This is a genomic window from Sphingomonas sp. MA1305 (genome assembly GCF_016107325.1).
Lineage (GTDB): Bacteria > Pseudomonadota > Alphaproteobacteria > Sphingomonadales > Sphingomonadaceae > Sphingomonas.
In genome coordinates this window covers 966772-1022938 of sequence record NZ_RCVT01000002.1, presented here as the reverse complement: position 1 = coordinate 1022938, position 56167 = coordinate 966772, and the positions used below count along the sequence as shown (strand labels likewise).

At 67.3% G+C, this 56167-nt stretch carries 56 protein-coding genes (2 of these 56 running past the window's edge); 25 read left to right on the top strand and 31 right to left on the bottom strand.

Features of this window, described 5'->3' with window-relative positions; translation table 11 throughout:
- The 6 genes from ku to D9601_RS12880 all read left to right on the top strand — a co-directional run.
- On the top strand, positions 1 to 872 hold the 3' portion of the coding sequence (gene ku / locus D9601_RS12905; RefSeq protein ID WP_198354380.1) for a non-homologous end joining protein Ku. The gene continues 22 nt to the left of window position 1, outside the view; 872 of the gene's 894 nt are visible here — the last part of the coding sequence; its start codon lies off the left edge, out of view; it ends in the stop codon at positions 870 to 872.
- Between the two features lie 133 nt (positions 873 to 1005).
- Positions 1006 to 3483: a DNA ligase D gene (gene ligD / locus D9601_RS12900; protein ID WP_198354379.1), complete on the top strand. Its 2478-nt coding sequence runs from the start codon at positions 1006 to 1008 to the stop codon at positions 3481 to 3483.
- A gap of 129 nt (positions 3484 to 3612) precedes the next feature.
- The gene (locus D9601_RS12895; protein WP_198354378.1) at positions 3613 to 4053 is read left to right on the top strand and encodes a hypothetical protein; all 441 of its coding nucleotides are present in this window, start codon (positions 3613 to 3615) and stop codon (positions 4051 to 4053) included.
- Positions 4054 to 4261: 208 nt separating this feature from the next.
- On the top strand, positions 4262 to 4531 hold the full coding sequence (locus D9601_RS12890; protein ID WP_198354377.1) for a hypothetical protein: 270 nt from the start codon (positions 4262 to 4264) through the stop codon (positions 4529 to 4531).
- 328 nt (positions 4532 to 4859) lie between these two features.
- Positions 4860 to 7349, top strand: coding sequence for a circularly permuted type 2 ATP-grasp protein (locus tag D9601_RS12885; RefSeq protein WP_198354376.1), 2490 nt, complete (start codon positions 4860 to 4862; stop codon positions 7347 to 7349).
- Between the two features lie 7 nt (positions 7350 to 7356).
- Positions 7357 to 8241, top strand: coding sequence for a transglutaminase family protein (locus tag D9601_RS12880; protein WP_198354375.1), 885 nt, complete (start codon positions 7357 to 7359; stop codon positions 8239 to 8241).
- Between the two features lie 150 nt (positions 8242 to 8391).
- On the opposite strand, the gene D9601_RS12875 is transcribed toward D9601_RS12880, so the two are convergent.
- Complete coding sequence (locus tag D9601_RS12875; protein ID WP_198354374.1) at positions 8392 to 8658, bottom strand: hypothetical protein; 267 nt, start codon at positions 8656 to 8658, stop codon at positions 8392 to 8394.
- Positions 8659 to 8769: 111 nt separating this feature from the next.
- On the opposite strand from D9601_RS12875, the gene D9601_RS12870 reads away from it, so the two are divergent.
- Genes D9601_RS12870 through D9601_RS12845 form a run of 6 tightly spaced genes read left to right on the top strand, consistent with a single transcriptional unit; the run spans position 8770 to position 13378 of the window.
- On the top strand, positions 8770 to 9717 hold the full coding sequence (locus tag D9601_RS12870; RefSeq protein ID WP_198354373.1) for a DnaJ C-terminal domain-containing protein: 948 nt from the start codon (positions 8770 to 8772) through the stop codon (positions 9715 to 9717).
- Between the two features lie 8 nt (positions 9718 to 9725).
- Positions 9726 to 10676 carry a YihY/virulence factor BrkB family protein gene (locus D9601_RS12865; RefSeq protein ID WP_443024744.1) on the top strand — a complete coding sequence of 317 codons (951 nt, stop codon included), beginning with the start codon at positions 9726 to 9728 and terminating at the stop codon, positions 10674 to 10676.
- A gap of 11 nt (positions 10677 to 10687) precedes the next feature.
- Positions 10688 to 11479 (top strand): enoyl-ACP reductase FabI, encoded by a 792-nt coding sequence (fabI, locus tag D9601_RS12860; protein WP_198354502.1) that lies wholly within the window; start codon positions 10688 to 10690, stop codon positions 11477 to 11479.
- A gap of 7 nt (positions 11480 to 11486) precedes the next feature.
- Positions 11487 to 11795, top strand: coding sequence for a hypothetical protein (locus D9601_RS12855; protein WP_198354372.1), 309 nt, complete (start codon positions 11487 to 11489; stop codon positions 11793 to 11795).
- The gene (gene aroC, locus D9601_RS12850) at positions 11792 to 12859 is read left to right on the top strand and encodes a chorismate synthase (RefSeq protein WP_198354371.1); all 1068 of its coding nucleotides are present in this window, start codon (positions 11792 to 11794) and stop codon (positions 12857 to 12859) included. Before D9601_RS12855 ends, aroC begins: the two co-directional genes overlap by 4 nt.
- A 60-nt stretch (positions 12860 to 12919) precedes the next feature.
- On the top strand, positions 12920 to 13378 hold the full coding sequence (locus D9601_RS12845) for a hypothetical protein (protein ID WP_198354370.1): 459 nt from the start codon (positions 12920 to 12922) through the stop codon (positions 13376 to 13378).
- Positions 13379 to 13443: 65 nt separating this feature from the next.
- Here the strand turns inward: D9601_RS12845 and D9601_RS12840 are convergent, their stop codons facing one another.
- The 4 genes from D9601_RS12840 to D9601_RS12825 all read right to left on the bottom strand — a co-directional run bounded on the left by D9601_RS12840 (position 13444) and on the right by D9601_RS12825 (position 19165).
- Positions 13444 to 14733: an adenylosuccinate synthase gene (locus D9601_RS12840; protein ID WP_198354369.1), complete on the bottom strand. Its 1290-nt coding sequence runs from the start codon at positions 14731 to 14733 to the stop codon at positions 13444 to 13446.
- Between the two features lie 148 nt (positions 14734 to 14881).
- On the bottom strand, positions 14882 to 15988 hold the full coding sequence (locus tag D9601_RS12835) for an ATP phosphoribosyltransferase regulatory subunit (protein WP_198354368.1): 1107 nt from the start codon (positions 15986 to 15988) through the stop codon (positions 14882 to 14884).
- A 314-nt stretch (positions 15989 to 16302) separates the two neighbouring features.
- Complete coding sequence (gene serA, locus D9601_RS12830) at positions 16303 to 17880, bottom strand: phosphoglycerate dehydrogenase (protein ID WP_198354367.1); 1578 nt, start codon at positions 17878 to 17880, stop codon at positions 16303 to 16305.
- 130 nt (positions 17881 to 18010) lie between these two features.
- On the bottom strand, positions 18011 to 19165 hold the full coding sequence (locus D9601_RS12825; RefSeq protein WP_198354366.1) for a phosphoserine transaminase: 1155 nt from the start codon (positions 19163 to 19165) through the stop codon (positions 18011 to 18013).
- 144 nt (positions 19166 to 19309) lie between these two features.
- Here D9601_RS12825 and D9601_RS12820 point away from each other — a divergent pair, with 144 nt between their 5' ends.
- The 3 genes from D9601_RS12820 (at position 19310) to D9601_RS12810 (ending at position 21643) form a co-directional block, all read left to right on the top strand.
- A complete protein-coding gene (locus D9601_RS12820; RefSeq protein WP_198354365.1) occupies positions 19310 to 19993 on the top strand; it encodes a DUF4328 domain-containing protein in 684 nt (227 codons plus the stop codon).
- A 91-nt stretch (positions 19994 to 20084) separates the two neighbouring features.
- Entirely contained in the window at positions 20085 to 20735 is a 651-nt protein-coding gene (locus tag D9601_RS12815; RefSeq protein WP_198354364.1) for an extensin family protein, read from the top strand.
- A gap of 32 nt (positions 20736 to 20767) precedes the next feature.
- Entirely contained in the window at positions 20768 to 21643 is an 876-nt protein-coding gene (locus D9601_RS12810) for a TIGR00730 family Rossman fold protein (RefSeq protein WP_198354363.1), read from the top strand.
- Positions 21644 to 21814: 171 nt separating this feature from the next.
- On the opposite strand, the gene D9601_RS12805 is transcribed toward D9601_RS12810, so the two are convergent.
- Entirely contained in the window at positions 21815 to 22522 is a 708-nt protein-coding gene (locus D9601_RS12805; protein WP_198354362.1) for a c-type cytochrome, read from the bottom strand.
- Positions 22523 to 22639: 117 nt separating this feature from the next.
- Between D9601_RS12805 and D9601_RS12800 the strand changes: the two genes are divergently transcribed.
- Complete coding sequence (locus tag D9601_RS12800; protein WP_198354361.1) at positions 22640 to 23530, top strand: prephenate dehydratase; 891 nt, start codon at positions 22640 to 22642, stop codon at positions 23528 to 23530.
- Between the two features lie 15 nt (positions 23531 to 23545).
- On the opposite strand, the gene D9601_RS12795 is transcribed toward D9601_RS12800, so the two are convergent.
- Entirely contained in the window at positions 23546 to 24328 is a 783-nt protein-coding gene (locus D9601_RS12795) for a hypothetical protein (RefSeq protein WP_198354360.1), read from the bottom strand.
- Between the two features lie 79 nt (positions 24329 to 24407).
- On the bottom strand, positions 24408 to 25235 hold the full coding sequence (locus D9601_RS12790) for a shikimate 5-dehydrogenase (RefSeq protein ID WP_198354359.1): 828 nt from the start codon (positions 25233 to 25235) through the stop codon (positions 24408 to 24410).
- Positions 25236 to 25364: 129 nt separating this feature from the next.
- Here D9601_RS12790 and treA point away from each other — a divergent pair, with 129 nt between their 5' ends.
- The gene (gene treA / locus D9601_RS12785; RefSeq protein ID WP_198354358.1) at positions 25365 to 26966 is read left to right on the top strand and encodes an alpha,alpha-trehalase TreA; all 1602 of its coding nucleotides are present in this window, start codon (positions 25365 to 25367) and stop codon (positions 26964 to 26966) included.
- Positions 26967 to 27014: 48 nt separating this feature from the next.
- Here treA and D9601_RS12780 read toward each other — a convergent pair whose 3' ends face one another.
- The 9 genes from D9601_RS12780 to D9601_RS12740 all read right to left on the bottom strand — a co-directional run bounded on the left by D9601_RS12780 (position 27015) and on the right by D9601_RS12740 (position 35121).
- Positions 27015 to 28355: a PepSY-associated TM helix domain-containing protein gene (locus D9601_RS12780; RefSeq protein ID WP_198354357.1), complete on the bottom strand. Its 1341-nt coding sequence runs from the start codon at positions 28353 to 28355 to the stop codon at positions 27015 to 27017.
- Between the two features lie 4 nt (positions 28356 to 28359).
- Entirely contained in the window at positions 28360 to 30720 is a 2361-nt protein-coding gene (locus tag D9601_RS12775; protein WP_198354356.1) for a TonB-dependent receptor family protein, read from the bottom strand.
- An 86-nt stretch (positions 30721 to 30806) separates the two neighbouring features.
- Positions 30807 to 31214 (bottom strand): DUF2946 family protein, encoded by a 408-nt coding sequence (locus tag D9601_RS12770; RefSeq protein WP_198354355.1) that lies wholly within the window; start codon positions 31212 to 31214, stop codon positions 30807 to 30809.
- A 279-nt stretch (positions 31215 to 31493) separates the two neighbouring features.
- Positions 31494 to 31637, bottom strand: coding sequence for an entericidin A/B family lipoprotein (locus D9601_RS12765; RefSeq protein ID WP_198354354.1), 144 nt, complete (start codon positions 31635 to 31637; stop codon positions 31494 to 31496).
- A gap of 63 nt (positions 31638 to 31700) precedes the next feature.
- Positions 31701 to 32579: a hypothetical protein gene (locus D9601_RS12760; RefSeq protein WP_198354353.1), complete on the bottom strand. Its 879-nt coding sequence runs from the start codon at positions 32577 to 32579 to the stop codon at positions 31701 to 31703.
- A gap of 2 nt (positions 32580 to 32581) precedes the next feature.
- Positions 32582 to 32818: a hypothetical protein gene (locus tag D9601_RS12755; protein ID WP_198354352.1), complete on the bottom strand. Its 237-nt coding sequence runs from the start codon at positions 32816 to 32818 to the stop codon at positions 32582 to 32584.
- The gene (locus D9601_RS12750; RefSeq protein WP_443024751.1) at positions 32815 to 34332 is read right to left on the bottom strand and encodes a PAS domain S-box protein; all 1518 of its coding nucleotides are present in this window, start codon (positions 34330 to 34332) and stop codon (positions 32815 to 32817) included. The genes D9601_RS12755 and D9601_RS12750 overlap by 4 nt, the downstream gene beginning before the upstream one ends.
- Before the next feature lies 1 nt (position 34333).
- The gene (locus D9601_RS12745; protein ID WP_198354350.1) at positions 34334 to 34735 is read right to left on the bottom strand and encodes a CsbD family protein; all 402 of its coding nucleotides are present in this window, start codon (positions 34733 to 34735) and stop codon (positions 34334 to 34336) included.
- Between the two features lie 221 nt (positions 34736 to 34956).
- Positions 34957 to 35121, bottom strand: coding sequence for a hypothetical protein (locus tag D9601_RS12740; protein ID WP_198354349.1), 165 nt, complete (start codon positions 35119 to 35121; stop codon positions 34957 to 34959).
- A gap of 452 nt (positions 35122 to 35573) precedes the next feature.
- On the opposite strand from D9601_RS12740, the gene D9601_RS20055 reads away from it, so the two are divergent.
- On the top strand, positions 35574 to 35702 hold the full coding sequence (locus tag D9601_RS20055) for a hypothetical protein (protein ID WP_269769673.1): 129 nt from the start codon (positions 35574 to 35576) through the stop codon (positions 35700 to 35702).
- 82 nt (positions 35703 to 35784) lie between these two features.
- Here D9601_RS20055 and D9601_RS12735 read toward each other — a convergent pair whose 3' ends face one another.
- Positions 35785 to 36144, bottom strand: a complete 360-nt coding sequence (locus tag D9601_RS12735; RefSeq protein ID WP_232474083.1) for an HIRAN domain-containing protein — start codon at positions 36142 to 36144, stop codon at positions 35785 to 35787.
- Positions 36145 to 36270: 126 nt separating this feature from the next.
- On the opposite strand from D9601_RS12735, the gene D9601_RS12730 reads away from it, so the two are divergent.
- Both D9601_RS12730 and D9601_RS12725 read left to right on the top strand, forming a co-directional pair.
- Entirely contained in the window at positions 36271 to 36516 is a 246-nt protein-coding gene (locus D9601_RS12730; RefSeq protein WP_198354347.1) for a hypothetical protein, read from the top strand.
- A 39-nt stretch (positions 36517 to 36555) separates the two neighbouring features.
- Positions 36556 to 37119, top strand: a complete 564-nt coding sequence (locus D9601_RS12725; RefSeq protein WP_198354346.1) for a phosphatase PAP2 family protein — start codon at positions 36556 to 36558, stop codon at positions 37117 to 37119.
- A 374-nt stretch (positions 37120 to 37493) separates the two neighbouring features.
- Here the strand turns inward: D9601_RS12725 and D9601_RS12720 are convergent, their stop codons facing one another.
- Complete coding sequence (locus D9601_RS12720; RefSeq protein WP_198354345.1) at positions 37494 to 38774, bottom strand: MFS transporter; 1281 nt, start codon at positions 38772 to 38774, stop codon at positions 37494 to 37496.
- Between the two features lie 266 nt (positions 38775 to 39040).
- Here D9601_RS12720 and D9601_RS12715 point away from each other — a divergent pair, with 266 nt between their 5' ends.
- Positions 39041 to 39343, top strand: a complete 303-nt coding sequence (locus D9601_RS12715; RefSeq protein ID WP_198354344.1) for a hypothetical protein — start codon at positions 39041 to 39043, stop codon at positions 39341 to 39343.
- Between the two features lie 306 nt (positions 39344 to 39649).
- Here D9601_RS12715 and D9601_RS12710 read toward each other — a convergent pair whose 3' ends face one another.
- Complete coding sequence (locus D9601_RS12710; protein ID WP_198354343.1) at positions 39650 to 39856, bottom strand: hypothetical protein; 207 nt, start codon at positions 39854 to 39856, stop codon at positions 39650 to 39652.
- A 218-nt stretch (positions 39857 to 40074) separates the two neighbouring features.
- Between D9601_RS12710 and D9601_RS12705 the strand changes: the two genes are divergently transcribed.
- Positions 40075 to 40449: a response regulator gene (locus tag D9601_RS12705; RefSeq protein ID WP_198354342.1), complete on the top strand. Its 375-nt coding sequence runs from the start codon at positions 40075 to 40077 to the stop codon at positions 40447 to 40449.
- A 357-nt stretch (positions 40450 to 40806) separates the two neighbouring features.
- Here D9601_RS12705 and D9601_RS12700 read toward each other — a convergent pair whose 3' ends face one another.
- A complete protein-coding gene (locus D9601_RS12700) occupies positions 40807 to 41865 on the bottom strand; it encodes a lactonase family protein (RefSeq protein ID WP_232474081.1) in 1059 nt (352 codons plus the stop codon).
- 177 nt (positions 41866 to 42042) lie between these two features.
- Between D9601_RS12700 and D9601_RS12695 the strand changes: the two genes are divergently transcribed.
- Entirely contained in the window at positions 42043 to 42243 is a 201-nt protein-coding gene (locus D9601_RS12695; RefSeq protein ID WP_198354340.1) for a DUF3606 domain-containing protein, read from the top strand.
- Between the two features lie 710 nt (positions 42244 to 42953).
- Here D9601_RS12695 and D9601_RS20140 read toward each other — a convergent pair.
- From D9601_RS20140 to D9601_RS12660, 7 genes are read right to left on the bottom strand one after another with little or no spacing between them, the layout of a single operon-like run.
- On the bottom strand, positions 42954 to 43385 hold the full coding sequence (locus tag D9601_RS20140) for an HNH endonuclease domain-containing protein (protein ID WP_198354339.1): 432 nt from the start codon (positions 43383 to 43385) through the stop codon (positions 42954 to 42956).
- Positions 43358 to 43573 carry a hypothetical protein gene (locus tag D9601_RS12685; RefSeq protein WP_198354338.1) on the bottom strand — a complete coding sequence of 72 codons (216 nt, stop codon included), beginning with the start codon at positions 43571 to 43573 and terminating at the stop codon, positions 43358 to 43360. Before D9601_RS12685 ends, D9601_RS20140 begins: the two co-directional genes overlap by 28 nt.
- A gap of 34 nt (positions 43574 to 43607) precedes the next feature.
- Positions 43608 to 45650, bottom strand: a complete 2043-nt coding sequence (locus D9601_RS12680; RefSeq protein WP_198354337.1) for an AIPR family protein — start codon at positions 45648 to 45650, stop codon at positions 43608 to 43610.
- A complete protein-coding gene (locus D9601_RS12675; RefSeq protein WP_198354336.1) occupies positions 45643 to 46641 on the bottom strand; it encodes a PD-(D/E)XK motif protein in 999 nt (332 codons plus the stop codon). Before D9601_RS12675 ends, D9601_RS12680 begins: the two co-directional genes overlap by 8 nt.
- An 11-nt stretch (positions 46642 to 46652) precedes the next feature.
- The gene (locus D9601_RS12670) at positions 46653 to 49391 is read right to left on the bottom strand and encodes a Z1 domain-containing protein (RefSeq protein WP_198354335.1); all 2739 of its coding nucleotides are present in this window, start codon (positions 49389 to 49391) and stop codon (positions 46653 to 46655) included.
- 23 nt (positions 49392 to 49414) lie between these two features.
- On the bottom strand, positions 49415 to 50983 hold the full coding sequence (locus tag D9601_RS12665; protein WP_198354334.1) for an ATP-binding protein: 1569 nt from the start codon (positions 50981 to 50983) through the stop codon (positions 49415 to 49417).
- Positions 50922 to 52586 (bottom strand): DNA cytosine methyltransferase, encoded by a 1665-nt coding sequence (locus D9601_RS12660; RefSeq protein WP_232474080.1) that lies wholly within the window; start codon positions 52584 to 52586, stop codon positions 50922 to 50924. Before D9601_RS12660 ends, D9601_RS12665 begins: the two co-directional genes overlap by 62 nt.
- 23 nt (positions 52587 to 52609) lie before the next feature.
- Between D9601_RS12660 and D9601_RS12655 the strand changes: the two genes are divergently transcribed.
- Entirely contained in the window at positions 52610 to 53071 is a 462-nt protein-coding gene (locus D9601_RS12655; RefSeq protein ID WP_198354333.1) for a very short patch repair endonuclease, read from the top strand.
- 312 nt (positions 53072 to 53383) lie between these two features.
- On the opposite strand, the gene D9601_RS12650 is transcribed toward D9601_RS12655, so the two are convergent.
- Both D9601_RS12650 and D9601_RS12645 read right to left on the bottom strand, forming a co-directional pair.
- Complete coding sequence (locus D9601_RS12650; protein WP_198354332.1) at positions 53384 to 54154, bottom strand: PD40 domain-containing protein; 771 nt, start codon at positions 54152 to 54154, stop codon at positions 53384 to 53386.
- Positions 54151 to 55239: a TonB-dependent receptor domain-containing protein gene (locus tag D9601_RS12645; RefSeq protein WP_332837996.1), complete on the bottom strand. Its 1089-nt coding sequence runs from the start codon at positions 55237 to 55239 to the stop codon at positions 54151 to 54153. The genes D9601_RS12650 and D9601_RS12645 overlap by 4 nt, the downstream gene beginning before the upstream one ends.
- On the opposite strand from D9601_RS12645, the gene D9601_RS12640 reads away from it, so the two are divergent.
- A complete protein-coding gene (locus D9601_RS12640; RefSeq protein ID WP_198354331.1) occupies positions 55177 to 56013 on the top strand; it encodes a HipA domain-containing protein in 837 nt (278 codons plus the stop codon). The genes D9601_RS12645 and D9601_RS12640 overlap by 63 nt on opposite strands.
- 128 nt (positions 56014 to 56141) lie before the next feature.
- Here D9601_RS12640 and D9601_RS12635 read toward each other — a convergent pair whose 3' ends face one another.
- On the bottom strand, positions 56142 to 56167 hold the final stretch of the coding sequence (locus tag D9601_RS12635; protein WP_332837995.1) for a serine hydrolase domain-containing protein. 904 nt of this gene lie beyond the right edge of the window; the window shows 26 of its 930 coding nt (coding positions 905-930); the start codon falls outside the window, past its right edge — the gene reads right to left on this strand; its stop codon occupies positions 56142 to 56144.

The window sequence follows — 56167 nt, the reverse complement described above, 5'->3', positions numbered from 1 at the left end:
AAGGCCAGATCCGACTCGCCCTCGTGTCGATCCCGGTCGAGATCTATGCGGCGACGCGCAGCGGTGCGACCGTGTCGTTCAAACAGATCCACGAACCGAGCGGCAAGCCGATCCATTACGAGAAGGTCGTCACCGGCATCGGCCCCGTCGACACCGACGAGATCATGAAGGGCTATGAGGTGTCGAAGGGCGAGTTCGTGCTGCTCGAGCAGGACGAGATCGACGCGGTGAAGCTCGAATCGAAGAAGACGCTGGAGCTGACCCAGTTCGTCGACGCCAGCGACATCGACGTCATCTATTACGAGAAACCCTATTTCGTCGTCCCCGCCGACGATCTCGCCGAAGAGGCGTTCATCGTGCTGCGCGAGGCGTTGAAGCGGTCGAAGAAGGTCGGGCTCGGCCAGCTCGCCCTGCGCGGCCGCGAATATGTCGTCAGCCTCAAGCCGTGCGGGCGCGGCATGGTGCTGGAGACGTTGCGCTACGCCGACGAGGTCAACAAGGCGCAAAGCTATTTCCGCGAAATTCCCGACAGCAAGCCCGACCCCGACCTGCTCGATCTGGCGCAGGCGCTGATCGACAAGAAGTCGGGCGCCTTCGATCCCCAGGAATTCCACGACCGCTACGTCGACGCGCTGAAGGACCTGATCGAGCGCAAGCGCAAGGCGAAGGGCCGCAAGATCATCGAGGACAAGGACGAAGACGGCGGCCGATCCGGCAACAACGTCGTCGACCTGATGGCCGCGCTGAAGAAGTCGATGGAGGGCGGCAAGGCGGAGGCGGAACCGGCAAAGAAGGCACCGGCGAAGCGGACCACCGCCAAGGCACCGGCCAAAAAGCCGACGGCAAAAACTCCGGCCAAGAAACGTGCCTAAGCGCTTCCCCTTACGTCATCCCGGCGGAAGCCGGGACCCATGGACACGGAACACCAGCGGCCTTGGCGCTCGGGGCGACATGGCCCGGCGTTCGCCGGGCTGACGGAGGGTTTTGGATGTGGGCAATAGACCGATGACTGACGCCCTCGCCGCCTACAACGCCAAGCGCGACTTCGCGAAGACCGCGGAGCCGGCCGGCACGCTCGAACCCGGCCATGGCAACAGCTTCATCGTCCAGAAGCACGACGCCACCCGCCTGCACTGGGATTTCCGGCTGGAGATCGACGGCGTGCTGAAGAGCTGGGCGGTGACGCGCGGTCCCAGCCTCGACCCCGACGAGAAAAGGCTGGCGGTGCGCACCGAGGATCATCCCTTGTCCTACGCCAGCTTCGAAGGGACGATCCCGGCGGGCGAATATGGCGGCGGCACGGTGATGCTGTGGGATCGCGGCACCTGGGCGCCGGTCGCCGGCAAGTCGGCGAAGGACCTCGACAAGGGCCATCTCCATTTCGTGCTGGAGGGGGAGCGGATGCGCGGCGAATGGCTGCTCATCCGCCTCAAGCCGCGCGGCAAGGAAAAACGCGAGAACTGGCTGCTGCGCAAGATCGACGACGGTTTCGCCGGCGGCACCGACACGCTGACCGAGGACGCGCTGACCAGCGTCGCCACCGGCCGCACGATGCAGGAGATTGCGGAGGGTAAAAGTCCTCCCCCGCAGGGGAAGGGGGACCGTCGACCCAAGGCGGATGGTGGAGGGGTATCTCGGCCCGCAAAGGGCGACACCCCGCCACCACCGCGCTCCGCTGCCAAGGGAGGAAAACTGCCGCCATTCACCGAACCGCAGCTCTGCACGCTCGTCGACTCCGTCCCGCCCGGTGCCGGCTGGCTGCACGAGGTCAAATACGACGGCTATCGCGCGCTCATCGCCGTCGCGAACGGCGTCGCCAAGATTTACACCCGCAATGGCCTCGACTGGACCGACAAGTTCGCCCGGATCGCCGAGGCCGCCGGCGCCATCCCCGGCAGCGCGCTGATCGACGGCGAGATCGTCGCGTTCAAGGACGGCCGCCCCGATTTCTCGACGCTCAAGGACGCCATCTCCGGCGGCGGCGCCATGACCCTGTTCGCCTTCGACCTGCTCGAGGCCGACGGCGAGGACCTGCGCCCCCTCCCCAACCTCCAGCGCAAGGAGCGGCTGCGCGTCCTGCTGCCGACCGGCGACCGCCTGCAATTCGCCGAACACGTCCTCGGTTCCGGCGAGCCATTGTTCGCAACCATGTGCCGCGAGGGGCTGGAAGGCGTCGTGTCGAAGCGCGCCGACGCGCCCTATCAATCTGGCCGCAGCCGCGCCTGGCTCAAGGCGAAATGCATCCGGCGGCAGGAATTCGTCATCGTCGGCTGGTTGCCGTCGGACAAGCAGCGCGGCTTCCGCTCGCTGCTGCTCGGCGTGCACGAGGACGGCAAACTCCGCTACGCCGGCAAGGTCGGCACCGGCTTCGACGCGAAGCTGATGGACGATATCGCCGCCAAACTCGCCCGCCTCGCCCGCAAGACGCCGACCGTCGAGGCGCCGCGCGCGATGGTCCGCGGCGCGCACTGGGTCAGCCCCAAGCTGGTCGCCGAGATCGCCTTCACCGAGGTGACGCCCGACGGCGTATTGCGCCACCCGAGCTTCGTCGGCCTGCGCGGCGACAAGCCGGCGGAAGAGGTGGTGGTCGAAACCCCCGAGCCCGCCCCCGCCGCGCCCGAGGTGCACGTTACGGTGTCGAGCCGCGACCGCCTCATCTTCCCCGACAGCGACGTCACCAAGGGCGAGCTCGCGGACTATTACGCCGCGCTCGCGCCGGTGATGCTGCCCTGGGCCGGCCGCCGCCCGGTCAGCCTCGTCCGCTGCCCGCAGGGACGCGCCAAGGCCTGTTTCTTCCAGAAGCACGACGCGGGCAGCTTCGGCGAGCATGTCCACCACGTCGACATCACCGAAAAGGACGGCCACACCGAACCTTATCTTTATGTCGACAGCGCCGACGGCCTCGTCGCCTGCGTGCAGATGGGCACGATCGAATTCCACGGCTGGGGATCGACGATCGATGCGCTCGAACGGCCCGACCGGATGGTCTTCGACCTCGACCCCGACGTGGGGCTGGGCTTCGCCGAAACCAAGAAGGCGGCGGAATATCTGTCCAACCAGCTCGCCGAGATCGGCCTGGTCAGCTTTCCCCTGCTGTCCGGCGGCAAGGGCGTCCACGTCGTCGTGCCGCTCAACCGCCAGGCGGAATGGCCGGCGGTGCGCGACTTCGCCGAACGCTTCGCACGCGCGCTGGCCCAGGCGGAGCCCGACCGCTTCGTCGCGGTGATGACCAAGGCGAAGCGCAAGGGCAAGATCTTCATCGATTACCTTCGCAACCAGCGCGGCGCGACCGCGATCATGCCCTATGCCGCCCGCGCCCGCGCCGGCGCACCCGTCGCCGCACCGGTCTCGTGGAGCGAGCTGCGCGACCTCGACACCGCCGCCCGCTGGGGCGTGAGGGATCGGGACGAGCTGTTGAAGAGGGCGGCGTCGCGGGCGCTCCAGGGGTGGGGCATGGCGGACCAGACGCTGCCGGACGTGTGACTTCCGCTTTCCTAATAGCGACTCAATGCGCGCCCAGATTATACGTCGGCTGTCTGTTGCTGGGGGTTAGCGGACATGGAGACGGGGCAAGATGAGAGTATTGTGGCAACTCGGTCGCTCGGGGGATCTATGAAGCTGTCATCTGTCGCCGCCGCTCTGCTAGCTGCCATGGGGCTGTCCGGTCAGGCCTCGCCTCCCAGGTATGTAGAGGGGCAAGTCTGGTCCTACCGCACGCGACCACAGGATGCTGGATCGCTGCTCAAAGTGCAGCGCGTCGAGATGATGGGTGCCAAGAAGGTCTACCACATCAGCGTCGTCGGCGTTCATTTCGCAACGCCGGGCATCGCGGGCATCCTGCCGCACATTCCCGTATCGGACGAGACGCTCGACGCCAGTGTCACGAAGCTATCAGTGGAAAAGCGCGACTTCCCTACTTCCGCCTTGGACGAGGGCATCGACGAATGGCGTAAGGCACAGGGGGGCGTTTTTACCATTCCTATGTCCCAAATTGTCGGCATCATCGACGAGCAGACGACCGCGGCGCAAATGCAAGCACCGACAAAGCCATAAGACGCGCAATGTCCGCTCTCGACGGAATCAGAACGTCCGCTTCTGGATGGTCGTTTTGCAACGGCGGAGGCACCGCCTCTAGCCGCTGACAGCTTCAAGCTCTGACCCTAGCTCATACGAACCTTAAGTTTGGACCTTACGCGAAATCCATGATTTATAAGCGCACTGCGGCAGGTTCACGGCAGTCCGTGGTCGAAGGAGACGTTCGATGAAAGCGATTTGCAAAGCCCTGTGCCTCGTGGGTCTTGTAGCAGGAGGTACAACTTCCGCCGTCGCTGGCACGACCTATTTCGAGAACCCGCAAGCCTATGGCATGAGACAATATCTCGATGATCAACTCTATCGCTTCAACGGCTCCTTGAAGTCACGCTGTCTGGCGGAGGAGCGTGTCGGTCGTCTCACGACGACTTGCCAGCAATATAAGCACGATCTCAACCGCCTCGTTCGCGACCAGATGAGGCGCGAGGCGGGCGCCTGACCACGCACTGCAAGCTGGGCGGGAACTCTACGCTCGCTGATGCGAGAATGCGGAACTTCGGCTTCCGGGCGGAAGCGGAATGTCTGGTTTGGCCGGAAACCGCTGCGTCATTCGTCATCCCGGCGAAAGCGGGGGCTCATGGACACGCGAGTTTAACGGCGACAGCATGGGCGTGACGCTAGAGTGCGGCGTTGGCGGGAGCGACGCAGGAGCGATCGGCAACCCCATCGCCTGCCCCGCCGCTCGGTGAAGGCGCCCGAACCACCTCTTCTCCCGCGCTTCCATTCCACCTTCCCCCCCGCTGCGGCGCACGGTACGAAGCGGACCGATGGCGACGCAGCCCACCTCCGCAGAGCCCGCGAGCCTGATCGACGCCGCCACCCATGCGCAGCGCTGGATCGCCGACTATCGCGCCCGCGCCACCGCCGACGACGTGCTTGCCGGCAGCCATGATCCGGCCTGGGCGGCGATGTTCGAGGAACTGGCCAGCGTCGCCTCCGACGATCTCGACCATGTCCGCGAACGCGTCCGCCGCCACGCCGCCGACATCGGCATGGGGTTCCGTATCATCGGCGAGGCGGACGAGCGGCCGTGGCCGGTTTCTCCCGTCCCCCTGCTGATCGACGCCGGCGAATGGGCCGGCATCACCCGCGGCATCGTCCAGCGCGCCGCGCTGATGGAGACGATCGTCGCCGACCTCTACGGGCCGCAAAGGCTGGTCGAGCGCGGCCTGATCCCCGCCGCGCTGGTCACCGGCAGCCCGCTGTTCCTGCGCCAGCTCGTCGGGCTGGAACCGCCGGGCGGCCGCCACCTGCATTTCATCGCGATCGACCTCGGTCGCGGGCCGACCGGCGAATGGCGGGTACTCGCCGACCATCTGCGCGCGCCGGCCGGCGCCGGCTATGCGCTGGAGAACCGGCTCGCGGTAAGCCGCACCCTGGGCGGGCTGCAGGCGCGGCTCAACGTCCAGCGTCACGCGCCCTTCTTCGCCGCCTTCCGCGCCGGCATCGCCGCTTTGTGCCGCCGCGCCGATCCGCGCATCGGCCTGCTGACGCCGGGACGCTACAATCCGAGCTATCCCGAACAGGCGCATCTCGCCCGCTACCTCGGCCTGCTGCTGGTCGAGGGCGCCGACCTCGCCGCGCTGGAGGATCGCGTCTACGTCCGCACCATCGCCGGGCTGAAGCGCATCGACGCGCTGTGGCGGCGGGTCGATCCGCGCATGCTCGATCCGCTGGCGCTCGATTCCCATTCGCATATCGGCGTGCCGGGCCTGATCGATGCCTATGCCGCCGGCAACGTGCTGCTCGCCAATGCGCCGGGCGCGGGCGTGCTGGAAGCGCCCGCCTTCGCCGCCTTCCTGCCGCAATTGGCGACGCGGCTGCTCGGCGACAGCCTGCACATCCCCAATATCGCCACCTGGTGGTGCGGCCAGCCGGGCGAGCGTGCCCGCGTCGAGGAGGATTTCGACCGGCTGCTGATCGGCCCCGCCTTCGGCACCGCGCCGCTCGGTCTGCCGGGCGACGTCCCAGTCGCCGGCAACGAGCTGACGCCGGAACAGGCGGCGGCGCTGTGCGACGACCTCGCCCGCCGGCCGCAGGATTATGTCGGGCAGGAGATCGTCCGCCTGTCGACCATGCCGGTGGTGGTCGACGATCGGCTGGAGCCACGCCCCTTTACGCTGCGCGTCTTTGCGGCGCGCGGCGCGGACGGCGAATGGACGGTGCTGCCCGGCGGCTTCGCGCGCATCGGCCGCCATCCCGATCCGCGCGCCAGCGTGATGGGCGAAGGCACCTGGTCCGCCGACGTCTGCATTCACGGCGCCGCCCCGGTCGAGCCAGTGTCGCTACTGCCCGCGGCGGATTCGCATCATGTCCGCCGCAATCCCGGCACCCTGCCCAGCCGCGTCGCCGACAATTTCTACTGGCTCGGCCGCTATCTGGAGCGTGGCGAGGCGCTGCTCGCCGCCATCCGCGTCATGCTCGGCCATTCGATCGACGCCGATGGCGGCGCGGCGCTGTCGGCCGGCACCGTCGGCCGCCTCGTCGGCCTGATCACCGGTGGCGGCGCCGCACCGCATCCCGCCTCGCTGCGCCGCGCCGATCTCACCGCCTTCGCGCGCATCGCCATGGAGGACGAGGGCCAGCATTCGATCGCCACGATCAACCGCCTTGCCCGCACCATCGGTGAGGGTTCGCGCGACCGGCTGTCGGCGGACATGGTGCGCCTGCTCGAGGCGCCCTTCCCCAGCCATCGCGGCATGCTCGACCGCGCCGGCTCGTTGCAGCGCCGCTATGCCGCCATCGCCGGCCTGTCGGCGGAGCATATGGGCCGCACCGCCGCCTGGCGCTTCCACGACCTCGGCCGGCGGGTCGAGCGGGCGATGGCGGCGGCGCGCGCGACCCGCCTGTTCGGCATGGCGGGCGCGACCGCGGACGATCTGTCGACCCTGCTCGACCTCGCCGACAGCCAGATCAGCTATCGCCAGCGCTATCTGACCGGCATCGCGCGCATTCCCGTCGTCGATCTCGTCGCGCTCGACCCCGGCAATCCGCGCAGCCTCGCTTATCAGGCCGATCGGATCACCGAGCATCTCACGGCGCTGCCGGTGCTCGACGACGACGGCATGGCAGAGGCGCAGCAGCGCCTCGGCCGCGGCCTTGCCGCGCTGCTTGCGGAGGCCACCGCCGCCAGTCTCGACGCCGATACGCTCGGCGAGGTCGAGCGGCGGCTCGCCCAGATCTCGGACGCGGTGGCGACGCGCTATTTCCTGCAGGGCGCGCAGCCGCTGCGCGCCGGCGGATTGACCTTGGCATGAGCGCGGCATGACGCAGACCTACGACATCCGTCACGTCACCCGCTTCGACTATGGCGGCAACGTCCGGTTCGCGCGCTGCAACCTGCGGTTGCAGCCGATCGACTGGCCGGGGCAACGGATCGCGGATTATGCGCTGACCGTCGAGCCGGCCGGCCGGCTGAGCCCCGCCCGCGCCGAGGCGGGGCTGGCCAACGTCACCCGGCTGGTGGTCGACACGCCGGTGCGTAGCCTGACGATCGAAAGCCGCGCCCGCATTCACGTCGACCGGCTGGTGCCGATGCCCGACGCCAGCGACCCGACGCTCGCCGATATCGCCGCGCTCGCCCGCGCCAGCCGCGACCTGTCGGCGGCGGGGCCGGCGAGCTATCTCTATCCCTCGCCGCTGATCCCGCTCGACCGCGGCATCGCCGAATATTGCGCCGCCGATCTCGACTCCGATCGCGGCGCGCTGGAAGCGGGGATCGCACTCGCCCGCCGCATCCAGCGCGATTTCACCTTCGACGCGACCGCGACCCTGGTCGACACGCCGCCGCATGAGGCCTTCGCCCAGCGCAAGGGCGTGTGCCAGGATTTCGCGCAGATCATGATCACCGGCCTGCGCGCCGCCGGTTTGCCCGCCGCCTATGCCTCAGGCTACATCCGCACCATCCCGCCTCCCGGCCAGCCGCGGCTGGTCGGTGCGGATGCAACTCATGCCTGGGTTCTTTTGTGGTGCGGACCGGATCACGGCTGGGTCGGGCTCGATCCGACCAACGGCATCTGGATGGCCGGCGACCATATCGTCATGGCGGTCGGCCGCGATTATGCGGAGATCGCACCGGTCGACGGCGTCGTGCTCGGCTCGCAGGCGCAGAACATGTCCGTCAGCGTCGACGTCGCGCCGCAGGATTGATCGCTGTCCTACAAAGGTCGCGGCGTGTAGCGTCCATCGATGATGGACCGGTTCAACGCTCGTCGCTGTTTCTCATCGCAAGATTATGTCGCGGGCGATCCTGCAAACGACCCGTTCAGGCGTCAATTGTGTCAAGACTCGCCCGCACGCTCATTCCTTGGTCACCGCATTGGCATTGCCGACCTCGTCGTCGGTATCCTTGTCGCCGGTCCCCGAATAGTCGAAGTCCGACTGGCCACCGTGCCCCATGAAGCCGCCGCCGACACCGCCCTTGCCGTCCTTGCCGGTGTGCGGATTGGGATAGGCGCCACCGGTGCTTTCGCTGCCGCCGGCGGTCTTGCCGGGCGCGTCGCCGACTCCGTCATGGGCGCCATCATGGTCGGCGGGCATCGCCTGCATCGGTTGCTTGTCGGTCATCTCTCTGTCTCCAAACGGATTATTCTTATGACCGCATCAACGAGCGGCACGCCGATTGCGTTGCGCCGTCGCCTCCCCCACATAGGTCGATAATACACCAACGGGGAATCGATGGCTGATCCATATCAGACCCTGGGCGTCGCCCGTGGCGCGTCCGAGGCCGACATCAAGAAGGCGTACCGGAAGCTCGCCAAGGAGCTGCACCCGGATCGCAACAAGGACAATCCCAAGGCCGCCGAGCGCTTCAGCCAGGTGACGAGCGCCTATGATCTGCTGACCGACAAGGACAAGCGCGCGCGCTTCGACCGCGGCGAGATCGACGGCGACGGCAATCCCGCCTCGCCCTTCGGCTTCGGCGGCGGCCGGCCGGGCGCTGGCGGCCCGTATACGCGCAGCGCGGGCCCCGGCGGCGGCTTCAGCAGCGCCGGCTTCGAGTTCGGCGGTGAGGGCGCCGACATGGGCGATATCTTCGAAGGTCTGTTCGGCGGCGCGCAACGCGGCGGCGGCTTCGCCAGCGGCTTCGGTCGGCGGCCGCAGCAGAAGGGCGCGAACGTCGCCTACAGCCTGCGCGTCCCCTTCGTCGACGCGGCGACGCTCGCCCCGCAGCGGGTGACGCTGGCCGACGGCAAGACGATCGACCTGAAGCTTCCCGCCGGGGTCGAGAACGGCACCCAGATGCGGCTCGGCGGCAAGGGTGAGGCGGGGCCCGGCGGCGCCGGCGACGCGATCGTCACGATCGAGGTGCAACCGCACCGCTTCTTCACCCGCGACGGCGACGACGTCCGCGTCGACCTGCCGATCACCCTCCCCGAAGCGGTGCTGGGCGGCCAGGTGCGTGCGCCGACGGTCGACAAGGCGGTGATGCTGACCATCCCCAAGGGCACGACCTCGGGCAAGACGCTGCGCCTCAAGGGCAAGGGCTTCCACCGCAAGGACGGCACGCGTGGCGACCAGCTCATCACGCTGATCGTCGACCTGCCCGCCGACGACGCGGCGCTGCGTCAGTTCGCCGAAAGCTGGCAGGACGCACGGAACCCGAGGGCCGCGATGGGCGTCTGACCGGTGACGTGACCGACGCCGCCCTCACACCCGAAGATCGAGCCCACCAGCACCGGGGGGCCCGTCATCGTCTCAACAAGCTTCGGCCGGGGCCGGCAGCCTGGGAAGTGACCAAGCGCGCCGCGCTCGGCGTCTTCAACGACGGTTTCATCCACGCCGGCAACCTTGCCTATCTGGCGTTGATGACGGTGTTTCCCTTCTTCATCACCGCCGCCGCCGTGCTGTCGCTGCTCGGCCAAAGTACCGAGACGCAGCGGGCCGTCGCCTCGTTCCTCCACGTCCTGCCGCCCGACGTCGCCGACATCCTGAGGAAGCCGATCGCGGACGTGCTGCAGGCGCGTACCGGATCGCTGCTGTGGCTGGGCGGATTGGTCGGCCTTTGGACGGTCGGCGGCTTCATCGAGACGATCCGCGACATGTTCCACCGCGCCTATGGCATCAAGGCGACCGCGCCCTTTTGGAAGTCGCGCCTGTCGTCGTCGGGCGTCATCATCCTGTCGGTGGTCATCGCGCTGCTGAGCTTTCTGGTACAGGGTATCCTGACCGCGGCCGAACAGTTCATCTACCGCCTGTTGCCCTTTGCCGAGGATGCGGCTTCCTGGGTCGGCTTGTCGCGTGTCATTCCGGGCGTGGTGATGTTCGGCGCGCTCTACCTGCTCTTCTACTCGGTGACGCCGGGCAAATATCGTCACACCAATTGCCCCAAATGGCCCGGTGCCTTGTTCACCACCGCCTGGTGGGTGACGATGACGGCCATGCTGCCGGTCGTGCTCAGTCACCTCGGTGGCTATGATCTGACCTATGGCAGCCTGGCCGGCGTGGTCGTCATGCTGTTGTTCTTCTACCTGATCGGTCTTGGCCTCGTGTTCGGTGCGCATCTCAATGCGGCACTGGCGGAACCCCCTGAACCGGGGCTACAGGAGGCGCCGACGCAAAAGGTGGAGGCACAGGCGGCGTGACGACAGGGTTGATGGCGGGCAAGCGCGGGCTGATCATGGGGCTGGCCAACGACAAGTCGTTGGCCTGGGGCATTGCCAAGCAATTGTCGGAGGCGGGCGCGGAACTCGCCTTCTCCTATCAGGGCGCGGCGATGGAAAAGCGTGTGCGTCCGCTCGCCGAGCAATTGGGCGTGGCGCGGTTGTTCGATTGCGACGTCGCCGACATGGCCGCACTCGACGCGACGTTCGACGCACTGAAGGCGCAGTGGCCGACGATCGACTTCGTCGTGCATGCGATCGGCTTTTCCGACAAGTCGCAGCTGCGGGGCCGCTATTACGACACCACGCTCGACAATTTCCTGATGACGATGAACATCTCCGCCTATTCGCTGGTCGCCGTCGCGCAACGCGCACGGGCGATGATGCCGGAGGGCGGCGCCATCTTGACGCTGACCTATTATGGCGCGGAAAAGGTCATCCCGCATTATAACGTCATGGGCGTGGCCAAGGCGGCGCTGGAAACCAGCGTCAAATATCTCGCCGTCGACCTGGGGCCGGAGAATATCCGCGTCAACGCCATCTCCGCCGGGCCGATCCAGACGCTCGCGGCCCGCGGCATCGGCGACTTCAACTACATCCTCAAATGGAACGAGCTCAACGCACCGTTGCGACGTACGGTGACGATCGAGGATGTCGGCAGCGCCGGCCTGTACATGCTGTCCGATCTGTCCGCCGGCGTCACCGGCGAGATCCACCATGTCGACGCGGGCTATAACGTCATCGGCATGAAGGCCGAGGACGCGCCGGACATCGCGCTCGCCTGACACAGCGATGACGACGTCCGCCGCCCTTGCGCTGCTCGCCATGTTTGCCGGCTATTACGGCTGGCAGCGCGGCCGCTACGAACGTGCGGCGGCGACACGTGAGGCGCATGCCCGCGCACTTGCCGATACGCTGGCGCTCGCCTTGATCATCGCCGGCATATGGTTGGGCGGCTGGATCGCCCCGCAATGGGGCTGGGTCGCGAGCGCTGGTAGCGCAGGCGCCAGCATCGGCGCGCTGATCGCGGTGCTGCTCGCCGGCCCGAGCCGCCGCGCCATGCTCCGCGCCTTTCGCATCGATCCGGGGACCCAACGGTGAGCATCAACAGTTTCGGCCATCTCTTCCGCTTCACCACCTGGGGCGAGAGCCACGGACCTGCGATCGGCGCGGTGGTCGACGGCTGCCCGCCGGGGATCGCCCTGACCGAGGCCGATATCCAGCCCTGGCTCGACCGCCGTCGACCGGGCACCTCGCGCTTCACGACGCAGCGACGCGAGCCCGATCAGGTCCGCATCCTGTCCGGCGTGTTCGAGGGGCGGACGACCGGCACGCCGATCAGCCTGATGATCGACAATGTCGACCAGCGTTCGAAGGATTACTCGGACGTCGCCAAGGCGTATCGCCCCGGCCATGCCGATTATGCCTATGACGCCAAATACGGCCTGCGCGATTATCGTGGTGGCGGTCGCTCCTCGGCCCGCGAAACCGCGAGCCGGGTGGCCGCCGGTGCCGTGGCACGGTTGGTGGTGCCGCAGGTCCGCATTCGGGCGTGGGTCGAGGCGATCGGGGGCGACGCGATCGACTACGCCGCCTTCGACGATGAGGCGATCGATACCAATCCTTTCTTCTGCCCCGATCCGGCCGCTGCAGCACGATGGGAAGCTCTGGTGGACGCCGCGCGCAAAGCCGGTTCCTCGCTCGGTGCGGTGGTGGCGTGCGAGGCGACAGGCGTGCCGGCCGGCTGGGGCGCGCCGCTCTATGCCAAGCTCGATGCGGAACTGGCGCATGCCTGTATGGGAATCAACGCGGTCAAGGGCGTCGAGATCGGCGACGGCTTCGCCGCCGCGGCGCTGCGCGGCGAGGACAATGCCGATCCGATGCGACCCGGTGCCGACGGTCCGGAATTCCTCGCCAACCATGCTGGCGGCATCGCCGGCGGGATCGCCACCGGCCAGCCGATCCGGCTGCGCGTTGCCTTCAAGCCGACCAGTTCGATCCTGATCCCCGTGCCGACCGTCGATCGCAGCGGCGCTGCCGCCGATATTGCCACCAAGGGGCGCCACGACCCCTGCGTCGGCATCAGGGGCGTGCCCGTCGTCGAGGCGATGGTGGCCCTGGTATTGGCCGACCAAGCGTTGCTTCATCGGGGTCAATGCGGTTAACCATGGGAACGCTCTGCCTGCCAACCCGTTGAGGACGGACAGATTTTGCAGGAGAGAACAATGCGTAAGGTCCTTCCGATCATGGCTGCGGCCATGTTGATCCCGGCTGCCGCTTATGCGCAGCAGACGTCCGGCGGCACGTCGACGACAACCGGTACCGCCAGCGGCGCAGGCTCGATGGGCACGAGCGGCTCGACCGACACGATGGGCACCGGCGGCCAGACGATGGGCCAGGGCTCGATGTCGGGCAGCTCGTCGATGAAGAGCAAGTCGGCCAAGCGCGGTCGCAGTGCGCGCGCCGGCACCAATGGCAGCGCAACCGGCGTTTATAATTCGACCGGCACGACTGACAGCACCAGCGGCACGATGAGCGGCTCGACCGGTACGTCGGGCACCAGCGCGACGGGCTCCATGGGCACCAGCGGTTCGATGGGCTCGACGACGCCGATGGGCGGCACCACCGGCACCGGCACGACCGGGACGATGGGTGGCACCGGCGGCACCAGCACGCCGCAATAAGCGCGTCCCTACGGATGGATAAGGGGTCGGTCGGCATGTTGCCGGCCGGCCCCTTTCTTTGCGCGTCAGTCGGCGAAGGGATCGCGGACGAGGATCGTGTCCTCGCGTTCCGGGCTGGTCGACACCAGCGCCACCGGACAGCGGATCAATTCCTCGACGCGGCGGATGTACTTGATCGCCTGCGCCGGCAGGTCGGCCCAGCTGCGCGCGCCGGCGGTCGACTGCTGCCAGCCTTCCATCGTCTCATACACCGGCTCGACCGCGGCCTGATCGGCGGCATGGGCGGGGAAATAGTCGAGCGTTTCGCCGCGCAGGCGATAGCCGGTGCAGATCTTCACCTCGTCGAACCCGTCGAGCACGTCGATCTTGGTCAGCGCGATGCCGGTGATGCCGCCGACCGCCGCCGACTGGCGCAACAGCACCGTGTCGATCCAGCCGCAGCGCCGCTTGCGGCCCGTCACCGTGCCAAATTCATGGCCGCGCTGGCCCAGCCGTTCCCCGGTGGCGTCGTCGAGCTCGGTCGGGAAGGGTCCGGATCCGACCCGGGTCGTGTAGGCCTTGGCGATGCCGAGCACGAAGCCGACCGCCGCCGGCCCCAAACCCGAACCGCCGGCCGCCGTGCCGGCGATGGTGTTGGACGAGGTGACGAACGGATAGGTGCCGTGGTCGACGTCGAGCAGCACGCCCTGCGCGCCCTCGAACAGGATTCGCTTGCCGCGTCCCTTCGCCTCGTTGAGGTCGCGCCACACCGGCTTGGCGAAGGGCAGGACGAAGCCCGCGATGTCGCGCAATTCGGCGATCAGGCCGTCACGATCGATCGGCGCCGCGTTGAACCCGGCGCGCAGCGCGTCGTGATGGGCGAGCAGCCGGTCGAGCTGCGGCCCGAGATCGTCGAGATGTGCAAGATCGCAGACGCGGATCGCACGCCGGCCGACCTTGTCCTCATAGGCAGGGCCGATGCCGCGACGGGTGGTGCCGATCTTGCCGGCGCCACTGGCATCCTCGCGCAGGCCGTCGAGATCGCGGTGCAGCGGCAGGATCAGCGCGCAAGTGTCGGCGATGCGCAGCGTATCCGGCGTCGCGGTCACGCCCTGCGCCGCCAGCCGCTCGATCTCCGCCTTCAGCGCCCAGGGATCGAGCACCACGCCGTTGCCGATCACGCTGGGCGTGCCGCGCACGATCCCCGACGGCAGCAGCGACAGCTTGTAGACGTTCTCGCCGACGACGAGCGTATGGCCGGCATTGTGCCCGCCCTGGAAGCGCACGACCATGTCGGCGCGCTCCGCCAGCCAGTCGACGATCTTGCCCTTGCCCTCATCGCCCCATTGGGCGCCGATCACCGCGACGTTCGCCATGTACAGGTCTCCACCTGCCGGCAGGCCCTTCGCGCCCTTCGACAGGACTCGGCGCGACGGGTTTTCCAGTGAATGCGGCCGGGCGGTTAGCCGGCTGCGGAAGCCCGGTCAACCTCCCGGCGCCGGACCTCGTGCGTCTCCCGGGCGACTATAGCGGCCGCGGCTCGCCGTTCGCCCAGAGGTGGGTGCAGAGCTGGGCCTCCGGCGTGTCGCCGGCCTCGAGCGCGGCGACGGTGACCCAGCCGGCGGCGCGCATCGCCGCGCCCTCGGCGGCCGGCGTACCCAGCGGCAGGAACAGCCGGCGGCGCTGTGCCGGTGTCGCATTGGCGGCGATCGCATCGGCGGAAAGCGAGAAGCCGGTCGCCGCTTCCTCCGCGCCGTCGGCATGGACGATCAGATAGGTGCCGCCGCGTCCGACCTCGCGCACCGCCCCGGCGACGAACAGCGAGAAGCCGAGCCAGGACTGATATTCGAACCCGTGCCGCTCGGTCGGGTCGAGCGTCATCGCGACGCGGTCGCCGAGGCCGGATGCGATCGCCGTCAGCGCATCGAGGCGGCTGGCCAACGCCCCCTGCCCGTCGAACGCACGGAGTCGCTCGATCGCGGTGGCGAACGGCCCCGCTGCCTCGATCAGCGGCAGATAGGCCGGCGCCAGCTGCATCACCGCGCCGGCATCCTTGGCGTCCAGAGCGGCGCATAGCGACTCGATCCGTTCCGGCGCGACCGGCAGCGGCCCGGCGGCCAAGGTCGCGACCAGATCGGGCAGAGTGAAGTCGATCGACAGGCCCGTCGCACCGGCGGCATCGAGCGCCTCGACCGCGACCGCGACGACCTCCCGCGCGGCGGCGACCGAATCGAGGCCGATCAGCTCGCAGCCGAGCTGGCGCCATTCCCGCGACGGCGACAATTGCTCGGCGCGCAGCCGCAGCACCGGGCCGGCGTAGGACAGGCGCACCGGCCGCGGGTGATGGCCCATGCGCGTCGCCGCGATCCGCGCGACCTGGGCGGTGATGTCGGGCCGGATCGCCAGCGTATGCTGTGACACGGGGTCGACGAAGCGCACCGCATCGATCAGCGCCCCGTCCTTCAGCCGCGACGACAGGCCGTCGGCATATTCGGCGAGCGGCGGATCGGCGCGCTCATAGCCGTGGCGCCGCGCCGCCTCCAGCACGCGAGCTTCCACCGCGGCGGCGGCATCCGCATGGGGCGGCAGGCGGTCGTGGAATCCTTCGGGAAGCAGGCCGGTCGTCATCATGGCTGGCGCGATAGCCGGGTTGCGGCCGGGGCGCCACTGGCGCGGAAAGTCTCAAAGGTCGCACCCGGAAGGGGTGCACGGGACGTTCGGAAGGCGCAGCCCCAGCGGCCGTCGCCGGTGACGGACGGAAAGTCTCAAAGGTCGCACCAACCAAGGGTGGTTCGGAGCTGAGAAAGAGCCGTGGGCGTTCCGACCCGCCCTCACCCTATCGGCGGCTGTGGCGCCTCTCCCTCTCCCGAAGGGAGAGGGACATGGGAGGGCGAGTCGGAGCAACCGGCGGTCAGGCTAGCCTTGGTCGCCGTTGTAGGACAGCGTCAGAACGACAGGCCCATGGCGGTCTTGACGCCCGGCAGCGCCTGGACCGTGGCGAGCAAGTCGCCGTCGACCGGCTCGTCGACCGAGAGCAGCAGCACCGCCTCGCCGCCCGCCTGACGCCGGCCGAGGTGGAAGGTGCCGATATTGACCCCGGCTTCGCCCAGCGTCGTGCCGAGCCGGCCGATGAAGCCCGGCGCATCCTCGTTGACGACATAGAGCATCGGGCCGGCGAGATCGGCCTCGACCTTGATGCCGAACAATTCGACGAGGCGCGGCGCCTGGTCGCCGAACAAAGTGCCTGCGACCGAGCGCTCGCCGTCCGCCGTCTTGACCGACACGCGCAGCAAGGTGTGGTAATCGCCCTCGCGCTCGGTGCGGACCTCGCGCACCTCGACGCCACGATCCTTGGCGAGGAAGGGCGCGTTAACCATGTTCACCGTGTCGGTCTGGTTGCGCAGGAAGCCGGCGAGCACCGCGCTGACGATCGGCTTGGCGTTGAGCTCCGCCGCCGCCCCCTCGGTATGGATCGAGATGCGGGTGATCGCGCCGGTGGTCAGCTGGCCGACGAGGCTGCCGAGCTTTTCGGCAAGCGCCATGTACGGCTTGAGCTTGGGCGCTTCCTCGGCGGACAGGCTGGGCACGTTGAGCGCGTTGGTGACGCCGCCGGAGACGAGATAGTCCGCCATCTGCTCGGCGACCTGGATGGCGACATTGACCTGCGCCTCCGTCGTCGACGCACCGAGGTGCGGGGTCGAGACGAAGTTGGGCGTGCCGAACAGCGGCGAGGCTTTGGCAGGCTCCTCGACGAAGACGTCGAGCGCGGCACCGGCGATATGGCCGCTGTCGAGCCCTTCCTTCAGCGCCGCCTCATCGATCAGGCCGCCGCGCGCGCAGTTGATGATGCGCACGCCCTGCTTGGTCTTGGCGAGATTCTCGGCCGACAGGATGTTGCGGGTCTGGTCGGTCAGCGGCGTGTGCAGTGTGATGAAGTCGGCGCGGGCGAGCAGTTCGTCCAGCGTCACCTTCTCGACGCCCATCTCGACGGCGCGTTCGGGGGTGAGGAACGGATCGAAGGCGACGACCTTCATCTTGAGGCCGCGGGCGCGGTCGGCGACGATCGAGCCGATGTTGCCCGCGCCGATCAGGCCGAGCGTCTTGGCGGTCAGCTCGACGCCCATGAAGCGGTTCTTCTCCCACTTGCCCGCCTGGGTCGAGGCGTCCGCCTCCGGCAGCTGGCGGGCGAGCGCGAACATCAGCGCGATCGCATGTTCGGCCGTGGTGATCGAATTGCCGAACGGCGTGTTCATCACCACGACGCCCTTGGCCGAGGCGGCGGGGATGTCGACATTGTCGACGCCGATGCCGGCGCGGCCGACCACCTTCAAATTGGTGGCATGCTCGAGAATGTCCTTGGTAACCTTGGTCGAGCTGCGGATGGCGAGGCCGTCATACTGGCCGATGATCGCCTTCAGCTCGTCGGGGGTCTTGCCGGTGATCTCGTCGACCTCGACGCCGCGCTCGCGGAAGATCTGCGCGGCCTTGGGGTCCATTTTGTCGCTGATGAGGACTTTGGGCATGGGATGATTCCTTTGGATGACCAGCCGTCATCCCCGCGGAGGCGGGGATCCAGAGCCGCTGACGGTGCGGCTCTTGCGACGACCTGCGTGTCTGGATCCCCGCCTGCGCGGGGATGACGAATTAGGAGGGTTAAGCCGCCGCCTTGGCGGTGGCGTAGGCCCAGTCGAGCCAGGGGCCGAGCGCCTCGATATCGGCGGTGTCGACGGTGGCGCCGCACCAGATGCGCAGGCCCGGCGGCGCGTCGCGATAGCCGCCGATGTCATAGGCGGCATCCTCCGCCTCGAGCAGCGAGACCATCTTCTTGATCACCGCCTCGTCGGCGTCGACGGTCAGGCAGACGCTGGTCTTCGACCGCGACGCTTCGTCGGTCGCGAGGTGTCCAAGCCAGTCACGCTCTTCGACGATCCGGTCGAGCGCGGCGGCATTGGCATCGGAACGGGCGATGAGGCCGCCCTTGCCCAGGCCCTTGGCCCATTCGAGGCTGAAGATCGCGTCCTCCACCGCCAGCATCGACGGCGTGTTGATCGTCTCGCCCTTGAAGATGCCCTCGGTCAGCTTGCCCTTCGACACCAGGCGGAACACCTTGGGCAGCGGCCAGGCGGGGGTATAGCTTTCGAGCCGCTCGACGGCGCGCGGGCCGAGGATCAGCACGCCATGCGCGCCCTCGCCGCCCAGCACCTTCTGCCAGCTGAAGGTCGCGACGTCGATCTTATCCCATGGCAGGTCGTAGGCGAAGACGCCGCTGGTCGCGTCGGCGAAGGAGAGCCCCTCGCGCGTCTCGGCGATCCAGTCGCCGTTGGGCACGCGCACGCCGCTGGTCGTGCCGTTCCAGGTGAACAGCACGTCGTTCGACCAGTCGACCTGGGTAAGGTCGGGCAGTTGGCCGTAATCGGCGCGGATCACGGTGGGGTCGATCTTGAGCTGCTTGACCGCATCGGTCACCCAGCCTTCGCCGAAGCTTTCCCAGGCCAACGCGGTGACGGGGCGGGCGCCGAGCATCGTCCACATCGCCATCTCGAACGCGCCGGTGTCGCTGCCCGGCACGATGCCGATGCGATGCGTGTCGGGCAGGCCGAGCAGCTCGCGCATCAGGTCGATGCAATATTGCAGGCGCTGCTTCCCGAGCTTCGAACGGTGCGAGCGGCCGAGCACGGCGGTGGCGAGTTTGGCGGGATCGTAGCCCGGCGGCTTGGCGCAGGGGCCCGACGAGAAATGGGGTCGCGCCGGCTTGGCGGCGGGTTTCGCAGGCGCGCGTGTGGCGTCGGCGAACGTCGTGTCAGTCATGTCAACTCTCCTCACAGAGAGCACGCGCGGCGTTGGGACCGCGTGGCCCGTCGACGGCCCTATCGGAGCGTCCCACGGCTGGCAAGCCGTTCCAGCCTCTAAAATGCTTCCGGGACTCCCGGTGGGGAGCAGGGAGGCGACGACGTGACGGACGGAAGAACCAAGGATCCGCGACCGATCGGCCGGGTGGCGATCGCGCTGATCTGGGTGGCGTTGCTGGGCAGGATCGGCCTGGCGGCCGGCGCGCTGGCGACGATCGCGGCGCAGGATGCGCTGGCCCGGGGCGATGCCGCCACCGACGCGCTCGCCACCGCCTCGTCGATCACCGACGCCGCGGCGCTCGTCTACCTCGCGACGCTGGTGCTGGCCGCCGGCGCGGTGTTGCGCTGGATCTATATCGTCAACCGCAACGCGCATGCGCTCAGCACCGCGCTGCGCATCACGCCGCTGTGGAGCGTACTGTGGTTCTTCGTGCCGGTCGCCGGCCTGATCCGGCCGTTCACCGCGCTGAGCCAATGCTGGCGCGCGACGATCGCGCCTGCCGCGCCGGAGGACGTTGGCGTGCCGCCGATCCTGCGCTGGTGGTGGGCGTTCTGGCTGTTGTCGTTGGCGCTCGACAATGTCACGCTGCGGCTCGCCGATGGTCGTGACGGCGCATCGGCGGTGACCGGCGCCTGGGTGACGATCGCCGGTGCGGTGATTGCGGTGCCGCTGACCGCGACGCTGACGGCGGTGATCCTGCAGCTGTCGCGCCGCCAGAACGCCGTGCTGGCGCGCCGCACGATCAGCCGCTTCCACATGTTCGGCTGGCAACACCGCGCCCGCTGAGCGGCCTCTGCGGCGAGGCGCGGCAAAAGCGGCACGGTCCGAGCGGCGACGGGTGCTGACAAAGCGCGCCGGCTGCGGGACAAGGGCGGCCATGTACCGCGTTCTCCCCATCGCCGCGGCGGTGGCGCTGGCCGGCTGCGGATCGCGCGAGCAGGCGCCGGTCGCCCAGCCCGCCACCGCCTCGATCAGCCGGCCGTCGGCGCGCGACACCGCGCAATGCCTGGCCGACCTGCGCGCCGACAACGTCGCCTATCGCCTGCTGCCCGACCGCGACTTCGGCAACGGCTGCGGCCTTGCGGGGGCGGTGCAACTGGTCGAGATCGGCGTGCCCGTCACCGGCGTCACCGCGATGCGCTGCGGCGAGGCACGCGCCTTTTCCGCCTGGGTGCGCAACGCGGTCGCGCCCGCCGCCTATCAGATGCTGGGCAGCGAACTGGCGAGCGTGCAGGGCATGGGCAGCTACGTCTGCCGCAACGTCGTCGGCACCGCCGGCTATGGCGACCGGCGATCGGGCCACGCCATCGCCAATGCGGTCGACTTCGGCGGCGTGACGCTGAAGGACGGGCGGCGGATCACCATCCTCCAGGACTGGACCTCGCCCGACCCGCAGGTGCAGGGCTTCCTGACGACCATCCACCGTTCCGCCTGCCGGCGCTTCGGCACGGTGCTGTCGCCGGCCTATAATGCCGCGCATCGCAACCACTTGCACCTGGAGAACGACGGCGCGCATTTCTGCCGTTGAGCGCCTCCCGGCTTTGCTCTAACCCGGCGTAAATGACCGATACACGAGTACCCGCCCGCGTCTTCCCGCAGGCCAAGCAGGACGCCGAGAGCGCCAAGGCCGCGATCTCCACCCCGCAGACCGAGCACCCCGCCTACAAGCTCGCCTTCCAGGACATGGACTTCCTGTTGCGCGACGATCTGCGGCCGGTGCGTTTCCAGCTCGAGTTGCTCAAGCCCGAATTGCTGCTGGAGGAGGCGAAGATCGCCTCGACCTTCGTGATGTACGGCTCGGCGCGCATTCCCGAACCGGCCAAGGCCGAGGCGATGCTGGCGATGGCGAGCGACGACACCGCCAAGGCGATCGCCGAGAAGCTGGTCGCCAAGAGCCGCTATTACGAGGTCGCGCGCGAGCTGGCGCAGATCGCCAGCCGCGTGCCGCGCGACCAGAACGGCATGCGCCAGTTCGTCGTCTGCTCCGGCGGCGGACCGTCGATCATGGAGGCGGCGAACCGCGGTGCGGCGGATGTCGGCGCCGAATCGATCGGCCTCAACATCGTGCTGCCGCACGAACAGGCGCCCAATCCCTATGTGACGCCCTCGTTGAGCTTCCAGTTCCACTATTTCGCGCTGCGCAAGATGCACTTCCTGCTGCGCGCGCGGGCGCTGGCGGCCTTCCCCGGCGGCTTCGGCACGTTCGACGAACTGTTTGAATTGCTGACGCTGATCCAGACCGGCAAGATCAAGCCGATCCCAGTGCTGCTGTTCGGCCGCGAATTCTGGGACAAGGTGGTGAATTTCCAGGCGCTGGTCGACGAGGGCGTGGTCAGCCAGCGCGACCTCGGCATCTTCACCTATGTCGAAACCGCCGAAGAGGCGTGGGACGTGGTGCGGGAATTCTACGAGGAACAGGCGCGCAAGGAGGGGTGACCGCTGCACACCCCTCTCTCGCCGGGAGAGGGGCAAGCCGCCGCAGGCGGCGCGGGGTGAGGGCAGGTCGAAACGTTATCAGGTCAAGGCGAGGGGGCCGTCGCGGCCGTCCTCACCCTTCCGCGCTGACGCGCCTCCCTCCCTATCCCGGAGGGAGAGGGACTTTGGATGTCACTTCGGCAGCTTGGCAGCCTGTTTCGCTGCATCCGGATCGACCGACGGCGCGCCGGAGGCCGGGGTGCCGGTGTTGCCGAGGTTGTTGGCCGCGTCGGTGTTGGTGATCGAATCCTTCGACGCATTGGTCGCGGGCTTGGCCGCGCCTTCCTTGCCCGCAGGCGCCGCGCCGGCGGCAGGGGCGGCGGGGAGCGGCAGGTTCGAACCCTGGCTGTTCAGATAGACCAGCACGTTGGCGCGATCCTGCGGATTGCCGAGGCCGGCGAAGGTCATCTTGGTGCCGGGCGCGAACTTGCGCGGGCTGGTCAGCCACGCGTTCATCTTGTCGAAGTCCCAATTGCCGCCGACGCCCTTCAGCGCGTCGGAGAAGGCAAAGCCGCCCTTGCCCTGGCCGATCGGCTCGCCCAGCGTCGCGTAGAGATTGGGACCGATGCCGTTCGCGCCGCCCTGGTTGACGGTGTGGCAGGCGGCGCATTTCTTGAACACTTCGGCGCCCTTGGCCGGATCGGCGGTGGGCAGCAGCGTGGCGATCGGCACTTCGGCGGCGGCGCCGCCGCCACCGGCCTCCTCGACGCCCTCGATCGCATAGCCCATCTTTGCGGGCCGGCCGTCGTGGAACACCATGCCGCCGACGATGGACAGGCCGAGCGCGATGCCGCAGGCCGCCAGCGTCCAGCCGGCAATCGTGTTGGTGCGGTTATCCATCTGCCGGCCTTGCCCCTGTTATCCTCGCCTCTTGGCTGCAACCCATAGGAAAGCGCGCGGGCGCCCGCAAGCGCGTGCTTGCCCGCGACGGACGCCGCCTCTACGCCGCGGCGCATCATGGAGAGCTACGCCGCCCCCGCCCGCCCGATCGTCGCCGCGATGACCGTCGCCGCCGCCGCCGCGCCGGATCGCGCCGTCGCCTTTCAGGGCGCGCCGGGTGCCAACAGCCATGTCGCGGTGACCGAGGCGTTTCCCGACGGCCTGCCGCTGCCCTGTTTCGCGTTCGAGGATGCGATCGACGCGGTGCGCGAGGGGCGCGCCGACTGCGCGGTGATCCCGATCGAGAATTCGCTGCACGGCCGCGTCGCCGACATCCATTTCCTGCTGCCCGAATCCGGCCTGGTGATCACCGGCGAGCATTTCCTCGGCATCCGCCACGCGCTGATGGGCCGTGGCCCGCGCGACGGCGTGCGGCAGGCGATGAGCCATCCGCAGGCACTGGGCCAGTGCCGCCACTGGCTGAAAGCGCACGGCATCCAGGCGGTGAATTATCCCGACACCGCCGGTGCGGCGGCCTATGTCGCGGAGCTCGGCGATCCTGCGGTGGCGGCGCTGGCCCCGCCGGGGGCGGCGGCGATCTATGGCCTCGACCTGCTCGGCGTCGATATCGCCGATGCCGACCACAACATGACCCGCTTCGTCGTCCTTGCCCGGGGCGGCAAGCCGCCGGTTGGCGAGGGCCCGTGGATGACGACGCTGATCTTCGAGGTGAAGAACGTGCCCGCCGCGCTGTACAAGGCGATGGGCGGTTTCGCGACCAACGGCGTCAACATGACCAAGCTGGAAAGCTACCAGCGCGGCGGCAGCTTCGCGGCGACCGAATTCTATGCCGACATCGAGGGCAAGCCCGGCGATGCCGCGGTCGACCGCGCGCTGGAGGAACTGGGCTTCCATTCCAAATGGGTGCGCGTGCTCGGCACCTATCGGCGCGCGCGGGCGCGGGGCTGAGGCGAAACCAGCGGGTCAGCCGCCGTCGTCCTTGTCGACGATGTCGTAATGGATGCGCACCCAGGTGCCGATCTGGAACTTGCCGTTGATGCGGGGCGGCATCACCTTGAACTGCCACGCCGCCTGCCGCATCGCGCGGGCGACGCCCAGGCCGGGGCGCGAATCGCCGATCTGGACGCAATCCTCGACGCGGAAATTGGGCGCCGTACGGCACGCGATCTCGCCCCAGGATCCTTCCGGCACGTCGTGCGGCGGCATGTAGGGCGAAAGCGCGTTGCGCGGCGGACGCACGTACCAGTCGGCGGCATAGAGCCGCTGGCCGCCCGGGCCGGTGCCCGCCCCCGGCGTGTCGTTGCCGCTGCCGGCATCGCCGCTGTCGCCGTTCGCATCGCCCGCCGCGGCGAGTTCGCGCGCGCTCTTCTTGCCCTTGATCTTGCCGACGTCGGTGGCGGCGAAGGACGCGCGGTCCATGACCAGCATGTTGTTCTGGACGACTTCGGGTGGCGGCGGCGGGACCGGCTGATCCTGCGGCGGGGTCGGTCGCGGCCGCACCTCCGGCGCGCCACCCTTGGGCGCGGCGGCGGCCTGTTTCTTGGTCTGCGCCTTGCTGGGCGAGGCGCTGCCCGACGAGGAGACGTCGAAGGTGGTGAGCGCGCTGGACGGGCCCATCCTGGTCAGCGGCGAATTGGGCAGCAGCAGGAGCAGCAGCGCGATCAGGATATGCGCGGCAATGGTCAGCGCGAGGCTGATCGCCCTGCGGCGGCGGTCCGGAGCTGATCGATAGGACGCCGCGTACATGCGGCGGTTGGCCTATCGCGTGCGCGGCCGGCGGGCAATCGCCCGCTTCGGCCGTTCGTCGCATGTGTCCGCCATGTGTCTAGCCCGCGCGCGCGAATGCTTCCGCCTCGGCGACCTCGGCGTCGGTCGGCCGGACGCCGGTGTAGAGGACGAATTGCTCCAGCGCCTGCAGCGTCGCCACCGCGGCGCCGGTGATCCGCCGCTTGCCCGCGTCCGCCGCGGCGCGCAGGAACGGCGTTTCGGCGGGCAGCGCGACGACGTCGAAGGCGACCGTCGCCGCGGCGATCGTCGCCGGGTCGAAGGCCAGCGCGTCGGCCTCGCCGCCGGCCATGCCGATCGGGGTGACGTTGATCAGCAGCGACGCGGTCGCCCCGCCGACCGCCGCCGCCCAATCGAAGCCGTACAAATCGGCGAGCGCCCGGCCCTTGCCCGCGTTGCGCGCGACGATCGTGCCCGTGCGGTGACCGCGATCGCGCAGTGCCGCCGCCACCGCCTTGGCCATGCCGCCCGAACCGCGCAGCAGGAACGGCGTGGCCGGATCGATCGCCGCATCGTCGAGCAGATCGCGTACGGCGCTATAGTCGGTGTTGTGACCGGTCAGCACGCCGTCGTCGTTGACGATCGTGTTGACGCTATCGATCGCCGCGGCGGACGGCGCGACGCCGTCGAGCAGCGCGATCACCTCTTCCTTGAACGGCATCGAGATGGCGCAGCCGCGAATGTCGAGCGCGCGGATGCCGCCGATCGCCGCGGGCAGATCCTTGGTGGTGAACGCCTTGTAGACATAGTCGAGGCCGGTCAGCTCGTAGAGCCGGTTGTGGAAACGCGAGCCGAAATTGCCCGGCCGCGCGGCGAGCGACATGCATAGCCGGGTGTCGCGCCCGATCGGAGGCTTGGCGTTCGACATGATAGTCCTTTCGTCATGCCGGGCTTGTTCCGGCATCCACGGTTCCGCAAAGAGGGGCGGTGCGCGTATGTGCGGCACGGTGGATGCCGGAACAAGTCCGGCATGACGGGGACTATCCGGGAGAGGTTCATGACACGGCTATCGACCCTTATGCTCGCTGCCGGCGTCGCCACGATGCCGGTCGCGACGATGGCGCAGCACACCGCGCCGGTCGCACCGCAGCACCAGCCCCCCTCCCCCGCCGACCTGTTCGGGCCGCTGTTCGTCGCGGTGCAGACACAGAAGATCTTCCCCGACGGCAAGACCTTCGTCGATGCGGTGCCGAAGCGCGATCCCGCCGCGATCATGGCCGATTTCGACCGTGCGCGGATCGGCGACCTGAAGGCGTTCGTGCTCGCCAATTTCACCGTGCCGGGGGTCAACGACCATGAGCCTAAGGACCTGCGGGCGCATGTCCGCAGCCTGTGGCCGATGCTGGTCCGCCAGCCGGTTCCGCCCGCACCAGGCAGTTCGGCGCTGCCGCTGCCCGAACCCTATGTCGTGCCGGGCGGTCGATTCCGCGAGATGTATTATTGGGACAGCTATTTCACGATGCTCGGCCTCGCCGCCGACGGGCAGCAGCCGCTGGTCGAATCGATGCTGGCCGATTTCACCGCGACGATCGAACGCTACGGCCATATCCCGAACGGGATGCGCAGCTATTATCTCAGCCGGTCGCAGCCGCCCTTCTATGCGCTGATGCTCGATCTGTCGAAGACCATCGATCCGGCGCTGGCGGCGCGCCGGCTGGCGGCGCTGCGCCGCGAGCATGACTATTGGATGCGGGGCGGCCGGGTCGTGACGATGCCCGATGGCAGCCGGCTCAATCGCTATTGGGACGATCGCGACACGCCCCGCGACGAATCCTATGCGGAGGACGTCGCCACCGCGGCCGAGGCGGCGCGGGCGGGACGCGACCCGGCGACGGTGCGCCGCGACCTGCGCGCCGCGGCGGAAAGCGGCTGGGACTTTTCCAGCCGCTGGCTTGCCGACGGCAGGACGCTGGCGACGATCCGCACCACGCAGATCGTGCCGGTCGACCTCAACAGCCTGATGCTCGCGATGGAGGAGCGGATCGCGACCCGCTGCCACGCTGCCGGCGATCAGGCATGCGCGGCCGCATTCACGGGCATGGCGACCAAGCGCCGCGCCGCGATCCAGCGCTTTCTATGGACGCCGCGGGAAGGCCGCTTCGCCGATTGGGACATGGCGACCAGGCGGCCGACGCCGGCGGTGACCGCGGCGATCCTCTACCCGCTGTTCGTCGGCGCGGCGACGCCGGCGCAGGCCAAGGCGACGGCGGCGGTGGTCCGGGCGCAATTGCTCGGCGAAGGCGGCTTGCGCACCACGACGCGGCGCACCGGTCAGCAATGGGACGAGCCCAACGGCTGGGCGCCGCTGCAATGGATCGCGATCGACGGCCTCGCGCGGAACGGCGAGGAGCCGCTCGCCAAGCAGATTGCGCGCCGCTGGATGGCGACGGTCGCACGGACCTATGCCGAGACGGGCAAGATGCTGGAGAAATACGACGTCGCCGAGCGCAAGTCGGGCGGCGGCGGCGAATATCCGACGCAGGACGGGTTCGGCTGGACCAACGGCGTCGCGAGCGCGATCGACGCACGCTGGCCGGGGTTGCTCGCTGATCTCCCCTCCCCTTCAGGGGAGGGGCAGGGGATGGGGGACGCCGGATAGTTTTGGGCGGCGGCCCCCACCCCAACCCCTTCCCTGAAGGGGAGGGGCTTATGAGGTCGCGAGTCCCAGCCACCGTCTCGTCCCGGGCAGCCGGGCCAGCGCCAGCCGCTCGGCGAGCAGCACGGCGATCAGCGTCGCCCCGAACAGGGGCAGCAGCACACCGAGCGCGACGATCACCGCGACCAGCCCCCAGGCCAGCGCCGGGCGCGGCCGCCGGTGCGGCGCGCCGAGCACCCCCTCCGGCCGCCGCCGCCACCACAGCACGACGCCGCTGACGGTCAGCAGCATCAGTCCGAGCGCGGTGAGCAGATTGACCAGCTGATTGAGCCAACCGTAGAGCGCGCCTTCGTGCAACGCGACGCCATAGCCGACCAGGCGGTCGACCAGCCGCCGCGTCGCGAAATCCTTGCGCGACAGGATGTGCCCGTCGGCATCGAGTTCCAGGTCGGTGCGCAGTGGCCGGTCGGCGGCGTCGGACTTGGCGGTCCACGGCTGGCCCGGCCCGGCCGGCGGCGCGATCAGCACCGGCCCCGCCAGCCGCAGCGGCGCGACGCTGGCGATCAGGCGGTCGAGCGGGGCGTAGGAGATGCGCGGATGCTCCATCGCCATGCCGCCGTGTTCGGCATGGGCGCCCTCCATCGCCCGCGTGCCGGGACCGGCGGCGGCGCCGATCGTCCAGTCCTGCCGCACCGCACTGCCCTCCGCCACGGTGCGCACGGCCTTCAGGTAGCTGCCCCAGCTCTTCGCCCAGGGCAGGCCGCTCAGCAGCAGCAGCAGCGCCATCGCCGACACCCAGAAGCCGGTGACCCCGTGCAGGTCGCGCCAGAAGCGTCGCCCGCCGGCGCCCAGCCGCGGATAGACGACGCCGGCGATGCCGCCGCCGCGCGGCCACCACAGGAACAGCCCGGTCAGGATCATCACGATCGTCCAGGAGGCGGCGAGCTCGACGACGTACGACCCGACATTGCCGGCGAGCAATTCACCGTGCAGCCGGAAGACGATCCGCATCAGCCGGTCCTGCTCGCCGACCGTCTTCAGCACGGCGAGCGTCTGCGGGTGGACGTAGACGCGCGTCTCGCGACCGTGAACGCCAACGATCACCTGCACCGCCTGCGCCGGCGTGTCGGGCAATTGGTAGCGGTGCAGCACCGATCCCGGCACCGCGGCGAGTGCGGCATCGACCTGTGCCGCCGCCGAGGCGCGCGGCCCCGGGCCGGCGACATGCGCATAGGGTCGGTCGATCAGCGCCTCGACCTGCGGCCGGAACAGATAGGCCGCGCCGGTCAGCGACAGCCACAGCACGAACGGCAGACAGAACAGGCCGGCATAGAAATGCCAGCGCCAGACGGTGGCATAGCCCGGCCAGCGGCGGGTGGAAGCAGCGGTCATCGCCTCAGAACCTCGTCTTGACGCCGGCATAGACGGTGCGCGGCTGGCCGGCATAGAGCGATCCCGTCACCGCGCGCAGCGCCGTCACCGACGTCTGCTGGCCGGTCGCCGGGTCGATCGCGTTGGCGATCACCGAGGCCGAGCCGACATAGGTGCGGTCGAACAGATTCTGCACGCTGACATAGAGGCTGAGCCGCCGCCACCAATCGTCGCCCTTCGGCGGGTCGTAATGGAGGTTGAGGTTGGTCAGCGTGTAGCCGGGGATCGTCAGCAGATTGCCGTTGTCGATCGGATAGGCGTCGCGCCACGTCACCTCGGCAAAGCCGCCGAGGCCGGCGAGCGCGCCGCCCGGTTGGTCGTAGCCGACGCGGCCGTTGACGAACTGCGGGATGACGCCGGGGATCGCCTTGCCGGCGCGGTCGAACACCGTCGAGGTGGCGCCGGCGGTCAGGCGCTCCGCGAAGTCGGTGTAATATTGGTCGTTGTAGCTGTAGCTCGCCTGCAACCGCGCGCCGGGCAGCAGCCCGAGCAACGGATGCCAGTCGAGGCCGAGTTCGACACCGCGATGCACCGAACGCGGCACGTTCGGGGTATAGGCGAGCAGATTGACGCCGGCCGACTGGCTGACCAGCTCGTTGCGGAACCATTCGTAATAGCCCGTCACCTCCGCCTTCAGCGCGGTGCCGAGCGTGAGCTCCGCGCCGACGTCGACGCCGGTGTTGCGCTGCGCCCTGAGGGCGATGTTGTTGCCGGGCGTGCCGGCGGGCGTGACGAACAGCTGCCCGCCCTGCGGAATTCCATAGCCGGTGCCGAGCCGTGCGTGCAGCCGCAGCGCCGGATCGACCTGCCAGCGCAGCGATGCTTCCGGCGCGACGTTCCAGAAGCGGCGGTCGGCGGGGATCACGGTCAGTACCGGGGTCGCGCCGACCGGATAGGCATAAGCGGTCTGGCGCATCCGCAGTTGCGACCATTCCCCGCCGATCCCGGCGATCAGTTCCAGTCCCGGCGCCAGCGCGAGCTCCTCGCGCGCCCGCGCGCCGAGGTTGCGGACGTCGCCGAACACCAATTGGGTCGGCGCGCCGATGCCGTCGCGCCCCGCCGGCGTCTTGTTGAAGCTGTAGCTCTGGTTGTCGAGATAGTTGTAGAACAGCCCGACGAAACCGGTCGCCGCTCGCCCGAACAGATCGTGCCGGTCGGTCAGGTCGGTCGACAGATTATAGCTGTTGAGCGTGCCGCGGAACGGCGTCGCGCTGGTCGGCTGGTTGACGACGCGGCTGTCGAAGGTCGCCTGGGTCCGCCACGTCGTGTCGCCGTCGAGATCATGCTCCCAGCGCGCGCCCAGGATGGTGCGACGGTCGTTGCGGGCAAGGTCGCCCTCCGCCGCGGTCTGGGCGATGCGCGTGCCGTTGACGCCGTTGACCAGCACCGCGATCGTGCCGCAACCCGGTGCGGCGGTGGCGGCGCGGGTGCAACCCTGCTGATAGGGATTGGCGAGATACTGGTTGTACGACAGCCGCGTCGACAGCCGGAAGTCGCCTTCATTGTAGATGATCTTGCCGGTGAGGCGGTCGCGGTCGGTCAGTGCGACCGTGGCGAGCGCGTTCAGCGTACCGGTGCGATAGCCGGTGTGGCCGGTCGCGCCGTCGGCCCCGACCAGGCTGGCAAACAGGCCATAGTCGTAGCGCTCGCCGGCACGGCCGATCGTCGCATAGAGGTTGGCGTATCCGTCACCACCGACGTCGGTGCCGATCTCCGCTCCCTGGATGTCGGCGCCGCGGCGGGTGCGGAAGTTGATCGCACCGCCCAACGCATAATTGCCGTAGCGGGCCGAGGATGGGCCGCGCACCACGTCGACCGCGCCATAAGCATGCGGGTCGGTCAGGTCGAACCGGGCCAGGCCGTCCGGCTGGGTAACCGGGAAATCGTCCTCGAACACCTGCAGGTTGCGCGCGCCGAAGCTGTTGCGCGCGTTGGAGCCGCGCACCGAGACGCCGACGTCGCGCGGGCCGTTGCCCTGCAGCACGACGACGCCGGGCGACAGTTTGACGATGTCGGCGATGGTCGTCGCCGGGGTGTTGCGGAAGGCGGCGGCGTCGATCGTGGTGACGGTCTGGCCGGCGACCTGCGTGGTCAGCGACAGCGCGTGGCCGGTGACGACGATGTCGCCTGGCGCCTCGACGCGCGCCGGCGCGGGGCCGTCGGTGGCGGACGGTTCGGTCGCGGCGTTGAGCCGGGCGATCTCGGCATCGATCGCGGCGCGTTGGCGGAGCAGTTCGGCGCGGCGGGCGGCGGTCGCATCGACCTGCGCCGCGGCCGGTCCCGCCGCCAGCGCCGTGGCGGCGAGCAGCAGAGCATAAGAAGGCATGGCATTTCCTGAAGACGAACGGGAACGGACCGCACGCCCGAACGGGCACACGGTGCGGCAGGTCCGGCGGCATCAAGGCCGCGGGCTCAGGCGATGGCGGGTGGTCCCCGCGACGGCGGGTGGATGTAGAAGGCGCGCCGCGGCGGCGCCTGCGCCGCGCGGAGCCGCGCCAGCGCCATGGCGAGCACGATCGCCGCGGCGAGCAGGACGGGATCGACCGGCAGCAACGGCGCCAGCGACAGGCCCGCAAAGGCGCAGGGTCCGTCATGAGACGCACCATGCCGCTCGTGCGGGGCGTCGTGATGGTGCATCCCCGGCATCGCGACAGGCTGCGGCACGGGGTCGGCGGCGGGACACAGGATCAGCGACAGCGTGCCGCCGGCGACATCCGGCATGAACCCCGTCGGCACCAGCAGCCGCAACGCCAGCGCCGCGGCGAACAGCAGCGCGGTCAATCCGCGTCGACGCGCGATCAGGCGGCGGAGGGCATGCACGCGGCAGCCCTAGCGCGGCGAGCGGCAGGCGGAAAGCGTTGTAATGCCAGCTGCGGTCACGCGGCGAGATGCATCGGGATCACGGGCTGGAAGGGGCATGATGCTGCGAGCATTAGCGCCGCACCGCGTGACGGGAGCAGTTTGATTCCAACGACCCCGCTGTCGGGCGGCATCCGGTCTCATGCCCAAAAAAAACGGCGGCCGACCGAGCAAGGGTCGTGCCGCCGCAGGTTCGAGAGGCCGCGCGATTGGGGGCATCGCAGCCTTTCGGGGGCGAAATTACTTCTTCTTGTTCTCACCCGACGCGTCGGACACGGCGCTGCCGGCGGACTTCAGATCCTTGCCGGCGCCATTGACGGTGTTGCACGCGGTCAGCGCGAGCATGGCGGCAAGGCCGGAAGCGATGACGATCCTGGCGGTCATGATCTTCTCCTTCTGAAGAAAACGGGGTGCGGCGGGCCCGATACGCCGGCCCGCCGCGGACACTCAGCGCAGGCGGCGGCGGGTTGCCGTCGTCGCGCCAAAGGCTGCCGCACCGGCGCCGACCAGCAGCGCGAGCACGAGGATGAACGAGGTCTTGGCAGCCGCGCCGGCGGCGGCATCGGCGGCCGACTTGGCGGTCTGCACCGCCTCGTTCTTCGCCTGAACGAACTGCGCCTTGGCGCGGGTCACCTGCGCCTGCGCCTCCGGGCGGCTGATCTTGCGCTGTGCCGCGACGATGTCGACGATACGGCTTTCCGCCTGAGCGCCATCGCTGCCGCCACGCGCCAGGGCGGGCAGCTGCTTGGCGATTTCCTTCTGGGCCTGTTCCGGCGTCATCTGGGCGGGATCGGCCGGCGCGGCGGACAGATAGGCGGAGGCCTCGTCGCGCACGTCGTTCGTGTCGATGCCGGCGATCTGCGCGGCCTTCGGCGCGGCGGCGCCGACCGTCGATCCGGCTGCACCCGCGACCGTGCCGACGGTGCGGAAGGCGCCGCCGATGATGCCGCCCACCGCCGAGGTCAGCAGGTACAGCGTCAGGATCAGCGTCACGCCCCAGACGACCAGGCCATGGACCAGCGCGTCGAACCGCTCGGTGACGCCCGACACGCGGGCCGCGGCATAGCCGCCCGCGCCGAGCGCGACGACGGTGGTGATCAGCCAGTACAGCCCCGCGCCGATGCCGAAGCCGGCGGCGCCGGGCGTCGAGCCCTCGACCGGGTCGACCATCGACAAGCCGATGCCGGTGCCGAGGATGCCGAGCAGCAGTTGCACCGCCACCGCGATCACCACGCCGGCGAAGATCGCACCCCACGACACCCGGCGGCGCGCCGGTTCGCTCGTCGTCTCCAGCGGCACTCGGCCGGTCGTCACAATCGTCGCCATAGTCACTCCTGTTCGTTCGTCATGTTCGGGGCGGCACCGGCCCTGCCGTCCGCCGCCCAATCGGGTGCGCGCGCCGTGCGCCCGTTCGCCGGCGACGGCGTATCGCCCGCCCCGGCCTGTTGCGCGCGACCCGCGCGCACTTCGGCATCATCGCCGATCAGCTTGCCGATCGCCTCGCGCGCCGCGCCCTTGGCCAGCGCGACCTCGTCGCGATCGGAATCGTTCTTGTCCGTGCTCATGCCGACATCTCCCGCGGGCCGATCGCGATCGCCTCGCTCTCGAAGCCGCGCGCCCGCGCCCAGGCGGCGGCGGCGGTGCGGCGGTTGACGCCGATCTTGGCGTAGATGCGCGCAACATGATTGCGCACGGTATTGCCCGCGACGCCGAGCGCGCGGGCGATGCTCTTGTCGTCCAGCCCGCGGCAGATCAGCGCCAGCACCTCGCGCTCGCGTGCGGTCAGGTCGTCGATGCCGGTGCCGGTCTCGTCTGGCTGGGGCGCCCGCAGCCGGGCCAGCTTGTCCATGATCGAACGGCTGAACCAGCTGGTGTCCTTCATCACCGCCTCGATCGCCTCGACCAGCTCCAGCTCGGTCGCCTTGCGCTGGGTGATGTCTTGGAACGCCCACAACAGGCAGGCATCGTCACCCAAAGTGATCGCCTCGGTCGACACCAGACAGTCGATCGCGCCACCGTCCTTGGCGGTGATCCGCGCCTCGTGCCCACGCAGATCGTGGCCATGCTCGATCGCCGCCTCGATGTCGGACCGCACGGCGTCGCTCGCCCACAGGCCGGCATCGGCGAGCGAGCGGCCGATGATCTCGGTCGCGGCATAGCCGGTCAGCGCCGCGAAACTGGCGTTGACCTCGCACAGCAGATGGCCGTCGCGGGCGCCGATCGCCATCGGCACCGGCGCCATCTGGAACGTCCGGGTGAACCGCTCCTCGCTGTGGCGCAGCTGCGATTCCGCCTTTCGCCGCGGCTCCAGGTCGGCGAAGGTGAACAGCATGCAGGGCTGGTCGCCCATGTCGATCGGCTGGCCGGCGACGATCACCAACTTGCTGCCGCCGTCGGGCATCTCCAACTCCGCCTCCATCTGCGGAATGGTCCGCCCCTCGGCGAGCCGTTCCTTGGCAAGGTCGCGACGATCGGCGCCGCGCAGCACGTCGATGTCATAGACCGTCTTGCACAGCACCTGGTCGCGCTGGTGCCCGGTCATCTCCAGGAAGCCCTGGTTGACTTTGACGAAGCGCAGGTCGGACAGGCGGCAGATCACCGCCGGCGCGGGATTGGCGTTGAACGATTGTTCAAACCGGTCCTCCGCCTCGAACCGCGCCGACACGTCCTGGATGACCAGCACGACGCAGGACGGCGCGCCGTCGTCGGCGTCGTTGAGCACCAGACTGCGCACCTGATGGACCCAGCGCGGCGTATCCTCGCCGGCAACGGTGACCTCGACGATCACCTCCGAAAAGGAATCGCCGGCGACGACGCGCTCGATCGGATAATCGTCCGCCGACAGGCGGTGGTTGTTGCGGTAGCGGAGCTGGAATCGCGCCCGGTAATCATCGACCGTCCGGCCGAGCTGCTCGAGCCGCTCGACGCCGTGCATCGCCAGCGCGGCGTGATTGGCCCAGAGCAGGCTCTGGTCCGGATCGATCAGGATCACCCCCTCGTCGAGCCCGGTGATGATCTGCCGCAGATGCCGCAGATCGACCGTCTCGCGCAGGGATTGGAGCGTCGACACCCGTCGGATCTCAGCCGCGACGGCCGTGGATCAGCCAGCCGAGCGCATAGCCGACCACCGCGGCCGCCGCCGCGAAGACCAGGCCTTCGTTACCGCGCACCGAGTCGCGCGCGACCCGGGCGCCATGCTGCGCCGCATCGGCGGTGGCACGGCCGGCGTCACGGGCCGCGGCCGCGGAACGGTCGGCCGCATCGCCCAGCCGCTCGCGGGCGTCGTCGATCAGGCCGGGGGTCGCATCGGCGATGTCGCCGGCGACCGACTGGGCGCGACCGAACAGGTTCTCGGCCGCGCCGGCGACCTGGTCGACGACGCCGTCGACCTGCCAGTTGCGGCTGTCGACCGCGTCGCCCACCGCCTTCTCGACCTTGCCACCGACGTAGCGGACGCCGCCGTGTACCTCATGCTTGTTCATCAGGAATCTCCGGAAAATTTCGGGGGCGTAAGGGTCAGGCCGCGGCGCGCGCCGACCGGGCGCCGGCCGTGCCGCACGACACGCGGGCGCGGGTCACACCGATGACGACGCAGCTGGCGGGCACCGACCTCTCCCTCGCGATCGGCCACCCCATGCGACCGATCCGGCCACACCAACTTATGATAAGTCCGAAACGTTCCTGGTATCTTTGCAGTAGTGTACTAGTCGCCTTCTACCACCACGTCGTGCCAGCGGGCGGCGTAGAGCGCGGCGAACCGCTCGTGCAGGCCGCGCTGCCCCGGATCGTCGCAACGGGCCGCCATGGCGCGGTGCGCGGCGCAGCGGCGCTGCCAATAGTCGCGGTCTTCCTCTGGCGTGCGGTTCATCCCGGCCTCGCTTCGCTCATGTCGGCCGTGACGCTAGGCGACGTCCGCCCCTGCGACCATGATGCGCTCGCACCCGGCCGGCTGGTAGATCGTCTGGTAGTTTGCCCGGCGCGGCGGCCGGCATCAGGCATGTCGCCACGATGCGGACGACGTTCGGCGATCCGAAGGCAGGGTCGCCGGGTCGACATCTTTCCAGGGGTGTAAGCCGGGGAGGCGGTCCGCGTCGCACGTCCGCTCCATAGGGGGCACGCGGCGGCGGCGTCTCGGACAAGTCGCCCCGCCTCCCTGATACGCAAGAGACGGGGCGACCTGCTGTCCGTGGAAGCAGGTTTGCTCCACCCCCCGGCCATAGCCGCCCATGGTTAACGATTCGTCACCAAGGTTGTAGGAGCTGAACCGAACCGGACCAGCGCGTTCACCGCCGGTGAACACCGCCGCGCTATGCTGGCCGGATGGTGAAACGCCCTCTTGATCGGCACGATCGCCGGCTGCGCCAGCCGGCCCGCCGCAGGCCGCCGGCGCGCGAGACGCTCTGGCAGCGCCTGCGCCGGTGGTGGCGCGTGCTACGCCGCGGCTTCTGACGAGACACGGCTCCGGGCCTGAGCTGTGCAGCAGGGACCGACGTTCTGAAGCCGAATGCTGGCCAAGGTCGGATGGCGCCCGTCACGCCCCCCATTCGGGACCGTCCTCATCGGGCACGAACGAGTCGCCTGCGTCCGTTTCAGGTCGGTCCGGCAGATCATCGGACGATGATGACGCCGTGCGTGTGACCGGACGGATCGGCAACGTCGGTACACCGCCCCCGAACCGCAGCCGGATGAACGCCGCGCGCCCGTCCATGCCCTGGAAGATCGCGGCGACCTCCTCGCCGCGCGACATCCGCCCCGCGATGAAGGATGCCCGCTCGGCGCTGACATAGCCCAGCTGCACGCCGTGCGGACCGAGCACGGCGATGGCGTTGCGATCATGCTTGTTCTTGGGCTCCGGACTCAGCGTGACCGGATCGCCCGGCAGCGTCATCATCGCTTCCGACCGCCGATTGCTGCCATCGGCATTCGGGAAGTCGATCCCGACCACGGCAAGGGTCAGTTCCTGCATGATGCCGACCTATGCCCTTGCGGCTATCGCCGGAAGACCTAGCTTGCACCGATGGCGAGCTTCGACGACATGGCCGACCCCGAACTGGCCGCTGCGTGCAACCGGCTTTCCGCGTGGGTTGAACCCCTGCCAGAGGGGGTGCTGATCGATCCGGCGTCCCAGCTGACCGAGAATGACCTCGCCCTGATCCTGCGCCACCTCTACGCCACGCGACACATCGCCGATCGCGAGGAGCGCCCGGCCACCGTCAGCCGAGCGGCCGCGCGACCGTCGGTACCGCTGACCGCGAAGGATTAAAGAGCGGGAACCGCACTGCCCGATCTGCGCTGATAGGCGATGCAGAGCGGCGGGATAGAGCAAGCGGACCTGGCGATCGCGGATGCGGCGGCGCCGGCCAGGACGGCGGCGCCGGTCAAGGTCGCGGGGTGGTTGAGCGAGATTGCCGATCAACCCCAGCTGATCACGCTGTGTACGGCGATCCTGCTGAGCGGAGCGGTGCGTGGCGACCGGCGACTGGCGGCAACGGGCGGCAGGATGCTCGCCGCCGAGCTGCTGGCGACGGCAATGAAGGATGCGATCAAGCACCGGATCGATCGGACCCGCCCCGAAGCCGTCGATGACGGCACGCCCTATGTGATGGAGCCCGGCGACAGCCGCGACAGCGAGCACAACAGCTTCCCGTCGGGACATACGGCCGGCGCGATCGCCGTCGCTTCCGTGATCGCCGGCGCCTATCCGCGCGCACGCCTGCCGGCCTATGCCGCTGCTGCGGCTATCGCCTTTATCCAGATCCCACGATCGAAACATTATGTGAGCGATCTGGCGGCTGGGGGCGTCATCGGTGGCATCGCCGGCTACCTTGCCACCACCATGGGGCGCGCTGGTTCGTCCGCAACCTGACGGGGCGGTCTCGCCTAGAGGGACGCGAGCGGGGCCGCGATGACGACACCGTATTGCACAGGACGCTATAGGCGGCCACGACCTGGCGGGAGAATTGCCTCCAGCGACGCGCATCGATCCAACAGATTGTATCAACTCGGGATTCTATCACGGAATGCACCGCGCGCGGCGCTTGCCGGCGATGGCCGTTCGCCACATCATCCGATCACGCCCTGCCGTCGGCTCGTGAACTCCCTGCGGCAGGGCGCCCTTGGCGAAGCGATCTGCTTCGCAGCGGCACGGTCAGGGTCTGCCGACGCCGATAGAAGGCAATCGTGAGGCCAGGGCGTCACCCGCTCTCCCCCTACGGCCGACGCTGCCGAGGATAGCGAAGATCAGGTCGCCGGCTGCGGACTTCGACGCTGCATCTTCGTTTCCGGCATGGCGAGGAGGTAGAGCAGCAAGCCGGCAACGGCGATCGCCGCCAGGGTGAGAAAGCTGACGCTATAGCCTGCCCAGATGATAACGGAACCGGCGAGCGACGCCGACAGCGCGGCGCCAAGGCTTTGGGTCGTGGCCACGGCGCCCTGGCTGACGTTGAAGCGGCCGGTACCATCGGTGAGGTCGGCGATGATCACGGGAAACAATGCCCCGAAGATCCCCGCACCCACGCCATCGAGCGCTTGCACGCCCACCAGCCAATAGGGGTCGTCAGACACCGTATAGAGCGCCCCGCGCATCGCCAGAACTGCGAAGGCGACAAGGAAGATCGGCTTGGTACCCCAGCTTTCCGTGTGCCGGCCGACGATGATCGCGACCGGTACCATCACGAGTTGCGCCGCGACGATGCAGGCGGCGGTGAGCGAGGTCGCCTGATCCTTGCCGACCGTCTTGGCGAGCAACTGGCTGACCGATGTCAGCATGGCGGCGTTGGAGAGATGGAAGAGAAATGCAATGACCGCGAAGATCAGCAGCGGCTTGTTCTCGACCAGCGTCTTCCAGCCGCTCGGCTCTTCGCACCCCTCTTCCGGTTCGCAATCGAGCCCGCGAGCGACCGCATTGTCGATGTCGTCATTGCAGATGCGTGAGGCACTCATGATGCTGGCGACGGTCAACGCACCCATCAGCCAGAACACGACCACGGGGCCGAAACGCCAGGCCAATGCCCCCGCAAGGGCTGCCGAAACCGCATTGCCGGCGTGATTGAATGCCTCGTTTCGTCCCACCCGCCGGGCGAACATCTTGGGTCCAACCAGGCCGAGGGTGATACCGGATATCGCCGGCGCGAATATCGCCCCTGCCACGGCGGCGATGGATTGGGTCACGGTCATCATTGCGAAGCCGCGAACGAACGGTAGCGAGACACTGGTCAGGGTCACCAGCAAGGCCGCGATCATGACGATTTGGGGCTTGTTGCGGCTCTTGTCGATCAGGCTGCCGGCCGGCGTTTGCGTCAAAAGCCCAACGATCCCGGCGATGGTCAGCACCATGCCGACCGTCGCCTCGTTCCAGCCATGCGCCGGGCCGCGCACCGCAATCAGATAGATCGCCAGATAGGGCCCCAGGCCATCGCGGACATCGGCGAGGAAGAAATTGAGCGCATCGAGGGTCTTGCCCGGTGAAGACCGCTGCGGTCCAGCGTCCTGCGATCGGATGGTTGCGGCTGCCGTCGCCATGAGGTGTTTCCCGCCGTTGCGTGCCGATCAAACTCGGGTCACTCGCGATATGTCCGCGTCGGCCAAATTAATCTGTGATGGCGTGGCGCCGGTCGCTACCGTGCATCTCGCCGGCAACGTGATCGACCCCGTCGGTCGTTGCGAACGTGACCGCCGGCCTTGGCGAAGCAGGCTCGCCGCATGCAGGACTTCGCACGACCTTGTCCGCGGGGTCATGGGCCAACCAGTCACTGGCGCGGCACGCACGGTGTCGATACCATTCCGATATGGGCGAAATCGAACGGCTGGTTCCCTCGGGTATCATCGACCAGTGGGTCTTCCACCTGCGGCGGCAACGCTCGCGGGCGCAGGATGCCATCTGGCTCCTGGATCAAGGCTTCTCCATCCATGACGGACGTGACGGCGTCGCTTTGTCGGATGCCAGCGAGCGTTACCGCCGCGAGCATCAGACGGTGATCGACGAGGTCAACACATTGCTCGAGTTGTACGATCGCATCAACCTGCGCACGTCCGAATACATTGCGGTCGAGACGAACAAAGCGCGTCGATCAACCGATCCGCGCATCTGAGTTTCGCGGTCTGCCGGCAGCGCGACGATGCGGCAGACCAGCCGGTTCTCGCGCACCGTCACTCCGAGATGGAGTTGGCGCCGTCACTTACGGGAGGTGTGACGGCGCCTGGCAGGCAACCCGGGGGAGAGCGCCTGACATGCTCCAGTTGAGCCCTCGTCCGGCCCTTTACAAATGAAAAGCAGTTCACTCGCTCGCCGGTACGTTTTCGCACTGGCCGCGCGCGATCGCTTCGTCCTGAAAGCCGCCGGTGGCGGAACGGCTCGCATGCTGCGCGACGCGTCACCGTCATCGCCGACCGCCCGGTCACAGCACGATCGACAACAAAAGCTGCCGATGCTCGGACGGCGTCAGCGCGCGGCGGGCATCCTGGGCTGCACCGACGGCTTGGCGATAATGCACGGTGCCGAACCGCTCCGCTTCGTCGAAACCGCAGGGCGCCCATTCCTCCGATGGATAGCAGGCGTCATAGATCGCGCGCGCAGCCGCACGCAGCTGGAGATCGTGCTCCATGCCAAGGCTCCTTCAAACGGTTCGCCGACGACCGGCTATCGACAGGCTACGTCGATAGCCCGCTGATTCGCAAGAACATTAGAAGAACAAATAGCGACGTAACGCTGGCCGGGGCGAAGCGCCCGCGGGTGATCGATCATCGCAGCCTCGTGCCGCCGCCCGCAGGGGACGACCCGATCGGAGCTTGGACCGCGTCGGTGATATGCTATCGATGCGGGATGAGCGACGCGCCAAGATCAATGACCGTGCTGGCGGTGGAGGATGATCCCACCGTCCTGATGTTCCTGGAAGATGGGCTGGAGGACCAGGGCTTCACCGTCATCAGCGCCCGCAACAGCGGCGAGGCGCTGAACATGCTGGGCAGCGGCGCCTATGGGGTCGACGTGCTGGTCGCGGACATCCGGCTCGGCGAGGGCATCGATGGCTGGGAGATTGCGCGCTGCGCCCGCGAGATCGTGCCGCACCTGCCGATCGTCTACGTGACCGGCGACAGCTATGGCGAGTTTCAGGGTGAGGGCGTTCCCAACAGCCTGATTCTTCAAAAACCCTTCAGCCGGGTCGAGCTGTCCGACGCGATCCGCTCCTTGCTGTAGGGGTGGCCGCCGATCCCGTCATCGTTCGGGCGCGACCGCATGCGTGATCCGGGTGCTGACGAGCCACTGTGACGCAGAGCGATCAGGAACGTCGGCGCTGGATTTGGAAAAGCCGCCGGCTGCACGTTCCCGCGCAGCCGGCGAAGTTCAGGAGAGCGTCGCCCGACCGGCTGAAACGAGCGGGGAAGCCGGGCGCCCAGGGGAGAGCGCCCATCGGCAGGGCTGCACCGCACCCTGATCTCGATCAAGTGAATAGGGCGTCATGTCGCCGCCGGAGGGTCCGACGGCACGATGACGTCGAGACAGCGCGGCGCGAAAAGTGCCATTGAGCGGACACGCCGCCCGTCGTCGCTGCGGTCAATCTCCGACGAACGCGACTCCGCGGATCCGCACATTCGTCGTCATCGGCGAAAGACGGCCGTCGGCACCGACCGGCAGCACGGCCACCCCGCCGGACCGCTGGTTGGCCACGAGCATCTCTCCCTTACTCTGCATCAGCTTGAAGAATCGGGGCCAGTGGCCGCCCGACGGGACATGCTGCAGCATCCGCGGCATGCCCCGAGCGCCAAGCTCGAATACGCCGATGCTGTCATGGCCGCGGTTGGATACGTAGAGGCGCGTGCCCGCCGCATTCATGGCGATATGGGCGGCGAAGGACGTGCCGTGGAAGCCGGCAGGCAAGCTCGACACCGCGCCGAGCCGAACGAACGTGCCGTCAGAACCGGCGCGCAGCACGGTGACGGTATTGGCGAGTTCGGCGACGAGATAGGCGATCGGCAGCCCAGGGTGGCGCAGCAGATGCCGCGGCCCCGAACCCGGCTCCGCCCGGTAAGCGATCCGGGTGGCCGCGATCCGGCCGCTGGCCCGGTCGATATGGTGAGCGAATATCGCATCGGCACCGAGATCGACGGCGTGCAAAATGGCGTTCCCGGCCGCGAAGCCGACCCAATGGGCGTGCGGCGCAGCCTGGCGTTCGCGATTGGGGCCATGCCCGTGGTGCTCGATCAACTGAGCCCCGGCGCGGGGGAGCCCGGTGGCCTCGTTCAACGTCCAGAGTATGACGCTGCCGGAGGAATAATTCGCGGCCGCAAGCATCTTTCCGTCGGACGACAAAGCGAGATGGCAGGGGTCCGCGCCCAATGTCGGAGAGGCGGCGATCAACCGGAACGACGCATCATAGATGCCCAACCCGCCCGTCTGCTGCTCGTCGACCAGATACCGCAGCGCCGTCCGTGGCGACGTCACCCCGAAGGAGGCGTTGCGCACCGTCCTATGCACCTTTCCCGCGCTCCAGCGGCTTCCGTCGCTGTCCAACGACACCAGCCCGGGACCGCCCTCCTTGGCATAGGTCCCTGCGATCAAGGTCGCGGGAGACGCGGCGAGACCGCGGGCCGGCAGCGATCCTGCGGCGAGCATTCCGCCGACGATGGCGCGGCGGGTGGGAGGGAGAAAGGATGTATCCGGCATACGCCGCTTGAAGCCCGGCTATGCCCGTAGGTCAACGCTGGCGCCGATCGGCGGCACCGGCGTCCTGATCGGCTCGGACCGCCGCCTCGTCTCGATCGTTGGACGGGACCAGACAAGGAGAGTGCGATGTCGGACGACAAAAGCAAACAAGGTCAGCAGGATCGCAGCCGCGTGGCGGGCGACGAACGGTATGAGGTGGAATATTTCGCCTCGCGGCACGGCCTTACCCAGGCCGAAGCGCGTGACCTCATCGACCGGATCGGCAACAATCGCGCGGACCTGGACGCCGCCGCCGAGAAGCTGAACGCGGATCGCGACGCAGGCTGAGGCCAGGACGCCCCGCAACGCCCCAGACAGGCCGATCCAGGGCGATGAGGAAAGGTGCGTTGCGGGTAATGGTGCGCTTACAGGACTCATATCTGTCAATGCAGGCCGCAGAAAAGCTCGGGTTTTGGCCAGCATTTCAATCCGTGGCCCCTGCGTGGCCCACATCAAATTCGGTCCCCTTTTTGGCGTCGAACCCGTGCCGACTGGAACACTGTGCATTGCCTTTGGACCTAATGAGAGTGGCGATTCGGCGTGCCTTCACCTTTGTCAGACGGCTATAGGCTAGCTCGCAAAACAGCCGCTTGCCTCGTAATGTCGATGTCGGGAAACGGATGCCCGGAAGAGCTTTGTCGCAGGCCGCCTAAGCAATTAATTTCGCAATCAAATTATGGACTTGCGAACTCGCCAAGAGCATTAATAGCGCGATCTGAATTCATGGAAAAGGCTGGACGTGCCCGGACCCTAGGTTTTCAACCTCGGTCAACACCAGATCGCATTCTCTGTAAACGTGCGGAGACTAACGCCCCGATCGCCGATCGCACTTTGCGTCAGCTTCGAAACGACCATTCGGGCACCTGCTGATCCTGCAGAAGCCGCAGCCGCCGCCATTCGAGGCCTGCAAAGATAGCGTCTAGCGTGGCATCGCCGTCGACAGGAAGTGCAGCCCCGGCCTCGCGAATGAAGCGGGCATGAAGCACTTCGCTCTTCGACTAGGCGCCTTCCCACCAGTGAATTATCCGCGATCTCGCCGCCGCCAGTGTCGCCTGCGAGGGAAGCCTGTCGCGCTTCTGATGCTGGTTCACCCGGCGATCTGCTGGCAGCAGATTCCACAGATCTCCGCACGGCCAGGCTGACCATGGCAGGCAATGGTCGATGTCGAGCGCCTGCATCGATAGGGGCGATCCGGACCACACGCAGATGGGTTCGTAGCCACTCTCTCGTAGGCGCTCCGCGGCAAGGCGGCCAAGTGCCGTGTCACGCAGTGGTTCTTCCCAGACGAGTGCGGCCTCGGCCTGACCTAGAGGCATTGCGGTTCCCATGCGCTCGGCATAGCCGCGCATCAGGCGCGCCCATTCCTGGACGAGCACAGGTTCGATCCACGCCCCCAGCCGCGTCAGCGTGCGCCAGACCGGACCGGGCACGGCGAAATCGCCCCAGCGTCGTTGCGCTCTGCAAGGATGCCGGCCAGCAGTGCTTGCGCCACCGGCTCGAAGCGCTCCTCGCTGCCCTGCTCCTGAAACCTGAGCAGCAGCACGTAGACTTCAACCGAACGGCGAAGCTCCTCGTCCGTCCATGCAACGCTGGAGCTGGTTGAAGGTTTTCGAGCCATTGTCTGTCAGACTATGGCGACGCGCACCGCCCTGTCATCCCCGGAAACCGAGCGCACGCGCTTCGGCCAGGATCCTGTCACCCTGAACGGCCTGCTTGCGGCTCGGCGGCTTGCCATTGCTGGCCTGCTTGCCGAGGCTGAAAGAGATGGATCGCTGCCATGGCTGCAGGCTTTGGGTGTCCTTCGCCCAAGCGGCGATGTCATACCAGGTCTGGGCCGGAACCTCGGCAATCCGGGTGACCTGCTCGCTTTCGGCTTCGCTTACATGCTCCTCGAGCACGCTGGCCGAGCCGCCGGAGTGCGCCCGATCGCGCGAAAGAAGACCGGTTTCGACAGCGGCTGGGATTTCAATGATCTTCGCCCGAAAACCTTCCCAGCAGGCTTCCTTCTTGCACCATTCACCGATGTCCTGCCCGCCGGGTGGCGTTGTCACGTGCGTATGGGCATGAACGCTCAATATCTCGATGAACGCCGCCAGAGGCTCGGACAGATCCTGCGCCGACCAGATCGCATCGAAGTCGACCCGCTTGGCAGTGTGATAGGAGAGCCAAGCCAGCAGATACGTGACGATCTGCGCGCGGTAGCCGCCGAACTTCTGACGCGAGACGATCTTCTCGGTCTGCTTGAAGAGGATTGCTCGTGCCACGCAGCGTTCGAAATAGCGCTCGTCGGGCTGGAAGGCGCCGCGCTTATCGAGTGTAAACATGAAGTCGAGGTAGTTCTTCTGACCGTGGCGGCTGACGATATGCGGCAGCTGCGACCAAGTCTGCTCGAACTTCGCGAGGTCAGTCTTGGTGATCAGCTGGCTGCGGGGGTGAATGAGTTCCCACTTCCGACGCTCGGCGTCGGTGCGATTTTCAGCAAGGGCATCGTGATACTGGCCCCGCGCGCGCTCGTAGAACCAGCGAGACTGTCGCTGCATGCCGCGAGAGGGGGGAGCCCAGATCGAGCGCGACAGCTCCTGCATTATGCGGTGGAACGGGTGGTTCGACGAGAAGTCGGCCATGTTGACCTTGTTCTGGTTGTTCGCCGACTGGGATATCCTCGGTGCAATCTCCTCGACGTCGCCATCGCTCAGGATTTCGGTGATCTTCACCGGCACCTGCAGGCGGCTGGCGTCGACCTTGTCCTTGCGCCAGGCCCGGAAGATCGACCCTGTCGTCTGGCCTCCGTTCACGATTTGAAAGTCGTCGGCCTCGAGCAGGTCGGCCGTTCCGTCGCCGTGATCAAGCAGCTTCAGTCCGGTTGCCGTCACAGACAGGCCGTTGTTGAAGGCGAGGAACATCTGCGGCTCCTCGATGATCGTCTTGCGGATGCCCTGATTGACCTTGCCCTTCAGCTGCAGAAAGCTGCGAACATTGCGCTCGAGAAGCCGTGGGCCGTGCTGGCGGTACATCTCGACAAGCAGATTGCCGGGAAGCACAGCCATGAGACAGCGATAGCCGCCTCCGGGCGGGCTCGCGACGATGCACCGGACCGGCGCTCCGAGTTTTGGAAAGTCGACATGGATCGGCTCGCGACTGGAGCCGCTGGACACCGCCCGATGAAGGCGCCGCAGATCCCACAGATGGCTCGACACCTCGATCGAGCCGATCATGTAGCTGTCGATCTGGTCTATGGTGGCGAGACCGTCGGTGATGACGAAAAGACGCACGTGGCTGAGATCGCTGCGAGCCTCCCAGATCGCGCGCGTCATGTCGTAGCCTCGAAGGGCCTCTTCCCGTTCCCTGTGGAGGCCGCCAAGGGCCTTGTCGAGATAGGCACCAAGGCGTTTGAAGCCCGTGTCGATATCCGCCTTTGGAACCGTGGCAGCGGTCCCGTCGAGGCGTGGCACTACCAGGAACAGGTCGAGCCGATCGTTGTCTTCGGAGAGAAAGTATCCGGAGCAGCGGAGGCCGCGTCCTTCAAAGGGACAGGAAATGCCGTCATCGATCTCGCCGGCGTCGGCGAGATGCTCGAACATCAGTTCAGCGAAGGCCTCGGCGCGCATGGCGCCGTCCTCTGCCGCGTCCGCACGCGCGATCACATCTTGGAGGATGTTGACCGCATAGGTCTGCAGATCGTCGATCTCAGCCATTGTCGACCTCCAGCAGTTCGGCGGCGTCCTCTTCGGAAATCTCGAATGGCCCCAGATCGTCCGCGATGATCGAGTAGCCTATGTCACCGACGCCTGGTGGCAGGTTCGCCTCCGTCAGCCTCGGGAACTCGCCTTGAACCCGAAAATATCGGGTTGAAGAGACACGCCAGCGATTGGGTTGATAGAGCGGCGCGTGCACATCAAGATATCCGCCGAGCATCAGTCTGTCGTCGAACTGCCGTGAAGCCGCCGGATCTGCGACGAGTACCGCACGCAATCGAGCGACGACCTCGGGAAGCGAAATGCCGAGCGCTGCGCTCTCGTCGAAGCGCAGATGTGCCAGCACAAGTGCCCTGTAGGGCCGCTCGTCGAGCTGCTTCTCGTTTGCGATGACAATACGCGCGTGACGCTTGGCAAGACTGGTCTTTACTTCGACGGCCGTCGCGCCGTGGACAAAGTCCTGGTGCGCCGGGTCAGGTCCGACCCACGCAAGCACAGCCACGAGAGGATCGAGCCGAGGCATCAGAAGCGCCTCGAGTATCAGCAGTTCGCCGATCATCCCGCGCTGCCGTTCCTCGGACAGGCCTTCGACCGGAACGCGCTCGAACAGGCCCTGCCACAAGCAGATCCGGTCGATGCACCGCCGGAGGGCAGCAGCTACTGTTGACTCGCTCGCCGCGGTCGCGATCAGATCCGCGGATAGTACGGCGAAGATGTCGAGCAGCCTGTCGTCCTCGAGGATTATCCGCAGGACGGTGCGCTCCGGCGGGCCCGCAACAACCTCGTGAACCGTCCTCACCCCGCGGCACGTCGGAATGCGGTCACCGGCCGGCCGATAGGCCCCATCGCCTTCGATCAGCAGGCCCGGGCGGCCGGCTGGCCAGAAGACGCAGGCGAACAGATCGGCTGCAGCTTCCGTGTCGAGCCGCACGCGCTGGATTCCGACAGGATGGGCGGTTTCCTGCCCAAGACTCTCCCACGCTTCCATCATTCGCTCGGGTGTCATTCGAACATGCTCTCGAGCTGCTTCACGCTGTTCTCTGCATAGTCGAGCAGTGGCGCACCGGCATCGAACGGGAAGCTGACGGCAAAGCCCATCAGCGGCAGATCGCCGGGGAGTCCGGCGTCGATCGGATAGACGATGAGCAGACCCCGATCGTGGCTTCGCTGGCGGCGAATGAACGGACCGCTGGCTGTCTTCGGACGATCCTTCTTGGGCTCGGGTTTCTTCTCCCAGGCATCGATCGTGTGCTGCATTGCCCGTTCCTGCGCCGTACGGTCGAGATCGGCCACCTCGTCGGCGGGACTGACCAGGCGCCCGATGGTGATCCTGCCGTCGCCGCCGTGCCGGTCGGGTTCGCGGTCGGTCAGCGTAACCTCATAGGGGCCAATCAGACGCGAGACCTTCGACCGGCCATTGCCGGCCAGAATCACGGTCCACGTCTTCAGCCTCCCCGCGGTGACTCGGTTCCCAACATATTCGGCTAGCGCGCGGCTGTTGGCCTTCCACGAGTCGCGGGACGTCTCGACCTGCCGAAGCAGGGTGACGATTTCGCTGCCATCGACCTCGTTCCAAACCTGCCGTCCCTTGCCGCTCTGCGCAGGAAGGCGCCGGAAGAATGCTTCGAAGGCGTTAAAGTTGGATTTCGCCTGTCCTTCCTCGAACGACACGGTCTCGGAGATCGTCCCCGAAAATCCGGCGCGCACGCGTGTGCCGGCGCGCATCTTGTTCGCCGCCGTGATGAGGAGTCCGTCCGGATGAGTACGGACCCGATGCCCGAACTGGAGCGGTGTCTGTCCGGTGCTGAAGGCGAGATCGAATTCCTCGCGCAGCTCCGCCGTAGCCGTCGCGATATGGCGATACCAGCGCACTAGGACAGGGGAAGTATAGAGCCGGCAGAGATCTGCGTAGCGCGGTCGATAGCCGAACCAGCGGCCCATCTGCATCAGCGTGTCGTACATCTTGGTCGTGCGGATGAAGTAGCTGACCGACAGGCCTTCGAGCGTCAGGCCGCGGGAGAGCTTGTCGCCACCGACAGCGATCACCGAGAGGCCGCCAGGATGGTCGGTATAGTCGAGCGCGTCCTTCGCCGAACCATTCACCCGCCGGACGCGGATTCGGTTCGCTGCGTCGAAAAGCTGTCCCCTGACGTCCTCCCAGTCAACCGGCGGCAGATCGTGGTCGGCAAGCGCGGCTCGGAGCTCGTCGGATTTCGCGACAAACTCCTTCTCCCATAACGCCTGCAGTTCGCCCAGCGCAGTGCCGCCGGTGCCGGGGAACTCGAGCTGGCGGACGATGTCGACCAGATGTTCATCGACAAGCGCGGCAACCTTGTCCTGCACCGCCACCAACCGAGTGACATGGATGAGCATCGAGTTGTCGACGTCGATATCGCCGCGAACCCGACGCGCCGCGCAGACTAGGATGAAGGCGAGCATCGCCTCCTTGAGCGACGCCGGAAGCTCGGTGACGGGCAGATCCATCTTGTGGCCCGGCGGGAAGACGGCGGCCGCGTCGCTGATCTTCTTGATGATGGGCAGGCCCTTGGCCTCGCCATCGGCACCCGGCCGGTTGATGCCGAAGACCTTCTCGGGGCCAATATAGGTCGACGGTGCAGGAAGATTGATGATGAAGCTGCGTGGGAAGAGATCGGGGCCGCCGACCTTGTGCTTCGCTTCGTGGTGGATGAAGACGTTTGCGAACGGCGTGGCGGTGTAGCCGACATAGGCGCTCTTCTCGAACGACACGAGAAGACGCCGGATGAGGAGATTGGTCTTGGTGGGATCGGCATCCTCGTCGATCGTGCCGTCATCGTTCCTGAATTCGTTTGTATTGGCAGACGCGTTGTCAGCCTCGTCGTCGATGACGAGCATCGGCACATCACGGACGATCTTCCCGCCCGGAGTGCCAGGGTCGTCGACGCCGCGTACCGACGTGACCCATGCGAGCAGGTTCTCGAGGATGCTGACACGCTTCTTCACGACAAGGATGATCGGGTCACGGCCGCCGGGAACCAAGCGCGTTCCGTTCGCGGTTCCTGTCTTGAAATCGCCGCCATCAGCGCTGCTGGTCAGCGAGTGGGCGACCAGAAACGGCGCGCTCGGCATCTTGCCGGCGCCGATACGCTGATTTTCCTGATCGTCGGCGAGCAGGCTCAGACGCGTATCGAAGCCGAGAAAACCCTCGTCGAGACGAAGCTGCGTCTGACTTCGCAGGCTGTTGTGGACGCCTGCAAGAACGATGACGAGCGGGAAGCCCGCATCGACCGCCTTGCAGATGAGCGCAGTGTAGTTGGACGTCTTGCCCGACTGCACATCGCCGACAACCAGACCACGCCGATCCCAGCTGCCCGGTGTTTCGGGGTCGCGGAGGCGATCGAGAATGTCATCGGTCATCCGGTCGAGCTGGACGAGCGGTCCGGTTGCCCATCCCTTGCCGCGATCCAACCAGTGCCGATATCTGTCCCAGAAGGCGAAGGGGCGCCGTTCCCGGGCGACCTTGACCCAGGCGCTGAACTCCTTGTCGTCGATAATCGAATAGCCGCCGACCAGCGTGTTGTTCTTCGCTTCGAGCTTTCGGAGCAGACGCGTTCGGTCGACACCGCTGTAGGGCGGCATTGCGATGACCAGATCGACCGTGCGCTCGAGCGCTTCCTGCGTAATGCGTGACTCCAGCTCCAGCAGCGAGTTCGCTGTCCCGTACGCGCTGTTCAGAAGCTGCTCCGCCTGTCCGCCTGCCATCAGTACCCCCTCTTCTCCAGGCTCTACCGCTTTCCTGCGGTCCGTCGCCCGATCTCGTCTAGAAACGCCGTCACGATGTCCGGATGGCTGTTGAAAGGCTCCATGCCAAGCAGCGCCCTTGCCGCCTCGGCCCGGTCACGCCCACCCTCGACCATCGCGTCAAAGACAGCTTCCATTGCCTGGCGCAGTTCGGTCGCGGCGCCTTCGAAGGGCTGTCCGAACGCGTCCGGTGTTTCGGCATTGTTGATCACGATGAGTGGCGCTGGAATTGTCTGTTCGATCAGGCTGAACAGCGCCTTCAGCGGCGCCTTGTCGTCGGAAACCTCGAGCACCTTGCGGACGAGCGGATGGTCGCGATTGATCCTGTAGAAGGACTTTCCGTGCTTGGTCAGATGCGTCCACAGGAACGCCTCGCGGTCACCGAGCTGGCGTTGAATCACCTTGCCGCGGTGCCGGTAGATGCTCGAAGCGCGCGCCCGCGTGGTCCGCGCGATGCGCTGCAGGTCACGCTTCAGCGATGCCGGCGGCCTTGCGCGAGATTTCTTCACGTCGATCTGCCACTGCAGATCGGCCGAGTTTGCCAGATCGATGCGAATCCTGGCGAGCTTGAAATGCTCTTCCTTCTGCATGCCGAGGCCCAGCCAGTCGCCGGCCACGAGCAGCCGGCGGTTCCGGTAGATGTAGAAGCCCTGGTGGGCATTCCACCCCTTCGGACCGGCTGCCGCCTGGTGCTGATCGGGGGTGATGCGGCTGTGGTGTGGCAGGATGAATGGCTTCACCACGATCCTCTCACCATCGGCAACCAGCGTCTCGGCCGTCTGCGGATCCGTGAAATCGACATCCTCGAGGAACGGATCCCACGGTTCGATGGCTCGGCCGTTCATGTGGATCCTGATGGCCCCGCGACCCTTGAGGAAACGGTGAAAGACCATCGAGAGGTGGTGTTTCACTGCGTCGGCGCGCTCCCGGAAATGCTTCTGTGCCACTTCGTCGTCCGCGTCTGCTTCACCGACGAGTGCGTCGAGGCGATCCCAGAAGAGGATCGTGCCGCTCTTCTGCCCGTCGAGCAGGCCATGATCCTCGGCGGTGAGCAGATCCATCTTCTTCAGCAGCCGCCACTCTCCGGTGCGAGTGTTCGCGATGTAGTCGAGATCCCAGCGCCGAAGTGCCGGCAAGGAGCTCTTCGTCCTGCTGAGCACGGTGAGGCAACGGCACTGCGAGATTGATGCCGTCTTCATGCCGAGCCCGAACCTGCCCAGATCATTCGCGGCGCGATCCGCCAAGGGACTGAGACTGCCCGGCTTCATTGCCTGACGAAGCTCGTCCTCGGTCATGCCGCGGCCGTCGTCGCGGATCAGGACCCGCGAATCCCGACCTGCCCACAGCATGTCGATCCAGACATTCTTCGCTTCCGCCGAAATGCTGTTGTCGATGATGTCGGCAAGCGCCGTCGGCAGATCATAGCCGAAGGCTCGGAGAGACTCGAAAAGCTCGGCCGCGCCCGGGCTGGCGAGATCATAGTCTTCCGGATCATCCGACATGATCGAGTGCCTCGGCTTGCGCTTCGGCAGGGTTTTCAGGCTGCCTGGCATTGAGGATCGTCCAGAGCGCGTCGCCGATCCAGCGCGCGAGCAGAGGCGGCACGGCATTGCCGACCTGGACATACTGCTGGGTGCGGTTTCCCTTGAAGAGATAGTTGTCCGGGAAGGTCTGCAGGCGGGCCGCCTCGCGCACCGAGAGACTGCGACACTGAAGCGGGTCGGGGTGAATGAAGTAGTGACCGTCCTTCGAGATGTGGCTCGTTACCGTGGTCGAGGGGCCATCCGACAGCTGGACACGGAAACGGTCGGCGAACTTGCCCGTTGTCCAGTTCGCGTGCTCCGGGGCGAGTTCCTCGGGATAGTCGGATGCCTTGGGCGATCGCCCTACGACCTTCGCGAAGATCGCGGCGAAGAAGTAGCGGGCAAGGTCGCTGGCCATGTGGCCGCGGGTCGTGTGATTGGGGAGCGTTTCGAGTTTCGGATCAACCAGCCAGTCCCTGAGGTCCTTCGGGCAGTCGTCCGCGATGCCGACACCGCGGGCCTCGCGCCCGGGCATTTCGTTGAGGCCTCTGAACGTCCGGAGGCAGCTGGCGGCAAGCTCGGCAAATTCTTCCTGCTCTTTGTCCGCGAGACTGGTCTCCATTTCGGAGACAAATGTCATCGCGATCTCGATCGTCTGCTTCCACTCGTTCTTCCCGTCCGGGTCGCGGCTGAGGCCGCTGCGCAGCTTCGGCATTCCGTCCAGAACATGACCGACGGTGGTCTTCAGATTGTGGCGCACCATGAGCTCTGCCAGCGAGGATGGCGGCAGATCCCTCGCACGGTCGGCGCGGAGACCCACGACAATCACGCGATGCCGCGCCTGCGGAACGCCGAAATCCTCGGCTCGAACGATGAAGTCGGCCGCACGGGGCTCGAACGGGGTCAGGTCGAGTTGCCGGCGTGATCTCGGATCAAGCGCGATCAGCCGATAGGCAGTGGCCCCCGGCCGTTCGCCGCGAAGATCGCTCAGAACCTGATCGAAGATGCGGTTCTCGCCGTCGATCGACGACGAGAGCATGCCCTTGACGTTCTCCATGACGAACGCTGCAGGCTGGAGACGATCGAGGATCCGGATATATTCCCTGTAGAGGAAGTGCTTCTCGTCCTTCTCGGCCTTGTAGTCCTTGACTCCCAGATTGCGGGCACGGCCGACCAGAGAATAGGCCTGACACGGTGGCCCGCCGATCAGGACGGTATGGCCATCGCTGTTCGAGCGGATCGCATCGAGCCGCTCGTTCAGGCGCCTTTCGGGATCTTCCGCGCCAAGCTCGAGCTGCCAAGCCTCCTCAACCGCCGCTGCCCACTGCTCCGGGTATATGCTCTCCCAGTCCGGCTCGTCGCCACCACTGTTGATGAAACTGTAGTATTCCTCCGGGAAGGCTTCGCCGAACTGGCGCAGGAAGCTGCGCAGGCGCAGCGTCGAATGCGCGGTCGCTTCCTTCTCGATCGACAGGGCAATGTGGAAGGCGCGGCCACCATCTTCCGCCGGAACACTGGAAAAGCCCTCGGCCAGCCCCCCCGGGCCTGCAAATATGTCGACAACGGAATATGTTGGCAAGGATCGAACGCTTTCGAGAGTCTCAGGCAAAGGCTCGATGATTATCAGGTCCAAGCGAAAATGACAGACTGCGATCAATGGTCGACATAGTTGATTCGGAAACACGCTCACGTATGATGGCCGGCATCGGCGGACGGGACACGAGGCCCGAGATTCTGCTGCGACGGCGGCTTCACGCCGCCGGCCTGCGTTTCAGGCTGCATGCGGCCCGCCTGCCAGGAAGGCCCGACATCGTTCTGGCGTCGCGCAGGATCGCGATCTTCGTTCACGGCTGCTTCTGGCACCGCCATGCCGGCTGTCACTGGTGCAGCACGCCCGCCACGCGCGCGGATTTCTGGAAATCGAAGTTCGAGGGAAATCTGGTGCGCGACGAGAGGGTGCAGATCGCCCTGCACGAAGGAGGCTGGCGAGTGGGGATCATATGGGAGTGCGGGCTGCGACCGCCCTGGATTGACGCTACGGTCGAGCAGGTAGTGGCGTGGATCCGGAGCGGGTCGGGTGATTTCGAGAGCGCGGTCGTTCGAGGGCGAAACACATAGATTCGGGCAGCGGACCTTGTTACCAAACCTGGAGGTATATCGCTTTTACCTCCAGGATAGGTAACACGCTTGCTTGTTACCAAACCTGGATGCAAATTCCATTTACCTCCAGGATATGTAACAGGCATGACGAGCCCGATTTCCCAGCGCGAAAAACTGCGACGGCTCATGGATGCCACGCCGATCGTCCGGGCCTACGAGCTTCGCCACGCCGGGATCGCAGCCGCAACCATAACCCGCGCAACCGACGACGATGTAGCGCGCCGGCGTAAACATCAGTGGTTACCGAACACGAGGGCGGCAACAGCGCCGTCATATCCGTCCGGCACCTCGGCCTGATCCATCGTCGGAAACACGAGATGGTCCGCCATTGCGGGGTACCGACCAAACCACTCGCTCGAGATCGCCCGGCAACTGCGGCGCAAAGCCGTTGGGCGGGATGACGCGATGGTCGAACAGGAACCCGGCGCGGCCCTCGGCGCGTACCGCGTCGGCGAAGGTCGTTCGCTCGGGCCGCGTCGCAAAGACGAGTCTCGTTCCGTCCTCGCTCCACCCGACGGCCTCGACATCGACCGGCGCGTCGGTGATCCGCACGGCGGTGCCGTCGTCGACCGAGACGCGCCAGGCCTGCGTCCGGCCGCCGACACGCTTGAGATAAGCCAGATATCGTCCGTCGGGCGACCATGCCGGGACGATGGTCGCAGGAAGGCCGCTGCCGGTCCGCGACCCGCGCACGACATTTTCCGCGCGTATCGCCTCGCCACCTTCATCGACGATTCGTGGTTGAGCCCGCGGTTCCAGGCCGAGCACGACCAAGGCCTGGCAGACGCGATTGGCCACGGGGTCAGCGCGCGAGATGACGAACGCGATCCGGCGACCATCGGGCGAGACGGCGAGCGGGCTCGGTCCACCGACCGAGGGGTCGGGCTGGCCGATGTCTCGCAAGGCCAGGAGATCGTCGAGCGAGACCGGTCGTCCCGCTGCGGCGGCCGGGGTGAATGCCGGCATGATGCCGGGGCATGGCGGGGGCGCGGCATTGATACCGGCGACAGCGAGGCCAGCGGCCAGCAGCATAACGCTCACCACGACTTGGTCGCCGAAATCGCGAGGACACGCCCGAAGGGCGAATAATTGGTTGAATCGTAGGGCGTGTCGTACGGCAGCGTCGTCGCGATCGGACTGGGCTTGGCATCCAGGATGTTCTGTGCGGTGACGACAAGGTCGACACCGTGCCACCATGTTGGTCCTGGGCCGGTGCGATAGCGGAGCGTAAGGTCGCCCTGCGTCATGCCGCCGACACGGCGCGCCGGCGTGGTCCGTCGGTCCTCGACCCCGCCGATCCGGCTCACCGCGCCGGTGATCGTCAAGCCGCCCTGGGTCCAGCCGAGGGTGGCTCGTCCGCGAAAATGGGGAGGATTGAAGATCGTGCCGGCCAGGTCGACGACGGGCTGTGCCGGCGTCAGTTGCTGGTCGCTTTGCAGATAGGCGCCGGAAAGGGTGGCGCTGATCTGCCCGGCGCCGAGGCTGCGATCGAGGCGGGCCAGCATGTCGAGGCCCTTCACGCGCTGCCGCCCGGCATTGCGGTTGGCGTTGTCGATGACGGCGACCACGCTCGTGGGGTCATAGGCGCCACCAGTGGCGTTGAGGAACTGCCCCGCCCCGAGACGCAGGCTCTCGAGGGTGGCAAGGCTGGGGGAGCGTAGCACTTGGTCGGCATAGGCGGGATCGGCGAGCGCACGGGCGATGAAGGTGACCGGAGCCACGATGCGATCCCGATAGAGCGTCTCGAAATAGCTGATCTCGACGCTCAGCCCGTCGACCGCGCGGGGATGGATTGCAAGCGTCGTCGACCAGCTTCGCGCACGCTCGGGCTGGAGGGAATCGCGCCCCCCGGACAAGAGCAGGGCGGTGGCCCCAGGCGCCAGGCCGGTCCCGCCGAACACGGTGACGGGAAGTGCGGCGACTACCAGCGGCTGGTAGCGCTGGAGGAGCGTCGGAGCGCGGAAGGACCGGCCCCAGCTCGCCTTCACCGCGACATCGGGCGTTGGCGCGTAGACCAGGCCAAGCTTGGGCGTGGTGACCGCATCGATGCCGGGATAGTCTTCATGGCGAAGGGCCAGGCTGGCATCGAGGCGATGGACAAGCGGGACGGCTTGGGCGGGGCCGATGAGTGGCAGGCTGGCCTCAGCATAGGCGTAGCGACTGTCCTGACGGCGAGCGTATCCAGTTCATGTATGGCCGTTCGTATCGCGAGCGGACCGACGCCATCCCGCTTTATATGCCGGAACTCCCGCTCGTGGGCGAACTCATCGCACCCCTCGGCACACTTGCGATGGCGAGCGCGATACGCGACGGTGCCGACCGGGAATGACTGGCACCGCCGGGCGATGGTATCGGCGCTCACCATCCTTGAGCTCGACGAGATGCAGGCGCGCTATGCGAGCTATCAGGATCTTGCCGAGAAGATACGCTTCCGCTTCATCAATCCGACCGCGACCCTGCACGAGCTGTTCGCGCGGCTGACGTTCAACATCCTGGTCGGCAATGTCGACGATCATACGCGCAACCACGCCGCGTTCTGGGATGGGGCGCAGCTCGCCCTGACGCCCGCCTACGACATTTGCCCACAGGCGCGAGCCGGCGAGGAAGCCAGCCAAGCGATGCTGATTGTGGGCCGGCACCGCTCGAGCCAGATCGCCACCTGCCTGGCCGCCGCCGGCGACTTCCATATGACGTCCGACCAGGCCATTGCGATCGTGTCCAGGCAGATCGAGACCATTGGCGCGCAATGGCTCGCGCTGTGCGACGAGGCGAGCCTAGGGCCGGTGGACAGGGCGCTGTTCTGGGGACGGCAATTCCTCAATCCCTTTGCCTTCTACGAGCTTGAAGGGCCGGCGGCCGTACTCGCGGAGCGCGCCGCCACGATCCGCGGCCAAGTCTGAACCGATCGCGATTGGTCGCCTGCTACCGCTCGGCTAAACTGCAACGAAGACGAGAAGGACGTGAGCACGGAGCCGTCGTCCGCAGGACTGCGGCGGCGGCAAGGGCAGTCAGCATGACCTTGGTCCTGTCAGTTCATCTGGCCACGCAGGAAGG

Excerpts from the sequence above, each read along its gene's own strand:
- ligD (WP_198354379.1), top strand. The coding sequence starts at position 1,006 with ATGACTGACGCCCTCGCCGCCTACAACGCCAAGCGCGACTTCGCGAAG.
- D9601_RS12895 (WP_198354378.1), top strand. The coding sequence starts at position 3,613 with ATGAAGCTGTCATCTGTCGCCGCCGCTCTGCTAGCTGCCATGGGGCTG.
- D9601_RS12890 (WP_198354377.1), top strand. The coding sequence starts at position 4,262 with ATGAAAGCGATTTGCAAAGCCCTGTGCCTCGTGGGTCTTGTAGCAGGA.
- D9601_RS12885 (WP_198354376.1), top strand. The coding sequence starts at position 4,860 with ATGGCGACGCAGCCCACCTCCGCAGAGCCCGCGAGCCTGATCGACGCC.
- D9601_RS12880 (WP_198354375.1), top strand. The coding sequence starts at position 7,357 with ATGACGCAGACCTACGACATCCGTCACGTCACCCGCTTCGACTATGGC.
- D9601_RS12875 (WP_198354374.1), bottom strand. The coding sequence starts at position 8,658 with ATGACCGACAAGCAACCGATGCAGGCGATGCCCGCCGACCATGATGGC.
- D9601_RS12870 (WP_198354373.1), top strand. The coding sequence starts at position 8,770 with ATGGCTGATCCATATCAGACCCTGGGCGTCGCCCGTGGCGCGTCCGAG.
- fabI (WP_198354502.1), top strand. The coding sequence starts at position 10,688 with ATGGCGGGCAAGCGCGGGCTGATCATGGGGCTGGCCAACGACAAGTCG.
- D9601_RS12855 (WP_198354372.1), top strand. The coding sequence starts at position 11,487 with ATGACGACGTCCGCCGCCCTTGCGCTGCTCGCCATGTTTGCCGGCTAT.
- D9601_RS12845 (WP_198354370.1), top strand. The coding sequence starts at position 12,920 with ATGCGTAAGGTCCTTCCGATCATGGCTGCGGCCATGTTGATCCCGGCT.
- D9601_RS12840 (WP_198354369.1), bottom strand. The coding sequence starts at position 14,733 with ATGGCGAACGTCGCGGTGATCGGCGCCCAATGGGGCGATGAGGGCAAG.
- D9601_RS12835 (WP_198354368.1), bottom strand. The coding sequence starts at position 15,988 with ATGATGACGACCGGCCTGCTTCCCGAAGGATTCCACGACCGCCTGCCG.
- serA (WP_198354367.1), bottom strand. The coding sequence starts at position 17,880 with ATGCCCAAAGTCCTCATCAGCGACAAAATGGACCCCAAGGCCGCGCAG.
- D9601_RS12825 (WP_198354366.1), bottom strand. The coding sequence starts at position 19,165 with ATGACTGACACGACGTTCGCCGACGCCACACGCGCGCCTGCGAAACCC.
- D9601_RS12815 (WP_198354364.1), top strand. The coding sequence starts at position 20,085 with ATGTACCGCGTTCTCCCCATCGCCGCGGCGGTGGCGCTGGCCGGCTGC.
- D9601_RS12810 (WP_198354363.1), top strand. The coding sequence starts at position 20,768 with ATGACCGATACACGAGTACCCGCCCGCGTCTTCCCGCAGGCCAAGCAG.
- D9601_RS12805 (WP_198354362.1), bottom strand. The coding sequence starts at position 22,522 with ATGGATAACCGCACCAACACGATTGCCGGCTGGACGCTGGCGGCCTGC.
- D9601_RS12800 (WP_198354361.1), top strand. The coding sequence starts at position 22,640 with ATGGAGAGCTACGCCGCCCCCGCCCGCCCGATCGTCGCCGCGATGACC.
- D9601_RS12795 (WP_198354360.1), bottom strand. The coding sequence starts at position 24,328 with ATGTACGCGGCGTCCTATCGATCAGCTCCGGACCGCCGCCGCAGGGCG.
- D9601_RS12790 (WP_198354359.1), bottom strand. The coding sequence starts at position 25,235 with ATGTCGAACGCCAAGCCTCCGATCGGGCGCGACACCCGGCTATGCATG.
- treA (WP_198354358.1), top strand. The coding sequence starts at position 25,365 with ATGACACGGCTATCGACCCTTATGCTCGCTGCCGGCGTCGCCACGATG.
- D9601_RS12780 (WP_198354357.1), bottom strand. The coding sequence starts at position 28,355 with ATGACCGCTGCTTCCACCCGCCGCTGGCCGGGCTATGCCACCGTCTGG.
- D9601_RS12775 (WP_198354356.1), bottom strand. The coding sequence starts at position 30,720 with ATGCCTTCTTATGCTCTGCTGCTCGCCGCCACGGCGCTGGCGGCGGGA.
- D9601_RS12765 (WP_198354354.1), bottom strand. The coding sequence starts at position 31,637 with ATGACCGCCAGGATCGTCATCGCTTCCGGCCTTGCCGCCATGCTCGCG.
- D9601_RS12760 (WP_198354353.1), bottom strand. The coding sequence starts at position 32,579 with ATGGCGACGATTGTGACGACCGGCCGAGTGCCGCTGGAGACGACGAGC.
- D9601_RS12755 (WP_198354352.1), bottom strand. The coding sequence starts at position 32,818 with ATGAGCACGGACAAGAACGATTCCGATCGCGACGAGGTCGCGCTGGCC.
- D9601_RS12745 (WP_198354350.1), bottom strand. The coding sequence starts at position 34,735 with ATGAACAAGCATGAGGTACACGGCGGCGTCCGCTACGTCGGTGGCAAG.
- D9601_RS12740 (WP_198354349.1), bottom strand. The coding sequence starts at position 35,121 with ATGAACCGCACGCCAGAGGAAGACCGCGACTATTGGCAGCGCCGCTGC.
- D9601_RS20055 (WP_269769673.1), top strand. The coding sequence starts at position 35,574 with ATGGTGAAACGCCCTCTTGATCGGCACGATCGCCGGCTGCGCCAGCCG.
- D9601_RS12735 (WP_232474083.1), bottom strand. The coding sequence starts at position 36,144 with ATGATGACGCTGCCGGGCGATCCGGTCACGCTGAGTCCGGAGCCCAAG.
- D9601_RS12730 (WP_198354347.1), top strand. The coding sequence starts at position 36,271 with ATGGCGAGCTTCGACGACATGGCCGACCCCGAACTGGCCGCTGCGTGC.
- D9601_RS12725 (WP_198354346.1), top strand. The coding sequence starts at position 36,556 with ATGCAGAGCGGCGGGATAGAGCAAGCGGACCTGGCGATCGCGGATGCG.
- D9601_RS12720 (WP_198354345.1), bottom strand. The coding sequence starts at position 38,774 with ATGGCGACGGCAGCCGCAACCATCCGATCGCAGGACGCTGGACCGCAG.
- D9601_RS12715 (WP_198354344.1), top strand. The coding sequence starts at position 39,041 with ATGGGCGAAATCGAACGGCTGGTTCCCTCGGGTATCATCGACCAGTGG.
- D9601_RS12710 (WP_198354343.1), bottom strand. The coding sequence starts at position 39,856 with ATGGAGCACGATCTCCAGCTGCGTGCGGCTGCGCGCGCGATCTATGAC.
- D9601_RS12705 (WP_198354342.1), top strand. The coding sequence starts at position 40,075 with ATGAGCGACGCGCCAAGATCAATGACCGTGCTGGCGGTGGAGGATGAT.
- D9601_RS12700 (WP_232474081.1), bottom strand. The coding sequence starts at position 41,865 with ATGCTCGCCGCAGGATCGCTGCCGGCCCGCGGTCTCGCCGCGTCTCCC.
- D9601_RS12695 (WP_198354340.1), top strand. The coding sequence starts at position 42,043 with ATGTCGGACGACAAAAGCAAACAAGGTCAGCAGGATCGCAGCCGCGTG.
- D9601_RS12685 (WP_198354338.1), bottom strand. The coding sequence starts at position 43,573 with ATGGCTCGAAAACCTTCAACCAGCTCCAGCGTTGCATGGACGGACGAG.
- D9601_RS12680 (WP_198354337.1), bottom strand. The coding sequence starts at position 45,650 with ATGGCTGAGATCGACGATCTGCAGACCTATGCGGTCAACATCCTCCAA.
- D9601_RS12675 (WP_198354336.1), bottom strand. The coding sequence starts at position 46,641 with ATGATGGAAGCGTGGGAGAGTCTTGGGCAGGAAACCGCCCATCCTGTC.
- D9601_RS12670 (WP_198354335.1), bottom strand. The coding sequence starts at position 49,391 with ATGGCAGGCGGACAGGCGGAGCAGCTTCTGAACAGCGCGTACGGGACA.
- D9601_RS12665 (WP_198354334.1), bottom strand. The coding sequence starts at position 50,983 with ATGCCAGGCAGCCTGAAAACCCTGCCGAAGCGCAAGCCGAGGCACTCG.
- D9601_RS12655 (WP_198354333.1), top strand. The coding sequence starts at position 52,610 with ATGGTCGACATAGTTGATTCGGAAACACGCTCACGTATGATGGCCGGC.
- D9601_RS12640 (WP_198354331.1), top strand. The coding sequence starts at position 55,177 with ATGGCGAAGGGCCAGGCTGGCATCGAGGCGATGGACAAGCGGGACGGC.